Here is a 57,671-nt window from a genome sequence, read left to right as displayed (position 1 = left end):
AGCCTATCATTTTCTGACATGATACAATCCAAATATGGCCGATTTTGAGTTTTAATCACTCTGGCAGCATAAGAGGAGGGATAATTTTGGTTGATGCTATCGATATAAGAGGTTCTTTTACCTTGATTTTTCTGATATTGCAGGCAAAGTTGCTGATAAAAAGTATCATCTATAGGATAATAATATACTACTGTGCCCAGCAAATCAATTTTTAACTGATTTTTTTTCATGAATGAAAGGAAGTTATAATAAAGGCGGTTTTCTATAGAAGAGATGACGACCAGACTATCCAGTAAATAGTCATAAGTGGTTGAAAAACGGACATTCTCATGATTGAAAATAAAATCAATATTATGATCCTTTGCAAGGATGATACGGTAATAACCCGATGGTGCAGAAGAAGGCAAATTAAAAGTTATAGTCACTCCTTTTTCTATAAAAATAGAATCAACAGGCTTAATAAATTCACCATAAAAAGACGCCAGCGTAACTTTATCACCTGGAAAAGCCTTTACGTCAACTGTGATAGTAAAAGGCTGTTGACTTAAAGCCAGAAAGGGTATAATAAGCAAAGAAATGCTTAAAAATGGCAGCTTCATGTTATTTTGGGGTATAAATTTTCACAATTTTAAAAAAAAAACAGATAGCTATTTGGTATTATCAAAAAAGTATTCTATTTTTGACCAAATGATTAAACTTGTTAATTAAATTATAAAGTTAAACTTATTAATTAAACTATATGTTTAATTAAAATGGCTGTAATAGAAAGACGGAATACGGAAAAATTGATCCTTGAGGCTGCCAGGAAGGTATTCATCAGAAAAGGATATGCTGGTTCAACCTTGCAGGAGATAGCCATTGAAGCTGGCATTAATAAGGCATTATTGCATTATTATTTCCGGAGCAAAGACCGTTTATTTGATGCTATTTTTCGCGAGGCATTCATCAGATTTATACCACGGGCTGGTGAGATTATTTTCTCAGATGAAGACTTTCCTAAAAAAATTGAAGCTTTTGTTCATTTTTACCTTAACATGCTGAATGAAAATCCACATATACCCCAGTTTATTATTCACGAACTGAACGTAAATCCGGAACATGTGATTATTTTATTGAAGGAGTTGGGATTGGCGTACGACGGGATGATTGATCTTATTGAGGATGAGATTATTAAGGGAAATATTAGGCCAATTAGCCCACATCATTTTCTTGTCAATCTTTTCAGCATGTGCGTTTTTCCATTTGTTGCCCGGCAAATCTTACAGAAAACGATTTTAACGGATTATGGTGATGACTTCGATAGGTTTCTTGAGGAAAGAAAGAGGGAGATACCTGCATTTATTATTAATTCAATTATGGTTCGATGAAAAAAGTATTATTCATCGCAGTTATCCTGATTTTTTATCATGCGCATAGTCAGGAGTTAGATACAATAACCCTGAAATTATGCCGTGAACAGGCTGAAAAAAATTATCCTGTCGTCAAGCAGAATGATTTGATGGATGATGCTCTTGCATATAAGCAGAAGAATCTGGCGGCCACATACTATCCCCACCTGAACATTAACGGCCAGATATCATATCAGTCGGAAGTAACAATGGTTGAAATGAATATTCCACCTAATCCTTTTTTCTCCAGTGCTGACATCGCTCCTGCACCCGTCAGCAAGGATTGGTATAAACTCACACTCGATATCAGTCAGGTCATCTATGATGGTGGTACAACGTCCAGGCAGAAAGACGTTGAAATCACGAATCATAATATGGATAAGCAGGGTATAGCAGTTGAGTTGTATAATCTGAGGGAAAGAGTAGATGATATCTATTTTGGCATTCTTGTTTTGCAGGAGAACTACAAGATTATCCAGGTTATAAAAAAAGACATTAATTCAAAACTTGAGCGTGTAGAGTCTGGAGTCAGAAATGGGATGTTGCTATCATCAGAAGCAGATATTCTTAAAGCGGAGATAATTAAAATAGACCAGCAAATAATTGAAATCAAGGCAGATATACAATCCAGTATAAAAATGCTCAGGGATCTCACAGGTCTGGAAATTCAAGATGATGCATTTTTGGTGCTTTCTGATATATCAATTGATCCTTATGAATATGAAATCAGCAGGCCGGAATATTCGTTACTTAGCCTGCAGCAAGATCGTCTCAAAGCGATGGAAGGAGTAATTTCAACAAAGGACAGACCCCGGTTTTTAGGATTTGGTCAGGCTGGTATCGGAAGACCGGGACTGAATATGTTATCAAACACCTTTGATCCGTTTTACATCTTCGGGGTGAGGCTCTCCTGGAATGTATGGGATTGGAATCAAACCAGGAATGAAAGGCAAATTCTTGGCATTCAACATGATATTATTGACACTCAAAAAGAGACGTTTGAGAAGAACCTCAGTGTGGCACTCGAAAGATGCAGAGGAAATATTCTTAAATATGAAGAATTAATAAAACAGGATGATACAATTATTAAACTGAGATCAAATATAAGCCAAGCGGGTTCTTCGCAGCTGGATAATGGTGTAATAACGGCTGCAGATTACCTGACTTATCTGAATGCTGAATCTCAAGCCAGGCTAAATAAGGAAGTTCATAAAATATTTCTTATCAAAGCCAGGATCAATTATTTATCTTCACAAGGTAAATTTTAGTTTCAACAAAAGATTAAAAAACGTTTTGATATGAAAGCAAAATGGTTTTTTTCAGTACTCTTTTTATTGTTAACTGCATGTTCTGTTGACAAAAACCGGTCGGACGCTTATGGTAATTTTGAGGCCAGGGAAGTTATCATTTCTTCTGAAGCACAGGGCAGGATTTTAAAGTTTATCATTGAGGAGGGCGAAGAGCTTCAGGCAGGGGTTAACATTGGACTGATTGATACTGTGGATCTTTCCTTAAGGCGGGATCAACTGTATGTCAGCCGGAATGCGGTCATTTCGAAGATAAGGATTACTGAGGCACAAATAGATATACAGAAACAGCAGAAGGAAAATATCCTTGTCGAAAAGAGACGCATAGAAAACTTGCTGAAGGACGGTGCAGCTACAACCAAGCAGCTTGATGACATTAACGGATCCTTAAGTTTGGTTGATAAGCAAACCAATCTGTTACATACTCAGATAACCGGTATAAGAGATGAAGCAGCAACCATTGAGGCACAGATTGCACAGGTCAACGAGAATATCCGAAAATGTTATCTGGTTAATCCTATGAGAGGTACAGTACTTACAAAATATGTTGAATGTAATGAAATTGCCACGATAGGCAAACCACTCTATAAAATTGCTAACCTCGATACGCTGGAGTTAAGGGTATACATCAGTGGAGCCCAGCTACCACATGTCAACCTCGGGAATTCAGTTGATGTATTAGTTGACAAAAATGAAAAGAGCAATCAGAAACTTAATGGAACTGTCAGCTGGATCTCGCAGCAGGCTGAATTCACTCCAAAGATCATTCAGACAAAAGAAGAACGTGTAAAATTAGTGTATGCTGTTAAAATTTTGGTACAAAATGATGGAACATTAAAAATTGGTATGCCTGGTGAGATTAATTTTTAATATCTTCGTTCAAACAAGTCATAAATTCAAAACGAAAAATTATGAGAAAAAAAGTACTGTTATTAATGATTATTGTTCCCGGAATAATGATGAATTACCAACAGGTTCAGGCACAGACCTATAAGACTGATGATGTTAAAGGACTTTGGTTAAATGAAGAGAAAGATGCCATAGTGGAGATTTTCAGAAATGGGGATAAGTATTTCGGAAAAATTGTGTGGTTGAAAGAGCCTAACGAAGAAAATGGTAAGCCCAAGGTAGATGATAAAAATCCGGAAGTAAGTTTCCAGAACAGGCCGGTTATGGGATTAGAATTACTGAAGAATTTTGTTTATTATGGTGCAGACAAGTGGGAGGATGGCACCATCTATGACCCAAACAACGGAAAAACTTACAAATGCATTATCACTATTAAGAATCCCGATCTGCTTTATATCCGGGGATATATTGGCCGTGCCTGGATGGGATTGGGAAGGACAACTGAATGGGCCCGGACAAAGCTGTAAATGATTATCATAATATATGAGCAAGGCTGCTGTCACTGCTGAGGTTTTAGGTAAATATTATGGCAGCGTTAAAGCCATTGAAGACATCACTTTTACGATTCCGAAGGGAGAGATTTTTGGTATAATTGGGCCGGATGGTGCTGGAAAAACAACGCTTATAAGGATACTGTCCACATTGCTTCTTCCAGATAAAGGATCTGCGACTATCGAGGGGTATGATGTTGTGAAAGAATATAAAAAGATACGCAGTATAATCGGTTATATGCCTGGAAGATTTTCACTCTATCATGATCTGACGGTAGAAGAGAATCTGCAATTTTATGCCACCATCTTTGGTACTTCAGTCGTTGAAAATTATGATCTTATCAGGGACATTTATGTCCATTTAGAGCCATTTAGGACCCGATTATCCGGGAAATTATCAGGTGGGATGAAACAAAAGCTCGCCTTGTCCTGTGCTTTGATTCACAGGCCTTTATTATTGATATTGGATGAACCGACCACGGGTGTGGATGCTGTGTCGAGGATTGAATTCTGGGAAATGTTAAAACGGCTGAAAGAAAAAGAAATAACAATTCTGGTTTCAACCCCTTATATGGATGAAGCTGCCCGCTGTGACCGGGTAGTCCTGATGCAGGCTGGCAGGATCCTTCAACTTGACAGCCCCGAAGGTATCATCCATAATTATGACAGGGCATTATTCGGAGTCAAAACTGACAATTCCTATCAACTTTTACATGATCTGAGAACGTATCCTGAAATTGAAATAGCCTTTCCTTTTGGCGATCAAGTTCATTTCGCCACTCACAATAAAACACTTGATCCGCGGAAAGTGGAAGATTTTTTAATTTCCAGAGGGCATCATCAGGTATCGATTCAATCTATTGAGCCAGATATAGAAGATTGTTTTATGGCTCTTATGCAAAAATAAACCGGTGATTTATGGCAAATATGGTTAATATCATCGAAGTCAGGAATTTGGTAAAAAAATTTGGAGATTTCACAGCCAATGACAAGTTGACTTTTGAAGTGCTGAAGGGAGAGATATTCGGATTTCTGGGTGCGAATGGTGCCGGGAAAACTACAGCTATTAGAATTTTATGCGGGCTTTCGTCACCCACTTCCGGCTACGTTAAGGTGGCAGGTTACAGTGTATCTGAGAATCCCAATGCTGTGAAAAGGAATGTAGGGTATATGAGCCAGAAGTTTTCTCTTTATGAAGATCTTACTGTTGGAGAAAATTTTCGGTTCTATGGGGGTATTTATAGTATGCCAAAAAAACAGATCAGGGAGAAAACGGAATTATTACTAGAGAGATTAGACCTATTATCATACAAAGACAGGCTCATCAGGACTCTTCCACTCGGCTGGAAACAGAAGCTGGCATTTTCTGTTGCCATAATGCATGAACCGCAGGTTGTTTTTTTGGATGAACCTACTGCTGGTGTGGATCCATTGTCCAGAAGACAGTTCTGGGAAATGATTTATGAAACGGCAAAATCGGGGATAACGGTTTTTGTAACAACACATTATATGGATGAAGCCGAATATTGTGAACGTGTATCTATAATGGCCGAAGGTCGAATTAAAGCCATCGATACACCTAAGAATCTAAAAAGACTTTATGGAGTCAGGTCAATGGAGGAAGTCTTCTTAAGATTAGCCAGGAATTAAATGAACTATCGATGAAACGGTTCAGGGGATTTGTAATAAAAGAGTTTTTCCATATTTTAAGGGACGTCAGAACTTTAATTGTTCTATTTGGAATTCCGATTGCTCAGATTCTGATTTTTGGATACGTTATTACGAACGAAATCAAAGATGTAAAGATTGCTATCCTGGATCTATCAAAGGATGAAATAACCAGTCGTATCACCAGCAAGATTCTTTCTTCGGGTTATTTTTTATTACAGAACAACCTTAGCAGCGTCGATGAGGTAGAAAAAGCTTTTAAACAAGGCAAAGTTAAAGAGGTGGTCATCTTTGAGCCTGAATTTTCAATAAAGCTTCAGAAAGAGAAATCAGCATCCATGCAGCTGATAGCTGATGCCTCAGACGCTAACACGGCTAACCTGATAGTTAATTACACATCAGCCATCATTCGTGATTTTATACGGGAAATTAACCAGGACCGCGAATTACCGATGCAAATAATCCCCAAGGTTCGCATGTTATATAATGATGAATTAAAGGGGGTTTATATGTTTATACCCGGGATAATGGCATTGATTCTTATGCTGGTTTCAGCCCTGATGACTTCTATTTCTATTACCAGGGAAAAGGAGTATGGGAGCATGGAAGTGTTGCTGGTCTCACCGATAAAGCCCATTCAGGTAGTTCTGGGTAAGGTAACCCCGTATTTTATCTTATCGTTTATCAATGTTATTGTGATCATTATGCTTGGATACTTCGTGTTTAAAGTACCGGTACAGGGGAGTGTGGCACTATTGTTTGGTGTGAGCATGCTTTACATAATGATGGCATTGTCGACTGGGATAATGATCTCAACATTAACCAGCACACAGCAGTCAGCCATGTTTATTTCCATGCTATCCCTAATGCTACCGACCATTCTATTATCTGGTTTTATTTTTCCGATAGAAAATATGCCAAAGATTTTACAATGGCTAAGCTATATCATGCCGGCCAGATGGTATGTTACAGCCATAAAACACATCATGCTGAAGGGTACGGGATTTTTATTTATATGGAGGGAAATTTTAATTCTGACGGGAATGACAGTGATTTTTATTGCTATTTCTGTCAGAAAGTTTAAGGTAAGATTGGAATGAGAAGTTGCAGGTTTCATGTTGCAAGTGACGCTGGTTTATTACATTAATATATCCCATAATACACAATTGTTTTCGGTACAGTTATGAGGACCATATTATTTATCATTCAAAAAGAATTTATACAGATCTTCCGTAACCGGATGATGTTGCCGGTCATTTTTGTCGTTCCCATCATTCAACTTGTGATTCTGGTTAATGCTGCCACTATGGAAATGAAGCACATAGAGATGTATGTCATTGATAATGATCTTTCATCCATTTCAAGAGAGCTGGTAAGCAAATTTGAGGGATCACCATTTTATTTTATCAAGAGCGGATCTTTCGCTCTTAATGAAGCCGAAAATGAACTGAAAAGAGATGAAGTTGATGTGATTCTTCAGATCCCTCATGGTTTTGAACAAAAGTTGTACAGAGATAATCATGCAGATGTCCAGCTATTAATTAGCGCCATTAATGGGGCTGCTGCCGGAATCATTTTTGCCTATTCGAACTCGATTATTTCTGACTTTAACAGTAGCCTGTTAACCGGATCAATTTCCTCATCTGCATCAGATATGCCTGTAACCATTTCTCTTACCAGGTCATTCTGGTATAATCCCGATCTGAATTATAAAGTATACATGTTACCCGGAATACTGGTCATACTTGTGACAATCATCGGTATGTTTTTATCTTCACTCAATTTGGTAAGGGAAAAAGAGATGGGAACTATTGAACAGATTAATGTGACGCCTATCAGGAAATACCAGTTTATTATAGGCAAATTGCTTCCATTCTGGATTATCGCTCTTTTTGAGCTTGCTTTTGGCTTAGCAGTGGGTAAAATACTTTTCAACATCCCAATACTAGGAAATCTCTTACTTCTTTTCGGTTTTGCGTCACTGTATTTGCTTGCCATAATGGGTATAGGTTTATTCATTTCGACTGTTTCATCCACGCAACAGCAGGTTATGTTTCTATCATTCTTTTTTATGATCACATTCATTTTGATGAGTGGGATTTTTACTCCTTCTGAAAGTATGCCGCAATGGGCTCAACAGGTTAATATCATTAATCCATTTGCATATTTTATGCGGGTTATCAGGATGGTCATGTTGAAAGGCTCGGGATTCCAGGATATCAGTAAAGAGTTTTTTTCATTAGGCGTTTATGCGGTTGTCATGCTAAGTTTGGCTGTGTGGAGATATAAAAAAGTGGCTTAGTTTGAGCTAAGCCACTTGTAAAGTGCGATTATCTGGAAGAGGGTCACTTTTCGAGGTATCTTGTGGCTGTTTCCTTATGGCCGAAGCTAAATCGCAGGAATCCGAAAGCAATGGAAAGTGTCGGGTCAGTTTTCTGGAACAGTGTCAACATGTCACGAGTAGCAACGCCGATCTGCCATGTTTTTTCATCATCTTTTATTGGGAACAGGGAGATGCCAAATGGGATATTTGTTCCTAATTTACCGCCGGAAACAATACCAATATTAAGTTGTACCCAGTCAACAGGGGTGAATTTGCCACCAATTCCGAATATAGGGCTTTCAAATCTTCCGGGAACGGGCTTTCCAAGGGGCACATACAGATCAAATCCCGCTTCAATCTTTTCACTAAACTTGTAACTAGCTCCACTTTTCAGGTTCATCGGTATCTTGACTTTTTTCTTGTCGAGGGCCTGCCACTGACTAGACTTCGATGCGTCATCAGTAACAATAAGTTGTCCCTGGGCAAAAATATTGTAGTTATCAATACCATCGGTTTCAATTAAGTAAACACTGTCTGCTAAAGCATTATAACCTTCGAAAACATTTCCTGTCCACTTAATACTGCCGATATCATTCAGGGCTAAACCAACTTTAAGATCTTTATACTTGAAAGTTGTACCAATGTCAAATCCAAAGCCGGTGCCTACTTTTTTTAAGCCTTTACCTGTAACGGGATTAATCGCGTTTTTCCCATAATCCACTTTGAATATGGGGCTCAGCGAAGAATAGGCTACCAGTTTTCCTTCGTCATCCTGGAGGTATTGTGCACTGCCATAACCGACAAGATATTTCAGGCCGATACCACCATACCATAAAAAATCCTTTTCATCTATGATTTTTCTTCCATACCCCAGGTTGTATTCTCTATACCATATAAAATCCAGGTCAGTTCCCTTATAAACGACTGATGCAGGTTGAGGTTTGGAAGAATAACCGGTATCACCGATGTGAACATCAAAATAGGGAGCATTGTAGCCCTGGAATAGAAATAGCGCTGCCTGATCATTGAGAACAGAGTTCCACAGGCCTCTGTCTCTGATACTGAAAGCAAATCCGCCAATTTTTTCCTGCTGATAAGAAATCCCGAACCAGGTTACAGCGCCGGAGGCCCATATTCGGGCATTTGTGAAATCATCAGCTGCTTTTTGTTTTTCATTGTATGATAATTCGATGCTTTCTTTAAACAGGTCATGCATGACCTGTTTTTTGGTCAATGGTTCAGAATAAATAGAAATAGCCGCTTCGAGCAAACCCAGGTTCCAGCTATGTTCATTCCAGGTCCAGCCAAGATTCGCCGGATTTATACCCAGGCATTGGTAATCAGTAAGCGATGAAGTAGAATAACCGGCACCGGTTGCATTAAAGTTGCTGATCTCAGTCTGAGCATAAATTAAGCTCAGAGAAAGCATAAACAGTGTAAAAAGGTAAATTTTTTTCATAGGGAGACAAATTAAGGTTAAGGAATCAAATCAAAAATATGAAATAAACGCCATATTTAGACTTTACAAAGGATTTAATTTATTAATCCTATAAATATTTTTAAATTTTTCAATCATAGCATCTGACTCCATTGGTACTTTTTCAACAACTATGTTGCTGGTATCGAGACCAAAAGCTTTGACATCAGAAATGCCAATTTTTTTAATAATATTATAGAAATCCATAATGAACTGATCAAATGCGGGGAAATCAAAATCATAGTTTTGAATGCGGTCGATCAAAACAAATCTGAAATCACCAGGGATATTGTGTTTTTTAAGTGAATCATAATTGCTAGTCACATTAAACTCGTTGTTTTTTACCAATTCTTCAATGACCTCCCTGAAAAATAGGTTAAGACGAGGCTGTACCTTAAAACCGATAATAAAGTCGACTCTCATTAACACATCAGGGATAATTGTTTCAACTTTATAGGCCATCTTTTTAGGTTCATCAACGATATGCAAATGCAGGAACCAATATTTGTCGGCTCTTTTAGGTTGTTTATTAATGATTGAATACATGATTTTTGATTCGACATCGGTTTTGTGATCAGCTCTTGTCAGATATACCAGGTTTGTTGCATATTTTGGGATCGTTTCATCGTTCTTTAAATCTTTCAGTACATCAGCGTAGTCAGAGATCTTTATAAATAATAAAAACCGTTTTTTAATTTCTCTTCCCCTGTACCATGTGAACATAATAAAACAAAGTATTCCGGCGAGAAGCAACGTAAACCAGCCGCCATAAAGGAATTTGTGTAGATTGGCAATGAGAAAGGCGCCTTCGATGGTCAGATAGACTAAAAAGAAAACTACGATGAGAGGAATGGGCCTCCTGATGCGCAATAAAAAGAATGTCATCAGTGTGGTGGTCATCAGCATAGTGATGGTGATAGCCAGTCCATAGGCAGCTACCATATTGGTTGACTCTTTGAAAAAAAGAATAACAAAACAAACAGCAATGTAAAGGAACCAATTAACTGTAGAAATATACATTTGTCCTTTGATATTTGTCGGATAGTTGATTTTCATCCTGGGCCAGAAGTTCAAAGAGATTGCTTCGCTGATGATGGTATATGAACCGCTAATAAGAGCCTGGCTGGCTATGATAGCTGCCGCTGTGGATATAATGATTCCTGGTAGGAGAAACCATTGCGGCATGATCGAAAAGAACGGATTGATACCGTCAATGAGTGCTGATGGATGGTTTAGTATCCATGCACCCTGGCCAAGATAATTCAAGATCAGGGAAATCTTAACGTAAATCCATGAAACACGGATATTCAAAAACCCACAATGTCCAAGGTCGGAATAAAGTGCCTCAGCTCCGGTGGTGCAGAGGAAAACAGCGCCTAAAAGCAGGAATCCTCCGGGATAGGTGGACAATAATTTAATAGCGTAATATGGATTAAAGGCTTTATAAACTTGAGGGAAATCAAAAATATGGCTTGTACCTAAGATTCCAAGCATCAGAAACCATACGAACATTATTGGGCCAAAGGATTTTCCAATAGCAGAAGTGCCAAATTGCTGGATGACAAACAGTAGTGTGATAATCCCCAGGGTAATTAACAGGACCGGCAGATTGGGATTCACCATATCAAGTCCTTCAATAGCCGATACAACAGTAATAGAAGGAGTTATAACTCCGTCTGCTAATAAGGCTGCTCCACCTATAATAGCCGGAATAAATATCCATTTATGCTTTTTGCGAATGAGAGCATACAGGGCAAAAATTCCACCCTCCCCTTTATTATCGGCTCTGAGTGTAATGATGATATATTTAACCGTGGTTTGAAGTGTCAAAGTCCATATGATACAGGATAGAGCCCCTAAAATAAAATCTGTATCAATAGCTTGATTAGCCATTCCGACAATGGATCTCATCACGTATAAAGGGGAAGTACCAAGATCCCCATAAACAATGCCCAAAGTAATGATAACTCCTGATAAGGTTATCTTGGAGATGTGAGATGCGTCAAATTTTTTAGACATATAAGTCTTAAAAAACCTACAAATTTAAGTGGAAGTTCAATACGAATATAATCTATTCGTAAATTTGGGCCATCAATTACTTTGTGAATGAAATATTCCATAAATACCCTCATTTGCTTCATCCTTCCGGCCTTATGTATTTACAGTACTGGGCAGAATTCCATGCCCACCGGGGCTCGACCAGATTCAGTAATAATAGGTAACCAGCAGGCCGAAATTCTTTATAATAAGTCTATTGACATGTTTAACCAGGGACTGGCTGATTCAGCCATCAGAGCATTGAATGAAGCACTAATAATTAAACCGGACTTTGCCGAAGCCTATTATAATCGTGGAGTCATTGAATATAAGGCAAATTTGTACCAAAGCACACTGAATGATCTCAATCAGGCCATCGCACTGATGCCAACAGCCTGGGCTTATTATTTCAGGGGACTGACGAATTATTCACTCGGTAATAATGAAAAAGCTTCAGAGGACTTCTCGCAGGCCATTCAATTGAACACCAATTTGGCGGAAGCATACTATTATCGTGCTGGTATTACTTTTGAAAATGGTCAATATCAAGTAGCTATAGATGATTTTTCAAGAGCTATCCTGTTAAAAAATGATTTTGCTAATGCGTACAATTTTCGTGGAAAGGCTTATCTGGAGATTGGACAACTAAAAAAGGCGCAGGATGATTTTCTTAAAGCCACAATGCTCGATCCCAGATTGTATTTTGCTTTTGATAACCTTGGGCGTATAAAGATGGAGCAAAATGACTATGAGGAAGCTGAAACGGATTTCACAGCTGCAATTAAAATCAAACCTGATTATATCAGCGCTTATAACAGCCGGGGTTTGGCAAAATATTATCTGGGTAATTATGAAGCTGCGATAAAAGACTTTAATGAGGCCTTCAGCATTAATCCTACCTATTTCATTGCCATAAATAATCGGGGCAGTGCAAGGTTCAAACTCAAAGACTATTCTGGTGCTGAGAGGGATTATACTGAAGTAATAAACGCCGAAGCCGGAAGTGGTTATCTTTATCTGAACCGTGGAAATGCCCGTGAAATGTTAAGGGATAATAAAGGAGCCTGTGCTGATTGGGAAAGGGCAGTTACTCTTGGAGTGGGACAAGCCAAAGTATATATTGAAAATTGTAAATAGTATTTATGACCTGGCGGATTAATATATTGTTTTTGTCATTTATTATCTTTTCTTGTCTTACAGCTTTAAATGCTCAGGTCAATGTGGCATTTGATGAAGATAATTTTCCCGGGGAACAAAAAAAACTGCTGAAGGAAGCCATTAAAGAAATAAGAGAGGGCGATGATAACTTTTTTAATGATATACCACAGTATGCCTTTGCCATAGAGCACTATCTGAAAGCCAACGGCTTCAATCCCAATAATGCCCTGCTCAATTACAAGATAGGTGTGTGTTATATCAAAACGGTGCAGAAAACCAAGTCAATCTCTTTTTTCGAGAAAGCTCTTTCATTTGATCCACAGGTGAAACCGGATCTGCTCTATTTGCTGGGTCAAGCATACCATCTTAATCTTGAAACAGATAAAGCTATTCAGAAATTCGAAGAGTATCGTCAATCACTGACTCCTAACGAATTATCTCAGCTTAACGTGCAGATAGATAAAAAAATCAGCGAATGCGAGGTAGCAAAAGAGATGATCGGCAATCCTGTCAGGGTTTTTATTGATAATCTTGGTAGTCCTGTCAATTCAAAGTATCCGGATTATAGTCCATATATCAATGAAGATGAAACTGTTCTGATGTTCACATCAAGCAGGGACAATACCACTGGAGGGGGTATAGATCCGTTTGATCTGATGTATTTTGAGGATATATACATTTCTTTCAGGGACAAGAATACGGATACCTGGGAGGCACCTGTAAATCCCGGGAAGCCACTGAACACTGATTCTCATGATGCTATTGTTGGCATCTCTCCCGATGGTAAGCATGCACTAATATACAAAGGTGAGAATGGCGGTGATATTTTTGAATGCTTCATTAAAGATGGCGGATGGCAATATCCCCGACCGCTGCCCAAAGAGATCAACACAGAATATCATGAAACATCCGCATCGTATGCTCCTGACATGCAAACGATCTATTTTGTGAGTGATAAACCCGGAGGATATGGAGGCAAGGACATTTATGTCAGCCAGATGGTCAGAAAAGGGAATAGCGATAAGTATGAATACAGTAAAGCTGTAAATATTGGGGCGTCCATTAACACACCCTATGATGAGGAAGGCGTATTCATGAGTTCTGATGGCAAGTCGTTATATTTCAGCTCAAAGGGTCATAGGAATATGGGTGGTTATGATATTTTCAGGTCCGAAAATGTTAATGGTATATGGACAGAGCCTGTGAATCTTGGATATCCCGTCAATACGCCTGATGATGATGTCTTCTTTTCAATTTCCAGGAATGGCCGTCATGCCTATTATTCCTCCTTCGATCCTAATGGCATTGGACAACGTGATCTTTTCATGATCACATTTCTTGGACCCGAAAAACCCGTTATCACTAAAGACGATTGGGATGTCCAGACTTTCAAATTGGAACCGACGAATGAAATAATCCTCGCCGGCAAGAAAGAAATAAAAGCGATACAACTGGCCATCATTAAAGGAGTGATACGTGATGCCGTGACTTTAGAACCGGTTGGTGCGGTTCCTGTTGAAATTTTTGATAATGAACTGGGCGTGAAAGTCGCATCATTTGAATCATCAAGTGAGACAAGTGAATATTTAGTATCGTTGCCATCCGGCAGGAACTATGGTTTTGCAGTAAAAGCAAAGGAATACATGTTTTATTCTGAGAACCTTATCATTCCAGCCTCAACGTCTGTCCAGGAAATCAACAGGGATATTTATTTGAAAAAGATTGAAGTTGGGAGCAAGATAATTCTGAAAAATATTTTCTTTGATTTTAATAAAGCCACATTACGACCTGAGTCAAAAACAGAACTGGACAGGCTGATCAAGTTGCTGCAAGATGTTCCTTCTCTAAAAATTGAGATATCAGGACATACTGATAACGTTGGTTCTGCGTTATATAACCAGCAACTTTCGGAAAACCGGGCCAAGTCTGTTGTAGATTACCTGATAATCAACGGCCTTGATTCAAACAGGCTGACCTATGTGGGATATGGCATGACTCAGCCTGTTGCCACGAACGATACAGAGGATGGACGCCAGATGAATCGTAGAACGGAATTTAAAGTACTGAGTAAATGAAGGAATGAACTTATACTTTTTTCTTTTGTTACAATTATCCTGGCATTTGTCAGTATCGTAGGATCAAACAAGACTTCATGATTAAGAAAGCCATCAGAAAGATAATAAAAGCATTTTCACTTTTATCGTTGATCTTATTGCTTATTACCTGCTCACACTCCCCCAATGTAAATAATTTTCAGGATTATAAACAGTATGGAGGGAATGGATTAATGAATCTGATCAAATTAAGGGGAAAGATCATTGCCATTACTAACTATAATTCGACGGATTATTTTATATACAGGGGGGAGAAAATGGGATATCAATATGATCTTTTAAATTCATTTGCCAATTATTTGGGTGTTAAACTGGAGATCATCATTGATAATGAACTTGATAAAGCCATTAAAGATCTGAACACCGGTATAGGCGACCTGATTGCAATGGATATTACGATAACGCGTGACAGGGTTGCTCAGGTTGATTTTTCCAATCCGATGAATCAGATACGGCAGGTCCTAGTGCAGCGGAAGCCTCAAAACTGGCGCAAGATGAGCACATGGGATGAAGTTGAATCCCATCTCATCCTTAATCCTCTGGAACTGGCAGGAAAGACCATATATATTCCAAGTAACATTTCATTCAGAATGCGTTTAAAGAATCTATCTGATGAAATCGGCGACACCATTTCAGTTATTGAAGAAAAAGGCAAGACCATGGAAGAGCTGATCGATATGGTAGAAAGCGGACAAATCGGATATACTATTGCCGATGAGCCCGTTGCGTTGATAAGCCAGAACTTTTATCCTGATATAGATGTAGGGACTGCTGTCAGTTTTTCTCAGAATACCGCCTGGGCTGTCAGAAAAGGATCAAATGATCTTTTAATTGAAATCAATAAATGGTTGGAAGGGTTCAAACGGTCAAAAGAGGCCAAATTAACTTTTAATAAGTATTTCAAGAATCCCAGGATCGGCAGGGCTAATATTGAAGACTATCATAGTTTGACAAGGGGCAGGATATCGGATTATGATGAATTCATCAAAGTGCAGAGCAACATACTTGGATGGGACTGGCGTCTTCTTGCTTCACTTATTTTTCAGGAATCTGGTTTTAACCAGAACACCAGTTCATGGGCCGGTGCTTTTGGCATGATGCAGCTTATGCCTGCTACAGCTAAGAAATTTGGTGTAGATTCATTATCGTCACCAGAGGCAAATATCGTAGCGGGTGTTAAATTTCTTAAATACCTTGACGATCAGTTTGAAGATATTGTAACAGACGAAAATGAACGACATAAGTTTGTCCTTGCTTCATATAATGTTGGCATAGCTCATGTATATGATGCTATGCGTCTGGCTGAAAAATACAATAAGGATCCGGCAGTCTGGACAAATAATGTAGATTCATTCATGCTTTTCAAATCCAATCCTCAATATTATTCTGACTCAGTGGTATATTATGGTTATGCCAGGGGGTCAGAGACGTATAACTTTGTAAATAAAGTCCTTGAGAAGTTCAATCAATATAAAACGATAAATAATTAGCAGAGAGGGAAAGTCGAAATCGGGAGCTGGTGATTCACTGATAAATTTTTAGTGTACGTGTCCCAGCATTTAAAGGCTGGATTAGTTTTCATTCACCAATATGTACTCTAATTCCCTCAGAATGAGCTGCAAATTCCGGTGCATACATACACTGGATGCTAGTGATGCCATTAGAAAAATCGCCTTGCTGCGAAACTATCATAGGGTATTCAAAAACATAAGTACCTTTAAGCAAGTAACTAAAGAAGAAATTCGTCGACGCATCGCGTGTGCTTTCGTAATAGCCAAGTCCTCCTTCGTATTTGTATGTTGACAGGACATTGACCGGCTCGAATGCTGAGGCACGCATGTCTTTCATGTGAACGTATTCCATATCGCGGTCGACGCGAAGCTCAATACGTACCTTGAGACGGTCGCCAACGTGAAGGCTGGTATTAGGGATGACCGGTTCAATAACAGGTCCGGAAGGCGTATTCCTTTCAACAAATAGTTTCTTTTCCAACTTCAAGGGTGTCTCATGTGGTGTTATTTTATCCAGCTGCTCAAAATACTGCCAGTATAATGCACCCCAGGCTACACCTTCATCACTTTTTGTGACGGTGACATGGCCCATGTCAGGTGTTATTTCCTTGCCGCTCCAGGATGTCTTAAAATATCCTGTGCCGGCTTCAGCCTTTACATCATCCATAATCTTAGGATCAATTACATTGTTTCCAAGTGTGACCTGAACCAGATCCTCGCTGACCAGAATATCGGTACCTCTATGGAGCAGGGCATATACAGCCTCAACTGTGGCTTTAGTGGTCTCCCAATCCTGAGTTTGCTTATGTTTCAGCAACCATATTTTCATTTCTTCAACTGATACTGCATCATTAGCGACCTCCTCGAAAGTTTCGATAAGCAAAGCTTGTGTTTCAATAGATGCCTGGTACCAATAATAGCCGCCGGTATTTTCCCTCCAGTACATGCCCATTTCTTCGGAATGTAATGCATGTTCCTTCAATGACCTGATGATATCGGCAGGAGTGGACTGATCGCCAAAGCGCTGTAAACCAATGGCAATCATTCCCTGTATGTAAATGTTTTGCTCTGTCCAGTATTTCTGTGCCTGTCCTTTAAAGTAGTCGAAGGCCTCGCGGTTTTGTTTGTCAATATCAATATTAAAATTGAATGCATTGTAAAAGCTCCTTGTATAGAGGTAATGAATCTCAACGGAACTCAGGTGGTTTTTATCCATTTCTTTCGGATAAAGCTCTTTTATCCGTTCATAATCCTCTCTCATCCTGTCATCGATATATCGTACAGCCCTTCTGACCATTTGCCAGACATCGTCATTTCCAACGACATCTTTTATCTGAAGATGGTTCATCTTGCCGAAGCCGCAAACAATATGCTGCGTGATATAGCGGCTGTCTTCCATGCCTTTAAACCATGGCCATCCGCCATTGGGCAACTGCATATTCCTCAGTTTCATCAGGGAAGCCGACTGTTCACCTGCCATTTTGTTCAGATCAAACAACAGGCTGATTCGCTGCTTTCGTTCATTTTCATTTTTTGCATCCATCACCCAGGGTGTCTCTTCAAGAATCAAGGCTTTAAGTTCCCGATTTTTTTCAAGGTTCGATAATAAAGCTTCCGGACTATAGGTTTTCCAGCTATCGAAGACTCTTTTAATTTTCGGATTGGAATTGACAATATGGCTGGCGAGGCTGTTGGCGTATAAGCAGCTGAACACCTGCTCAGAACATTCATAGGGATATTCCATCAGATAAGGTAAAGCCTGCACAGCATACCATGCCGGATTAGAAGTGAATTCAAGTGTCAGCTTATGATTCTTTAAGGTTGGAGATGAGGCTGAACTGACCAGTTTATCGAAAGAAAAGGTTTTAGTCTGCTTACCATTGACAGGTAGTGGCAATGTTTCGGTCACCAGCATACGGTTTGTCAAGACAGGTAAAGGTTTCTCCTCACCATCGCTATAATTACCGGCTTTGGCAAATATTTGATAGGTAAGAGCCTGAATGCCTTCATAGGGAATGAAAATATTCCACCTGACTACTGCACTCTGCCCTTTTTTAACTAAGAATGGCTGGTCGGGAGCGGACATCAAAATGCTTACCGGTGTCATACTCACCGCATCAAAGAATGCCAATGTTGTTGTTCCGCTTAGTTCATTATCAGAGAGGTTGATGACCTTAGCTGTGAAAACCATGGTGTCACCTTCCCTGTAAAATCGCGGGGCATTGGGCACCACCATCAGCTCTTTCCGAGTGACAAGCTCCCTAGTGACCTGGCCATATTTCAGATCGATAGTATGTGCCAGTCCAAGCATCTTCCAGCGGGTGAGTGATTCAGGCATCTTAAACCTGATGATGATATTGCCATTTTCATCCGTTTTCAGGTCAGGGAAGAAGAATGCTGTTTCGTTGAAATCCCGGCGCAGCTGAGGTCCGGATGGTTCTTTGGGTTTTACGGCAATTTCTTCCTCTGCACCTTCTGATTGTTTCCCCCCATCACCAGGTACAACCATTGCTTCTTCTTCCACCATCATAACTGCATGAACCTCACCTTTTATCATAGGCCGTACATTGTCCATAACACCTTCGACATATCTTGAATATCCAAAATAATCAAAACCAAACCAGTTCAGCCGGTCATAGGTTCTGTCACCAGGGTATTCATATAGTTTGGAGGTTTCCGTGATGTCCTGTGTGTTTTTCACTGAAAAGGCATTTTGCACATTCCAACCACTTGAAGCATCAGTTTGCTCAAAGAGGGAGAAATCCCATGCGTGGGGCACAAAAACATCCAGCGAGGCATCATACATAGAAGCGACCATCTCAGCAGCAACTTCCTCACCTCTTTTATCTTTTATTTTGATGCTCCACTCTTCTGCCTGTCCTGGCATAAGCTTATCCCTGAAAGAACTGAATTCAAAATCCAATGCTTTATTGGTATATGGTACAGTGACAGTATTCAGATCCATGTAACTTCTGTTGAATCTGACACATGCCAGATTAATCATAAAATTCCCTCTGTACTCCTCTTTCAGGGGAATACCAATAAATTTCTGTTGTGCATTCAGTTTGATCCACTCCCTATGGATAATTTTGTCATCTTTGATAATTTCATACAGAATATTTATGTTTTTATCCTTTGTTCCAATAAGAAAGGCAGCATTTTCACCGGGTTCACCATTCATTTTTTGAGGTAAAAACCAATAGATTTCGTTTACCGGGGCCTTTTTATCAGAAGGGGAGTAAATAATAAAATATTTTGTCACTTCAACCTGCTGTCCGAATTTATCGGTAGTGCTTGCTTTTAAGACATATTGGCCATTTTCCCATGCCTGCAGATCAGTCAGGGCTATCAGGCTGTCATTTTCCGTATCAAATGCCTTATTGAGGATTGATTGTCCGGTCTTCCACTTTTCAATATTGTCTTCATCATTATAGACATCATGCGGAAAAGCATCATAAAACTCTTCTTTGGTCATAATAAATTTATCAGGCTGCTCCCATAGCCGTTCCCTGAATAGACGATCAGGTTCAATGAGCTTGCTGATAGTCAGCATCCCTCTGGCAGGTTCTTTCTGGCCGTTCAGGTTGGTTGATAAAAGTTTAAACTCTGCTTTGCCTGATTTATCGATCCCGTCTGGTACATCCACATTGATTAACAGTGCTGTATACCCCACTGAGACCGTGGTTTCAGAGGTCTGAGTCTCGCCGTTGATATCGGTCACTTCTGCGATGACATGATAATTAAAGACCGGCTTGAATTTCTTTTCAATAGTTGCATCAGGAACAGCCTGGAAAACGATGGTAAAATTGCCTTCGGCATCGGTTACAGCAATGCCATTGACTATCTCCATATCAGGTGTTGAGCGGAACCAGTTGCGCCACCAGTAGCTCAAATAAGGGAACCTGGCCTGTCGCACCACACGGTATTTCACCTGGGCATTGTCAATGTTTGCGCCCGAATAAGATTTGGCCCGTCCCTGAACTGAAACTGGTTCATTGAGTTTATAAACTCCTTTGACAGGATTAAAGATGACCTCAAAATTAGGCCTCTTATATTCTTCCACTGAAATTTCGACAGAACCTGACTCATTGCTTATGGTCATCTGGCCAGTAAGAACGCCGACAGGAGCTGTAAAAGAGCCATTGAACGAGCCGTAATCATTGCTTATAACAGCCACTTCCGATATCTTTTGTCCGTTGATGTCATAAAACCTCACGCTGGATTTATAACCGGGAAGTATCTCATTAATTTTCCCATCAGTTTCAATGACAATACCTTTGAAATATACGGTTTGTCCCGGACGGTATATGGCCCTGTCGGTGAAGAAGAACGTTTTGGGCCTCATTTTCTGTGGTTCAGGACTGCGACCATATTGATAAAAATAATTGTCAGTTATCAGGGTGTCATTTCCTGCAGCGAACCTGATAATAAATGATTTACTGTCAGTACGGGGCAGGAGAGCCGGAATGGTGAAAAATCCATCCTCACCGGTTGTGTATGTATTCCAGGGTTGAAGATCATACCTGCGTTGGTTATAATCATAATTGCGATAGAAGGTCTGAATATTCACGCCGGCCAACGGTGTGCCTTTTTCCCTGTCAAGGACATAAAACTCAATGCTTCCGTCACCGGCCTGGCGATTAATATAGCTTATATTGGAAATCCAAAAAGAGCTGTATGCCACGACTTCGTCGGTGTAAGAAAAATCCTTATCTGTTGAGGCAAGGATAACATAATAACCCAGTGGCAATTCAGGAATTTTTATCTCTGTTGCATGTGTCTGAAAATCTCCATCATCAATCAAACCGACCTTCCACTCTTTGAGAACCGGAAGGCGCAGGTAACCGACAACAAGCTCCTTTGCACGCTTTCCTTCCCTGAGTCTTCTGTCTGTCTCAGCTGGTAAACTAATGATCCGGATGAAGATTTCAGGAGAGTTTTTATAGGATACCAGACCCAAAAAAGATTGGCCTTCCACATTGCCATAAGTGGTAGTTAGGTTGAGAGCCTTTTCAGTGATATGGCTCATAAGGCTTTTGCATCTTTTTGAGCCCTCTGCGTCAGGAAAAGCATTAATGGCCTTCTGACAATATTGATAGGCTTCTTTGATATCCCATTTATAAAGATCAGATTTTAAGGGTTGATAATTATCACCTCGGTCGAAAAGAGCTTGTGCAAGCTTATAACTCACCTCCGCAGAAGCAGGAAAGCCGGAATATTTGCCAAGTAACGATTTGAGTGCCTCAATATACAGGCTGTCTTTTATTTCCATAAAAGCATACTGCCTGACAAATTGCAGTCTTTTAAGGTCCACATCAATGAGAGCTTCCGGAGACTTGTCATCCAGGTGAAAACGTATGATATCCTTAAACAGATTGATGGCATGGAATTTCAGCGACATCGTATCTTTCGTCGAAATGTCCATTCCGATAAAATCGCTGCATGGTTTGAAATATTCCGGTGAATCCATTACAAATTTGTAGACCGGTTCAGTGAGACCTGACTCTTCATTCATATAAAAGTCGATAGCCCGGTGAACAAGGAAATCATAAAGGGATGGCCTATACATCTTCGAACTTTCCTGAGTGATCAGGATAGGATCATAATCCTTCAGAGATATGGCCTGAAGTTTAGCAGCACTTTCCAATGATTGCCGGTAGTTCAGGATAGTCACATAGACAAACTTATTAACATCCCAAGTCCGTATGTCTTTCTGATCAAAACCTAGAGTCGCCGTCCTATCAAGTATCTCGTGTCTGTCCGACTGATAAAACCTCCAGTAGAGTTCAGCTAAAATGGAATGGAGAATCTGTTTTTCGGGGAATGAGGCACGGGAAATTTCCTTTTCGGCATCACCAATAATATTAACCATGAAATCCTCTTTAAATTCGGCTTGCAGCTTCATCCGATAAAGAATAGCTTTAATAAATTGTGGGGAATTATTATCAGCCCGGGCCCTGCTATAAATAGTCTCCACAATTTCTAATGCTGATTGTGGTAAATCTTTCTGAATCAGAGAATCTACCTTTTTCCAATCCTTGTCGTAATTATTATGATTTGTCATAGTTTGTGTATTCTTATCGGTGATCGTAACGCTGACGATTACAAAGCTGCTTAAGGCAATGGTTAAGCCAATAATAGCTGACAATAAGATCGGTTTTCTTTTCATTGATTTTGGAAGTTGGTTGTATATTATTTCAGGATAATTCTATTCTATTGATGAAAATTATTCCGTTTTCCACATTTTCACCTCACCCTCTTGCACCGGGGCGAGGCACTTTAAACACTAAAATTAATTGAAAAGGCAATCCCATGCTACGGATTTAATAGATTTTTGAGGTCAGCGGATTCGACAGACCCTCGAAAGCAATGAGCTCAACTTTAACAGTTCCGACTATGATTGCCGATTGAGCGAGGACTGGAACCATATTTCTATCGTCCGTCACCCAAAGGGTCATCGGGTATGGTTCTTTGAACACATCCCCAACAAGAACCATAGGTTTGAATTTCAGGCAGGCAAAGGTACCAATGTCAATTTTGACAGTATCTCTGCCTTCAAAAACAACCTTCGATACATAAACCGAATCATCGAGATAAAAATCAAATGGGAAAACATCCCCGGGACTAACATTGGCAAAATCAAATGTACGGGCATAATAGAAAGCGGATACAATATCCTGCACATTCTCGGGAATGGATTTGGTACTGTAACGGCTGATAGCCTCCCTATACTGATGTTTGAACACAACATCATCATTCCTGACATAACTACCCTCTTTGGTCCGCCGTATAAAAAACCATGGAATGAGAGCTTCTTCATCAATATATGATTCAAACCTGTCTCTGACCTTATGGAAAAGATCAAGCATACCTGTTGATCTGCCAGTACCAATGATATGAAATGTACTCCGGTCATTGAATTTCTTACGTTCCTTTGTAATTGTGATCGTGGCAATCCCGGCTCTTACATTAACCATCCATGTATCCCAGTACACCTTATACTGAAGGGATTCCCCACGTTTAAATGCAGATTGGTTAATCGTTCGGAAATCCTGGGAAAAAAGGAAGGACGTACAGAGAAGAAGGCTTATAAATATAGAGACTCTCCTGGAGATCATTGAATCAATTGTTAAATAACTCATCCCTGTATCAACTTACATGCCATTGAAATTTAAAACAAGGCTGTCTCAAAAACTCTGATTTTCTCATATGCCAAAACTAAAAAAGGCAGAAGAATTAAAAGGATGCCCTGATTTTAAAGCTGATTGACACATCGACAATTACACCACCACATTTATAATTTTCCCTGGCACAATAATCACCCTCTTAGGCGCTCTGCCCTCCAGCCACTTCTGAGCCTGATTTGCTGACAGGACAGTCATTTCGATTTCTTCCTTTGGCATGGTGACCGGCAAATCCAAAGTGAAACGCAACTTACCATTAAAGGAAACCGCATACGTGAAGGTGTTTTCCTTGAGATATTCTTCATCATAGGAGGGATAGCTTGCAAATGAAATACTTTCCTTATAACCAAGCAATTGCCACAACTCTTCGGCAACGTGGGGCCCATAGGGAGATAGAATGACAGTTAGTGGCTCAAGGATAGCCCTCTTGTTACATTTCAGATCCGACAAGTCGTTAACACAGATCATATATGTGCTGACCACCGTATTGAATGAGAACCGGCAAATATCTTCTTCCACTTTTTTAATCGCCTTGTGTAGGATCTTAAGTTCCTCCTGTGCCGGTTCAGTGAGGGAAACAGAAAATACATTGTTTTCATCATGGTAAAGGCGCCATAACTTCTTCATAAATCTGAACACTCCCTCAATACCCTTTGTATCCCAAGGTTTATGGTATTCCAGGGGGCCGAGGAACATTTCATAAAGCCTTAATGTATCAGCCCCGTATTTCTCGATCAGGGCATCAGGGTTCTGGACATTATGTTTTGACTTTGACATTTTCTCGATTTCCCATCCGCAGATGTATTTTCCATCTTCAAGGATGAATTCAGCATCAGCAAAGTCACGTTGCCATTTGCGAAAAGCGTCAATATCCAGTACATCGTTGTCGACGATGTCGATATCAACATGCTGTGCAACAGTATCATACTGTTCCTTAATGTTATAAGAAACAAAGGTGTTTGTTCCCTTGATCCGGTAAATGAAGTTCGACCGTCCCTGTATCTTGCCCTGGTTGATTAGTTTCTTAAACGGTTCTTCCTTGCAGGAAAGCCCAATATCATAAAGGAACTTATTCCAGAACCTGGAATAGATCAGGTGTCCTGTGCCATGCTCATCACCTCCGATGTACAGGTCGACGTCCTGCCAGTAATTGTTGGCTTCCTTTGAGAAATATTCGTGGTCGTTCTTCGGGTCCATATACCTGAGATAGTACCCACTGGATCCAGCAAAGCCTGGCATAGTGTTGGTTTCGAGCGGGTATCCTTCTTTTGTGTTCCAGTTTTTAGCTCTTGCCAGTGGCGGTTCGCCAGTCTCTGTTGGCAGGTATTTACTCACTTCAGGCAGTTCAAGCGGTAGCTCGCCTTCATCCAGAGGATAAGGGATTCCATTTTTATAATATATTGGAAACGGCTCACCCCAATATCTCTGACGGCTGAAGATAGCATCTCTGATGCGGTAATTCACCGTTCCATAACCCAGCCCGTTTTCCTCGAGCCATTTTGTTGTTGCCTTAATGGCTTCCTGTACAGGCATACTGGTGATAAAACCCGAATTGATCATGGTGCCAATTTTGGCATCAAATGATTCCTCCCAGGTCTGTGGGTCAACAGGCACTTCGCCGGGACGCAGAATGACCTGGATGATAGGCAGCTTAAAATATCTGGCAAAAACAAAATCGCGGCTGTCATGAGCAGGCACAGCCATAATGGCGCCTGTGCCATAGCCTGCAAGGACATAATCGGCTACCCATATCGGAATAGACTCACCGTTCACCGGGTTTATACCATAGGCGCCGGTAAACACACCAGTGATATTTTTAACTTCAGCCTGGCGGTCTCTTTCAGAGCGATTTCTGGCCCATGATACATAATCCATGACAGTTTTACGGCGGTTGGGAGCAGTGATTTTTTCCACAAGGTCATGCTCCGGAGCAAGAACCATAAAGGTTGCCCCCCAGAGGGTATCCGGTCGGGTGGTGAAGACCTCCAATATATCATCAAAATCCTTTATCCGAAAATACACTGCAGCACCTTCGGAACGTCCGATCCAGTTGCGCTGCACCTCCTTAAGGGAATCAGACCAATCGATGGCATCCAGGCCTTCAAGTAATCGCTGGGCATAGGCGGTAATCCTCAGAAACCATTGTTTCATCAGCTTTCGTTCAACAGGAAGTCCTCCTCTTTCAGAGAATCCGTCTTTCACTTCATCATTGGCTAATACTGTCCCAAGTGCCGGGCACCAGTTGACAAAAGTTTCTGAAAGATAGGCCAACCGATAATTCATAAGTATCTCCTGCTGTCCTCTTTCATCCATAGCCTTCCATTCAGAAGCAGTGAACTTTTTTGTTCTGTCGCACACCGCATCAACATTCCCGTTACCATTGCTTTCAAATTCAGCAATAAGAGTACCAATAGATTCAGCTTTATCAGTTTTAATATTATACCATGATTTAAAAAGCTGAATGAAGGTCCATTGAGTCCATTTGTAATAAAAAGGATCACAGGTCCGGACTTCCCTGTCCCAGTCGAACGAAAAGCCAATATTATCAAGCTGCTCCCTAAAACGGGCGATATTGTTTTCAGTAGTCACAGCAGGATGCGTACCAGTTTGAATAGCATACTGTTCAGCCGGCAAACCGTAAGCATCATAACCCATAGGATGAAGAACGTTATATCCTCTGAGCCGCTGGTAACGCGAATATATATCCGAGGCAATATATCCAAGTGGATGACCGACATGCAATCCAGCACCCGATGGATAGGGAAACATATCCAGCACATAATATTTAGGCTTGGAATAATCTATATCCGCCTTAAAGGTTTTATTCTCACTCCAGAATTTCTGCCATCTCTTCTCGATTTCCGAAAAATTATATTCCATATTACTAATTTGTTGCCTCTGAGGTTTTGGCTTGCGAAATTAGTAAAAACAAGTCAATTTGAGCCTTAATTTTGACATAAAGTCTCCTAAAAGAAAGGACAAAGAGCATGAAGAAGAGTTTTATTTTATAATTTCGCATCATGGTCATCAGTAATGGTTTTTAACGAAGAAAAATATAACCAGCGTCGCCTCAAGACGTCATATCTTACAACTATTGTAAGCATTTCGCTGGTGTTATTCATGCTGGGGCTGCTTGGCCTTATTATTCTTCATGCCAAAAAGTTAGCTGATTATGTAAAAGAAAACATCAGCCTGTCAGTCATCATAAATGAAAATATTAAAGATGCAAAAATCCTTGAGTTTCAGAAAAGACTTGACATCTCACCCTTTGTGAAAAGTACTGAATATATTACCAAAGAGAGAGCAGCGACCGAACTGAAACGTGAACTCGGCGAAGATTTCATTTCCTTCCTGGGTTATAATCCCTTGCTTCCTTCCATTGATGTGCATCTTAAAGCGGATTATACAAATAATGACAGTATAAAAAAAATCGAGCAACAACTAATTGCTGATAATATTGTCAAAGAGGTGTTCTATCAGAAATCACTGGTTGATCTTGTGAATGAAAATGTGAAGAAAATCAGCTATGTGATCCTTGGTTTCAGCACACTGTTAATCATCATAGCTATTGCACTGATCAATAATACTATCCGGTTATCGGTATATTCGCGGCGATTTCTGATCCGAAGCATGCAACTTGTCGGGGCTACCCAAAGTTTTATCAGGAAGCCCTTTGTCGTGCTTGGTATCATACAGGGATTGATCGGATCGATGGTGGCAATTTTATTACTGATAGGGGTCTTGTATATTTCGCAAAAACAATTACCTGAACTGATAGAACTTCAGGATATCAATTTATTTTTAACTTTGTTCGGCCTGGTCGTTGTTTTGGGGATTCTTTTTTCATGGTTATCGACCTATTTTGCGGTCATGAAATACCTTAGAATAAGCACTGACAAATTATATTTATAAGATTATGAGCAAGCTACAAACGAAAAAAGTCAGCACACCTTCCGCACAGAAACCAAAGGCTGCAGAAAATAAGCCATCCGATTTTGCCTTTGGGAAAGAAAATTATCGTCTGATGATCATTGGTCTTGCCCTGATATTTCTCGGATTTCTTCTGATGATCGGGGGCGGTTCTCATGATCCGAATGTCTTTAGTTACAGGTTATTCAGCTTCCAGAGGATGACCCTTGCGCCTCTTCTTATCCTCAGTGGATTTGTGGTGGAGATATATGCCATCATGAAAAAACCTAAAGATGAGTAATTAACCAGGGATAAAACGGATGGATTGGCTAACAGCATTGATCCTGGGGATTGTCCAGGGACTTGCAGAATTTCTTCCTATCAGCAGTAGCGGGCATCTTGAACTCGGGAAAGTCATTCTCAACAGCGATCTCTCTGAAAACATAACATTTACAGTTGTTGTTCATGGAGCAACCGTACTGAGTACTGTGGTTGTCTTTTATAAAGACATCCTGCAACTGACCAAAGCATTATTCTCATTCCGTTGGGATGACCAAACCAGATACATAGCTAAACTCCTTCTATCTATGGCCCCGGTTGCCTTTATTGGAATTTTTTTCAAAGAGGAGGCAGAAAGCTTTTTCAATGGTAATGTACTTTTTGTTGGATCTATGCTTATTCTGACCGCCATTTTACTATTCATTGCTCATTTCAGAAGGCCGGGTAATAAAAACATCACATTTCTTGATGCTATCATTATAGGCATTGCCCAGGCAATAGCAGTGCTACCAGGTCTTTCACGGTCGGGAGTAACTATTTCCACCGGACTTTTACTGGGAAACAAAAGAGAATTGGTTACACGCTTTTCATTTCTCATGGTTATCCTGCCTGTGTTGGGAGCCAATTTTATGGATATTCTAAGGGGCGACATGGGCACACAGGTTCATGGAAATATAGGACCAATCATCATTGGATTTATCTCTGCATTCATTTGCGGATTATTAGCTTGCCGATGGATGATCGGCATTGTCAGGAAAGGAAAATTAATTTGGTTTGCAATCTATTGCCTTGTTATCGGTACTATTGCGGTTTTTATTTCTCTTTAGATCAGGATAATATCTTGACCTATTGACAGATAACATAATATCTTATCCCTGATGGGACTTGGAAAATCTTTGATGAATAGGGTACCTGCCAAAATCATTACATGACAACGACGAGGACTTTTGATTTTCTGAATGGGGAAATACTTCTGATTAACAAGCCTAAAGGATGGACATCCTTTGCAGTGGTCAATCACCTGCGGAAGTTTATTTGTTCACAGCTTGATATAAAGAAGATCAAAGTTGGTCATGCAGGTACACTGGATCCAATGGCAACCGGATTGCTTATCCTATGCACAGGTAAATTTACCAAAAGAATGCAGGAATTTACCAGTCTGGATAAGACCTACAAGGGAACCTTCATTCTTGGTGCTACCACACCTACTTTTGATGCTGAAAGCGCAGTGGACCAGATATATAGTACCAGCCATATAACGCCTGATTTACTGGAAAGTACACGACAGCATTTTATAGGAACAATAAGACAGACTCCTCCACCCTTTTCTGCAGTTAAAATTGCAGGCAAACCAGCATATGCCTATGCACGAAAAAACAAGACAGTCTTTATTGAATCAAGGGAAATCACTATTTATAAATTTGACCTGACCCCTATCGCACTTCCGGAGATTGCCTTTAAAGTGGACTGCAGTAAGGGTACATATATCCGTTCACTTGTTCATGATTACGGAAAAGCTGTATCCTGTGGCGCCTACTTATCATCTCTGACAAGGACCAGAATAGGTCCTTATCACCTTACTGAAGCCTATGAAATAAATCATTTTAAGGAGATCGTTACAGCTAAATAATCCGGTATATTTGAAATCCTGATCTCAACAATAACATTTTCCGATTTCTTTCGTTTAAAATATACTGCCCTCTGCTGATAAGTTGTTTTTACGATACTGACTCATTGAACAAAATAGAATTATTTACGTTTTAACAGCAGGTTATTGCTTTTTTGAGAAAAATTCATTAACTTTGCCGGCTTTTTAAGAAATAAATAAAATTTCTATATATATCCATGAAATTATCTCAGTTCAGGTATCATTTGCCATCGGGATTAATAGCGGATCGTCCGCATGAACACAGGGACGAGTCAAGGCTTATGGTCCTGCAAAGAAAAACCCAGACCACAGAGCACCGGGTCTTTAAAGATGTTTTGGATTATTTTAGAGAGGGGGATGTGTTCATTTTAAATAATACCAAGGTTTTTCCTGCTCTTCTTATGGGGGAAAAGGAAAAAACCGGTGCAAAGATCACTGTGTTTCTTTTGCGGGAACTGAATCCGGAATCCCGATTATGGGATGTGTTGGTAGATCCGGCCCGGAAAATCAGGATCGGGAACAAATTATACTTCGGAGAAGATGACTCGCTGGTAGCTGAAGTCATTGACAACACAACTTCGCGGGGAAGAACACTGCGTTTTCTTTTCGACGGTCCTTACGAAGAATTTAAAAAGACCATTCAAAAACTTGGCAAAACGCCGCTTCCTGCTGAGATCCAGAAGATCCGTGAAATTGAACCGGAGGACAGAGAACGTTACCAGACCATATATGCAAAGCAGGAAGGGGCAGTTGCTGCTCCGACAGCGGGACTGCATTTCAGCCGCGAACTCATGAAACGCCTTGAGCTTAAGGGAGTGATATTCGCCGAGGTAACCCTGCATGCCGGTATTGGAAATTTCCGAACCATTGATGTTGAAGATTTGACCAAGCATAAAACTGATTCAGAAGAAGTTTACATCAGCGAAGAAACGGCCAACATCGTTAACAAGGCTAAGGAAAACAAGAAAAACGTATGTGCAGTGGGTACCACAACCATGAAAGCCGTCGAATCATCAGTCACTATTTCAGGTTTGTTAAAGCCCTATTCAGGCTGGTCGAACAGGTTCATTTTCCCGCAATACGATTTCAGCATAGCCTCTGCCATGATCACTAACTTTCATTTGCCTCTTTCACCGATGCTGATGCAGGTGTGTGCTTTTGGCGGGTATGATTTTATTATGAAGGCTTATAAAGAAGCTGTAGAACAAAAATACAGGTTCTTCTCTTATGGAGACGCCATGCTGATCATATAGAAACCATATAAACATTCCCTTGGATAAATTCGTTATCATTGCTGCTGGTGGTCGTGGAGAAAGGATGAATGAAGGATTTCCCAAACAGTTCATGCTATTGTCGGAAAAGCCGATTCTGATGCACACCATCAGTATTTTCCATCAAGTCATTCCGTCTGTTCAAATCATATTGGTACTTCCCGCAGATCAATTCAGCACCTGGAAAAAACTCTGCAATATGCATTCATTTCATATTCCCCATCAGCTTGTCAATGGCGGTACTGAGCGTTTCCATTCTGTAAAAAACGGACTTGAACGTATCGGTAATCAATGTCTCGCCGGCATTCATGACGGTGTACGTCCTCTCGTTAGTGAGGGAACAATAATCAGAACATTTGATGAAGCAGAAAAGTATGGTAATGCCATACCAGTGGTCCCTGTGAGGGAATCGGTTCGAATTGTCGAAAATGGGATCAGCCATCCGGTGAAAAGGGATGCCCTGCGCTTGATCCAGACACCGCAGGTGTTTCATTCTTCGCTGATAAAACAGGCTTATACACAGCAGTATCGTCATGATTTCACTGACGACGCAACAGTATTTGAATCTATGGGTGGCACGATCCATTTGGTTGAAGGGAATCAAGAAAATATCAAGATTACAACCCGGAATGACCTGATCATCGCTGAAACACTGATAAAAAACCAGTTTTCATGACCGAACGTATTATATTAGGTATAGACCCAGGGACGAATATTATGGGTTATGGCGTCATCCGGCAAAAAGATGAAGAATTGACCCTTCTTGGCATGGGTGCGCTGAAACTGGCAGGGCTGCCGGATCCAATGGTTAAACTTGAAAAAATTCTTCAGACCACACTTTCACTTATTGATCAGTACAGGCCTGATGAACTGTCAATTGAAGCTCCGTTCTATGGCAAGAATATCCAATCAATGCTCAAGCTTGGCAGGGCCCAGGGTGTTGCGATTGCCGCTGCATTGCTGCGTAAGTTACCTATTTTCGAATACTCACCAAGGAAGGTCAAGCAATCCATAACCGGCAAAGGCGGTGCTTCAAAAGAGCAGGTAGCTGCAATGCTGCAAAAATTTTTCACAGTTGAAGTGTCTCCTGGACAGTTGGATGCTACTGATGCTATTGCCATTGCCTTATGCCATTATTTCCAGAGGATGCCTTCGGTATCTAAGTCACAGTATCACAGCTGGAAGGGATTTGTTAACGAAAATCCAGGAAGGGTAGTGCAGTGATATTTAAATAGCCGGTACAGAGACACCGGTATTCAAGAGAAATCTTGGCATCAAAGCGATTCTACATTAGTTTCTGGTATGCCTGCCACCAGCGGTCAGGGATGTCGTTTTCACAAGCCACCTGGTAATCTTTATAGGAGCAGGGAACAAGATAGTGCCTTTCATATTTTATCCTCCTGTCGACAGGACAGTTGACCTCCATCCACCAGCGATCGCTCCTGGTACTCTTGTAAAAAATGACATCCTCTTTATGTCGTTCAATTTTAACAATATACTTAAGAAAACGGTCTTTTTCCATATAAGGATATTCGCGTTGCCGTTTATAATAACCATCAATAAAATACCAGATCATCTGAGCGATGAGAAGGGCTGTTTGTCCCTTTTCGTCGAATAAAGGATTCATCTCATAAAATCCGATGGAAGTCAGTTTATCACTCAGGCCGGCGTAGCGAATGATCTGACAGGCTTCTTCGCCATAAAAACCATTAGGGCTGGCATTGCCATTACCAGGTGCATCGGAACTCCGGATGGCAGCCATATCAAATGTTAACAGGTCGGCATTTCTGACCAGAGGTTCAACTTCCTGCATATTCACCCGCACTTCGCCAAGACGGTAAACATCGAAAAACAAATTTTTCATGAGCCGGATAGCATCCTGGTCTACAAAATAAGTTTGGTAGCCAATATTGGTGTAATTAAAGAGAAAATTGGGTTGATGGAGGATGATTTTGCTGAGGTAAGATTTGGAATTGAACTCTTCTTCACTTTCACCAATATCAAATTCGGGATCGATGGATACGATATTAATGATTTGTCCCAGGCTTTCGTAAGCCTGATAAATAGCATAAGTAACTTCCTGGCTGCCGCCAATTATGACCGGAACGATCTTTGCTTTCAGTAATTCAGCTATCGCCGAAGCGACTGCAAAATAGGTATCTTCAGGTTGGTGGCCGCGCTTAATATTACCCAGGTCGGCTATGCGGGCAGTAAATTCTCCGGGGAACAGATTATACAGTTTCTTTCTGACCTGGTCGGCAGCTTGTCCGCATCCCTTATTATTGAGTGCATTCCTGTCTTCATTCACACCCATGATAGCGATATCTATATTGTCCATATCCGGAATGCCCTCTTCCAGCGTATGGCTCTTAATCATACTACCCAATCTTTCCCGGCTTGGATTATCGGAATAAATCAGATCAAGGACTTTTACAGGTTCAAGATAGACGGAAAAATCCATTACGATTTTTTTCTTTTTCTTTTTGATTTTGACGGTTTGGAAACATGAATAATGTTATGGCAATCAGCCAATGATAGCTTAAGGGGATCTTTTCCTTTAGGGATTTTATAATTATCCTTTTCCATAGCAATATAAGGGCCCCATCGCCCTTTCATAACTTTTATTTTCTTATCTTCTTCAAATTCTTTCAGGATTTTTTCTTTTTCTTTTTTTCTTTTCTCCTCGATCAGTTCAAAGGCTCTTTCGCTTGTAATAGTTAACGGATCGTCGTATTTCGATAAGGAATAAAAGGAAGATTTATGCCGGATGTATGGACCAAATTTACCCAGTGCCACTATCAACTCCTCACCCTCAATATGTCCAAGAATACGTGGAAGTTTAAACATATCGAGGGCTTCCTGCAGGGTGATGTTTTCAATGCTCTGTTCTTTCTTGAGAGCTGCAAATTTTGGTTTTATGGTATTATCTGTTTCCCCGAGCTGAACAATAGGACCAAATTTTCCCAGTTTGACATAGACATTTTTCCCACTGTCAGAATCGACGCCAAGCAATTTCTCTCCCTTGGCTTTTTCAGTGCTGCTCATAGCTGTCTCGACCTGCTTATGGAACGGACCATAAAAATCCCTTATCATGTCATTCCAAACCTTCTGCCCATGGGCTATTTCATCAAATTCTTTTTCGACATTGGCGGTGAAATTATAATCCATGATATTAATAAAATTCTGCAGCAGATAATTATTAACTAGGATGCCGATATCAGTGGGTACGAGTTTCCCTTTTGAAGAGCCGGTTTTTTCGGATTTGATTGTCGCCCTTATCTGTGTATCCTTCAGGGTTAAATGGTCATACTCTCTGGAGATACTGGGGATATCACTTTTCTCGATATATTCACGTTTCTGGATAGTGGATAATGTGGGTGCGTATGTTGAAGGCCGGCCAATACCCAACTCCTCCAGTTTCTTTACCAGGCTGGCTTCACTGTATCGTGGAGGTGGCTGTGTGAATTTCTGAACAGTATAAATTTCGTTAAACATCATTGATTGTCCAACCTCAACTGGCGGTAACATGCCCTCTTCCGACTCACCATTTTCGTCGTCAGTAGATTCAAGATAGACTTTCAGAAATCCGTCAAATTTGATAACCTCACCTCTGGCTACAAATTTTTCTTTTGTTGTGGAAATATTGATAAGGACGTTTGTTTTTTCGCGCAAAGCATCGCTCATCTGTGAAGCAATGGTTCTTTTCCATATCAGGTCATACAGTTTCTTCTGGGATAAATCGCCGCTGATGGTCTGTTTTTCAAGATATGTAGGTCTGATAGCTTCATGAGCTTCCTGTGCGCCTTTTGTCCGTGTAGTATACTTGCGTAACCTGAGGTAATCAGCGCCGAAGGTATTTGTGATAACATCCTTAGCCATTGAGAGGGCCAGATTGGAAAGGTTAACCGAATCGGTACGCATGTATGTGATTTTACCAGATTCATAAAGTTGTTGTGCAATCCTCATGGTATTGGCAACAGAAAATCCAAGCTTACGGCTGGCTTCCTGGGTTAACGTGGATGTTGTAAACGGAGGTGCAGGTGATTTTGCAACCGGTTTGGTTTCTATATCTGTAATCGTAAAATTGGCAGTTTTGCATTTTTCAAGGAAGGTTATAGCCTCTTCTTTGCTAGCGAATTTATCCAGGAGTTCAGCTCTCAGTTCCATGTTCCCATTTTTGGTTTGAATGGTAAAACTGGCTGTTACCCTGTAAGATGATACCGGTTTGAAGTTTTTAATCTCTTCTTCACGTTCAACTATTAAACGCACAGCGACCGACTGGACTCGTCCTGCTGAGAGGGCAGGTTTGATCTTTTTCCACAGAATTGGCGACAATTCAAATCCGACCAGACGATCAAGAACACGGCGGGCCTGCTGTGCATCAACAAGGTTCATATCAATTCCACGGGGATTATTAATCGCTTCAATGATGGCAGACTTTGTTATCTCATGAAAGACAATCCGCCGTGCTTTCTTTTCATTTAGTTTAAGCGTTTCCACCAAGTGCCATGATATGGCTTCTCCCTCACGGTCCTCATCTGATGCCAGCCATACTATATCGGACTCATCGGCAAGCTTTTTCAGATCTTTTATGACCTTTATCTTATCTGAGGTGACCTCATAAAAAGGATGAAAATCTTTATTGATATCTACACTCAGGTTCTTTTTGGACAGATCCCTGACATGGCCAAAACTGGATTTCACCACGTAATCTTTTCCCAGAAATCCTTCAATAGTTTTGGCTTTGGTAGGAGACTCAACAATTACCAGATTTTTTGCCATTCAGTTTGTTTTAAATGAATACCGCCCAAATTTTAAACGGCACAAAATTATAACATTATCTGAATGTATATCCAGAAATTTGATTTTTGTGACCCCATGGAAGACTGAAAACTTTGTTTTGCTTAATTTTGCTGCCACTTTTTCAGGGATAAACTTTCTTATCACCGAAATATTCTGTTTGTTGGGGAAAAAGAAGTGCTTATATATTGAAACCTATGGCTGTCAGATGAACTTTTCTGACAGTGAAATTATTGGTTCGATCATGACTAACAGCTCGTTTGAGATGACCGTGGATGCATCGCGGGCCGATATTATTTTAATCAATACCTGTTCGATTCGGGATCATGCTGAGATGCGTGTCAGGAAAAGGCTTAGTGAACTTGCATCCCATAAGAAGCGCAGGCCGGGGTTGATTATTGGTGTAGTTGGATGTATGGCGGAACGCCTGAAATCAAAATTACTGGAAGAAGAGCATTCGGTAGATATTATTGCAGGGCCTGATTCATACAGGGATCTTCCGCATCTTATAAAAACTGTTGAAGACGGACAGAAAGCTATCAATGTCTTATTATCGCTCGAAGAGACATACGCCGACATTACACCTGTAAGGCTTGGCAGCAATGGTGTATCAGCATTTATATCCATCATGCGTGGATGCCAGAATCACTGTGCCTATTGTGTAGTTCCCTTTGTGAGGGGAAATGAAAGAAGCCGCCCACCTGAATCAGTTATTCAAGAAGCACATGAACTTTTTGAAAACGGATACCGTGAAGTCACACTCCTAGGACAAAATGTCAACTCGTACCGATGGATTAAAAATGGTATAGTAACTGATTTCGCGCGTCTGCTGGAAAGTGTGGCCAAAATTGATCCGCTGTTGCGAATCCGTTTTGCAACATCCCATCCCAAAGACATCTCCGATGAATTGCTTCAGACCATCGCACAATACGACAACATCTGCAAAGCCATTCATTTGCCGGTTCAGTCTGGTAGTACACGCATTTTAAAACTGATGAATAGGCAATATACTCTGGATTGGTATATGGAACGTGTCAATGCCATCAGGAAGTTTATCCCCGACTGCGGAATCTCAACAGACATCATAACAGGGTTTTGTACAGAAACCGAAGAAGATCACCGGGAGACAATGTCGTTGATGCAATGGGCCGGTTATGATTATGCATTCATGTTCAAATATTCCGAACGACCGAATACACCGGCAGCAAAAAAATATGCTGATGATGTGCCAGATCCTGTTAAAAGCAGACGTCTGGAAGAGATTATCCGTCTGCAACAAAAATTATCCTCACAGAGCAATAACAGGGATATCGGTAAAACATACACTGTACTTGTGGAAGGTTTGTCAAAGCGTTCGAAGAATGACCTTATGGGTCGAAACAGCCAGAATAAAGTTGTCATCTTCCCTGTAAGCCATCACAGACCCGGAGAATACCTTCAAGTGAAGATTACCCGTTGTACGCCGGCCACGTTAATAGGAGAAGTTATATCTGCTAGTTAAGGTCAACTTTTTCAATAAGTTCAAGAGTATCCGGATTCACTACCTCAATAGTCACTTTTTGTCCATTCACATGAAAGAGGACCAGCGCATATTGTGAGGAAAATTTTTCGACCTTCTAATTCTCAACATAAGAGTCACGACTGTCAACCCAGATTTCAAGAATAATTTTGTATTCATATTGGTGAAATATTTAACAGATTGATTTTAACAAATGTAGTTTTTATTGTTGAGACCAGCTTTATAAACAATATTTGTCGGTTTTAAAACGAAAAAATTCCTATTTTTGCTCCCTTATTATAATTATATACCAGTCATTGTTAAACATCACCTCAGATCAGATACATCCGGATGGCAAAGCAAAATCAGTTACTTTATCCCGAGCCAAGTAAAACGATCTCACGGGAAGAAAAAGAAGCATTTTTGAAGCAGCGGGCAAAAGTAATCTGGCTTACCGGCTTATCAGGTTCAGGAAAAACAACCATCGGCACTTTACTGGAAAAAGAGTTATTCCATCGTCATTATCTTACAGAAGTGCTTGATGGCGATAATGTCAGAACAGGTATCAACAATAACCTGACATTCAGTGTTGAGGACAGGAATGAAAACATCAGGAGGATTGCAGAGACTGCAAAACTCTTCCTGAATAGCGGAATCATAGTCATTTCCTGTTTTATATCGCCAACGAATTACATCAGAGCTATGGCCAAAAAAATTATCGGTGAAGAGGATTTCATCGAGGTATACATCAATGCTCCGTTTGATATTTGTGAGGAAAGAGATGTAAAGGGACTTTATAAAAAAGCCAGGAAAGGCGAGTTAAAAGACTTTACAGGCATAGATTCACCTTTTGATAACCCGGTAAAACCGGATATCGAGATAAGGACAGACCTTCTGAACATTAAGGAGTCAGTCGAAAAGTTACTCTTCTTCATTTTACCTATGATTGAAAATAAGCCCAGGCATAAATGAAAGAATACCGCTTAAAACACTTACGGGAACTGGAATCGGAATCCATATATCTCATACGGGAAGTCGCAGCCCAGTTTGAGCGTCCATGCCTGCTCTTTTCAGGAGGGAAAGACTCTATTGTCCTGGTGCATCTGTCGAGAAAAGCTTTTTGGCCGGCAAAGCTTCCCTTTCCTCTTCTTCATATTGACACAGGCCACAATTTTGAAGAAACGCTTGAATTCCGTGACAACCTGGTTAAAAAAATCGGATGCCAGCTTCTTGTCGGATCCGTGCAGGAATCTATCGATAAAGGTCGGGTTATTGAAGAAACAGGATATAATGCCAGCCGTAACGTTTTACAAACCGTGACCTTACTGGACACTATCGCTGAAAATAAATTCGATTCTGCCATTGGCGGTGGCCGCCGTGACGAGGAAAAAGCCAGGGCAAAAGAAAGGTTTTTTTCCCATCGTGACGAATTCGGACAATGGGATCCCAAAAACCAGCGACCCGAATTATGGAATATTTTCAATGGTCGTAAGCATATGGGAGAGCATTTCAGGATTTTCCCTATAAGCAACTGGACTGAAATGGATGTCTGGCAATATATCTATATGGAGAATATTGATCTCCCCATCATTTATTATACGCATGAAAGAAAAGTATTTTTCAGGGATGGTGTTTTCCTGGCATATGCGCCATTCATGAAATTAAAACCAAACGAAACGATCGAATTGAGGAGAGTCAGATGCAGAACGGTGGGAGACATCACTTGCACAGGGCTGTCGCTTTCCACAGCCAATACACTGGAGGATATCATCCAGGAGATCGCAGCAACACGGGTAACGGAAAGAGGGAGCAGATATGATGATATGCGGTCAGAAGCCGCCATGGAAGACCGGAAAAAAGAAGGGTACTTTTAACTATGGAACATCAATTCTCAAGCAGGGCTTATCTGGATATGGAACTGTTGCGCTTCACCACAGCAGGAAGCGTCGACGACGGGAAGAGCACCCTTATCGGCCGGTTGCTTTATGACAGTAAGTCTATCTTTGAAGACCAGCTTGAAGCTGTCAAGCGCGCAAGTCTGCGCCGTGGCAATGATCATGTCAACCTGGCATTACTTACCGACGGATTGCGTGCAGAACGGGAACAGGGGATAACCATAGATGTTGCTTACAGGTATTTTGCTACCCCGAAACGAAAATTTATCATTGCCGACACACCGGGGCATGTTCAATATACCAGGAACATGGTTACCGGCGCCTCTACCGCCAATGCAGCCCTGATCCTTATCGACGCTCGTAATGGAGTCACCGAACAGACTCACCGGCATTCCTATATCGCTTCCCTCTTACAGATACCTCATATCATTATTTGCATCAACAAGATGGACCTTGTCGATTATAAAGAAGAGGTCTTCGAAGAGATCAAATCACATTTTATTGACTTTGCTGCCAAAATAGATATCAAGGATATTCGTTTTGTCCCCATTAGTGCCCTTCACGGAGATAATGTGGTAGAACCATCCAAAAATATGGACTGGTATCTGGGTGGCACACTTCTCTATGTTCTTGAAAACCTGCATATTGCCAGTGATGAGAATTTCAGTGATGCACGGTTCCCTGTTCAGTATATTATCCGGCCACTTTCAGATCAATATCATGATTACAGAGGGTATGCCGGCCGAATAGCCGGCGGGATATTTGCAAAAGGAGATAAAGTCCTGGTTTTGCCGGCAGGCTTTACCACCATCATACAATCCATCGACACTATGGATGGAGGGCTGGAAGATGCATTCCCTCCCATGTCGGTAACCCTGACAATTAATGAAGACATCGATATCAGCCGTGGTGATATGTTCGTAAAAGAAGATAATATTCCGCATATCACACAGGATGTCGACATCATGATGTGCTGGATGAGTCATTTACCTATGCAATTGAATGGGAAATATGCCCTTAAGCATACCACCAGGGATGTTCGCTGCATGATAAAAGATTTCCATTATAAAGTGAATGTGAATACGCTGGAAAAAATCGAAGATGATAAACATGTGGGGCTTAATGAAATTGCCAGGGTTTCACTGAGAACAACCAAACCATTATTTATTGATTCATACCGTAGAAACCGGAAAACTGGAGCCCTCATCCTCATTGATGAAGCAACGAATAATACGGTTGGTGTTGGAATGATAGTGTGAATAAATGAAGAATGAAGAATGAAAATGAAATATTTAAAATTAAAATGTTAATTATTATGAGAAGAAGTATCGTGATTTTATTGGGTTTTTCTTTGCTGATGATGCTAGTTTTTAACCAGGCAAAGGCTTGTACGAATTTTCTGATTACCAAAGGTGCTTCAGTAGACGGATCTGTCATGATCAGTTACTCAGCCGACTCGCATGTGCTTTACGGCGAATTATATTTGTGGCCGGCTGCCGATTGGGACGAAGGCGCCATGCTTGATATCTATGAATGGGATACTGGCGAATATTTAGGTAAAATCAAACAAGTGCGACACACTTACCGGGTTGTCGGTAATATGAATGAACACCAGGTGTCTCTTGGTGAAACTACTTATGGCGGCAGGCCTGAATTACTTAGCCAATCTGGCGCCATCATGGATTATGGTAGTATGATGTATATAGCCTTACAACGTTCAAAGAGCGCTCGTGAAGCCATCAAGGTCATGACCGAGCTGGTTGCAGAGTACGGTTATGTCAGTGAGGGAGAATCTATTTCTGTTTCAGATGCCAATGAAGCATGGATTTTCGAGATCATTGGAAAAGGTGAGGGACAGAAAGGAGCAGTATGGGTTGCACGCCGTATCCCTGATGGGTATATCTGCGGCCATGCCAACCAACCGCGCATTACAAACATTCCCCTTGCTGATGGGAAAAAATCTATAACTTTTAATGACATCGATAAAATATTCAGTCCTGAAGTAGAATGTGTTTATGCTCCTGATGTCATTTCCTTTGCCAGAGAAAAGGGTTGGTTCAATGGACATGATAAGGATTTCAGCTTCTCCGACACGTATGCACCTGTTACGTTTGAAGGGGCTCGTTTTTGCGAAGTCCGTATATGGTCGATGTTTAAGGAGGTTAATAAAGACATGTATAAGTACTTCGATTATGCGAAAGGTATCATAACCCATGATCCTGCAACAGGCTATGCAAACAACCGCATGCCTCTGTGGATAAAGCCCGATAGAAAAATATCGGCTCAGGACATGATGCGTTTTATGAGAGATCATCTTGAAGGTACTGAACTGGATATGACCAAAGATATGGGGGCCGGACCTTATGGTTGCCCTTACAGATGGAGACCACTGACATGGGTTGTTGACTCAGTGACCTATTGCAATGAAAGAGCAACTTCGTCACAACAGTGTGGTTTTTCCTTCATCGCTCAATCCCGGTCATGGTTTCCTGATCCGATCGGAGGTATTTTTTGGTTTGGCGTCGATGATGCTGCCAGCAGCGTCTATGTACCTATGTATTGCGGCATCACCCAGGTGCCATGCAGTTACGCCAAAGGTAATGGTGCTATGATGGAATTTACTACCGATGCCGCCTTCTGGGTATTCAACCAGGTATCAAATTTTGCTTATACACGGTATAATGTCATCCACCCTGAAATTGATTCATTACAAAAAATTCTTGAAAATCGTTTCTTTGATTATATCAAAGGCATTGACAAAGCTGCAACGGAATTGTATGCGACCAATCCGGCTCTTGCACTCGATCTTATCACCAATTTCTCAGTCACTGAAGGTGATAATACTGTGGCCACATGGAGAGATTTTTATGGTTACCTGTTCTGTAAATATATGGATGGAAATATCAAAAGGAAAGATGGAAATAAACTGAATCCCATTTTCATACAGCCTGGCTACGGAGAGGATTGGTACAGGCGTATTGTTAAGGAAACAGGGGATCATTTCAAAGTAATCGAAGGAGGAGGACATTAAAATTTTGGTCTTTTCCCATAATAAATTCCGGTGAAAAACGTTTAAATAATAAAAGTGCCCCATGAATGATCTGTATAACAATCAGGGAAATACAAAAGATGAAAAGAAATCCACTTCAAGATTTAGCATTCTTTTCATCATTCTGCTGGCCTTTATTATTGTTCTTTTATGGCTTTTCATCGCCAACAGAACCAAAGTGAATAAACTCACAAGCGAAAAGGAAAGTATCCGTATAGAGTTACAGGGAGAGTTGGATTCTGTTATGGCTGAACATGAGAAAGTTAAAAAAGAATATAGTGACCTTGTCGATACACTGGCAATAAAAGACAGTGTAATCCTTACGAACGCCAGTGAGATTAAAAGATTACTTAACACAGAATGGGAATATTATAAGATCAAGAAAAAACTTGATCATCTGCGTGAGATTTCACAAGGTTATCTCCATCAGATTGATTCACTTTACCGGGTAAACCAGGCTTTACAGGAAGAAAATGTAGCTATCAGGCAAGACCTGACAGCAGAACAGAAAAAAAGTTCGGAGCTGATAAAGGATAAAGAACAACTGACCCAAAAGATCACTCAGGCAACTATCCTGACGGCATACAATATCAGTGCGACCGGAATACGGTGGCGAAGTGCAGATAAAGAAAAGGAAACAACAAAAGCACGCAAAGTTGACAAAATCAAAATTTGTTTCACCATTGGTGAAAATGTACTGATTCCCAGCGGCGTCAAAGATGTCTATATCCGTATATCACGTCCGGATAATATGATCCTTGTTAAAGGCCGTGGCGAGGAATATTCCTTCATTTATAATGGTGAACGTTTGCAATACTCCATACTGGAAAATTTGCAATATGATCAGAAGCCTGTAGAAAAATGCACCTATTGGATTAAAAACACCAATGAGCCAATGATGGAGGGAAAGTATGTAGTCACTATGTTTTCGGATAACAATGAAATAGGACAGACCTATTTTGAACTCGAGTAACAGGTAAATAGTCTGTCCAAAATACCCACAAACCAAAGATCACGGCATAAAAGAGCCATTTGAACAGAATATTATGAGTGAATTCCCAATATTCAGGGTAATTCATAATAACCAGTGAGAGTCCTACCATCCTGACAATATTGGTAATATGAATTATTATTATGCCTGATGGTATAAACCAGATTTTATTATACCATTTACCAGGGCATAACAAAATCAGTATCCCAAATTGAGCAAACTGCTTCAGGCCTGAACACCCCTCAAAGATCTCCAAGTGTCCGTAACTGCCAAGGTATATGATCTGCCCTGTAAAGAATGCCTCGTTATCAAAAATGTTTTTCACTATCCGACCGCTCTGTGATGTTATAATCCTGACAAGCAACCTGGAGACATTTTGCACAGCTACTGCTACAGGGAAATAATCCAGCTGATATTCCCAAAGTCGCCAAAGAACATGAATGACTGAAGTGATAACGATAAAGCGTAAAACATTCCTGAGCGGTGAAAGTTTATCTATGAAAGGATACATTATCACTACCTTGGTTCCTTCTCTTATCAGCCTTCAATACTTTTTTCAGTATTTTCAGGCTTTTTACCGGCATTATAAATCTTCCTTGCCGCATACCCGGCGCCCATAAGTAAAAGTACGGTGATGCCACTGCCTATGGGTGCTGCACCACGCAAAGGTTCTCCATCGGTATCTGAGCCATCTCCGTTCTCACTTGGTTGTGGCTGTGCAAAAGCTATTTGCAGAGCACCAAGATAAGCTATCAACAATGCCATCACCCTGATAGCGCTGATGATTCCTGAAATTTTCCGTTTCATAAATATCCCAATTAATTAATCATGATCTTTTTTGTATAGATACTTTGCTCTGTAACAACCCTGACAATATAAACAGTTTGTGTGCCGACCATTCTTACAGGTATAATCCCTGAGACCTCAGGGCACAAATGCATTATGAGACTCCCGGCTAAATTATAAACGTACACCTCCTTCACTTTCTGATCTACTGAAGGGCACAGGTACAAGACTTTGCCAAAGTTGTGCATAGTTACGCCATCCTCTGGATTTTCAACAGTACTGGACGCTGAAGTAAAATGTATTATAAACCTGTTTTCATTTTCACCTAATTCATAATCAAACTCATACGCAGGCTGTAAGCGGCAATCAATGATTATATTCTCTTTCAGATCTTCCAGGGATATTGAAATCTCAGGAATAAAACTATCCGTGCCACTCACAGAAATGCAATAGGTTTCAGACTGATCGGCATAAAAGCCGATAGGTACTGCCCCATTTTCGTCTATTGAAGGCAATGTGTTGATTGACATTTTATTTTCATTGCTCAAGGAGTATATTTGTGGAGTTCCGGCAGATCCAAAGAGCTTGAATGCATCATAGAAACAATCAAACCCGGGTGTGGATGAAGATTTATACCTGATCGTAGTCTGGTCCTGCACTGATCCGTCGGTAACCGACACTCGCAGAACATCCGGCTGAACACTTTTATAGAAAGCACCGGCATCATGGAGACGGACGCTATTATTCATGGCCAGGCTACCTGAATTACCAATCTGACTTACTCTCACAAAAAATCCCTGCAATGGCGGGATGATGGAATCTGTCGTTTCCGGATTGTTACCAATACCATCTATATATGATGAATACCCTCCCAGCTCAGGATTCCAGAAATATATGGCATCATCAATATTCGTCTTAACGACATCAGGATGTTCCCAGTTGATACCAGAAGGAAAGGGATTTCCGACCAAGTTGTACCCGGCATAATCCGGGTTATAATTTGGAATGCCGGGGTCAGTGAAAATCATATTATCAAACATCTGATCACCTGTATTTAAGGTGCCTTCAAAACTGACTGTTGAACTGCCCCCCTCCAGCCATACCGAATATCCTTTCATGACTTCAAGAATATCAGTAGATGTGAGGTTTTCCCACACCTGTGCAGGTTCATTATACCGGCGCACATAGGCCGATCCGGGAAAGACATCCCCGGCAACAGCGGCAATTACCGGTGAGGATAAATAATGGTAAACTGCATTGTCAGGATCTTTTACGACACCGCCGGTAAGATATTGCTGCATATAAGTAGCTCCGAGTACCTCAACCACGGCAGAATTATCCTGCAGCATCAAAGAGGCACAGCCGGTAGAATCGGATTCCAGAAGCAGATCGCCGTTGACGGTCAAAGTGAATCCCGATGCAACAGTCAGATGTGCACCCGGATTCATGATGAGATCATTGCAACTGAAATTATTATCGACAATAAGTATTTCATCAGTGGGTGACAGGATGGTCACGTCGGAGGTTGGTCCGGCAGCGACCTGCAACTGCCAGTTGGAAGGCACAGCCCAGTTATGTTCCTGACCGGGTGTGCCTCCATACCACTGAGCAGATAGAGGGGGTTCGCTGTTCGGTCCGCCCGGCGTCCCGCCATTATTATAGCTTGCCCTCCAGTTTACCGATAAGCTGTTATCCATTTCAGGATCATTCAGCTCAAGCGAGGGTCCGTAACCATCAGGTGCACCATTACCCCATTCGTCATTGTTTCCATAGGTGACCTGGTCAATCAGATGCCCCATGGGATCGGTAAACTCCAAAGTTTCCCCTCCATTTTCCAAAGTTCCCCCACTCCATTCAAAAACCTGATAACCCTGACCAGAATATATATTCTCCTGTTTTGCCAGAATGATAAATTCACCGGGACAGACAGAACTCTGCGGAGGAAAAATGAATGATATGCCCTGTGTAAAGCTGTAATCCTGAAGTTCAACAGTATCAATTCCGGCATTGTACATTTCCAGAAATTCAGTTGTATCTTCCCCTGTTTCCGGTCCATTATAATGTATTTCATTCATAACGATGTCTGGCAGCGTGATCACCTTAAACCATTCACTTGTATCTGAGTCCAACCCATCACCGGTGACCACAGCTGCCATAATCGTTACATTACTCTCAGCCACATCGTACAAAACACCAGCTAGGGTGACTGATGAAGAACCTGCATACATAGTATCTGAAAGGGGACCATCAAGAGTGCCACTGCCGGCAACCTTGGTCAATGAAATTATTGTATTTTGTTGCACAGGTAATGGTGTGCTTAAGGAATCTTCAGCCTGGATGACCACATCAAAGCCAAGATCCACGACCGGATGATATCCATTATTTATAGAAATAATTTTTAGCCTGTCGGGAAATTGTCCGCCAAAAACAGTCACCACATACCCGATTGTTGAGAGGGTTTGTCGCACAGTATTTGAACCTGCCCAATTGGTAAAGGCATTGATCACAGCAAGCAGTTCTTCTCTGGTACCGGTGGTATCAATTCTATTGTAGATGATATTATCCGTTTCCTGCAGAGCAACACATGTATAACCATCTATGAGACCCAATGGCAAAGCGGATGTATTGGAATTTGTAGCATCGGACTGCCACACATGATCGCCTTCGTTATTCAGGGCGGTGATAAACTGAGGATCTGTTCCATCCCCCTGATAAGCCAGTATCTGATCTCCCTCGCTGGATAACACCATTGATTCCGGTGTAATGATGATTTCGTCGCCGGCATCATAATCCTGATTGGCTATCCATATGTCAATACCTTCGCCGGTACGAAACGTACTATCGGCTTTCCAGCCATTATCAGTGAAACGTATTTCTGTTCCTGATTGCACATCGACGAGGAATACCACTGAAAATTCATCCGGGTTATCCATGTTCACCCCAGTGATGGCTATATCACCCGGTACAAGAAGGGTCTGACAAAATACATAGTTGTTCATTAACATCATGATCAGCATCGTTTTCATGATCAGTAATCCTGTTCTCTTCATATCCCCACATTTTAATTTATTAAAGATTTGATAAACTGTTCACATTGAAGATTCAAATTGTAAATCGAACCCACATTCAATGGTTAATCAAAAAAAGGTCATTTTGTGACCCTTGAAATGAAAATTTTTGCGAAGAGAAAAGGGATTATTTGCGGCCGAAGTCGGCGGGTATTTCTCCCCAGACAGATGTCTCCCACTTGAGAACAGGATTAGGATAGTCATTTGCGTGCAGCCACTTTACCGCCCGATCCAACAGGTATAAGAGTTTCTGATTTTTATCGGTTTTTAGAAGTTTGGTTCTGGCTTCTTTATCTTTTACCCACTTGATGGCATTCCTGGAATCGGAATATACCGGTATGTCTATTTCACGTTCTTTGAGAAAAGCCAATGCGTGGACGATGGCGAGGAATTCTCCTATATTGATTGTACCCTGATCAAAAGGTCCCTGTCTGAAAATTTCAGCTCCGGTACCTGTATCGACGCCTCTGTATTCCAGCACCCCGGGGTTACCGCTGCATGCCGCATCAACACTGATACTTTCAGGAACTGGCAAGCCAATGTTTTTCAGTTCTTCAGCGCTCTTCCTTGGCTTGCCGAAATCAATACCCATATATAACCGGTAGTCGTGATGAAAAGCCTCTTCAGCCAGATCCCTTGTCGGAAATGATTTATACTTTGCACCAGTGAATCCTTTGATCTGCTTCTCACAATCTTTCCAATGTTCAAAGACACCGGTATCCCTTCCTTCCCATACCACATAGAACCTTTGTTTGGCCATCGTCTCATATATTGCTGATACAAAACTACAAATAGTAAAGTCATCTTATCCGAAACCATGATGCTTTACTCTGTTCTTTTATATTTTTGTCAAAAATTTCTGTTCTGATTTATGATTGATAGAAAAATATTCATCGTACCATTTACTCTTCTCTTTCTGTCAGTTTTTCTTTTTTCATGCCAATATGATAAGCCGACAGAATGTTATTACAAGTTCCCAAATCAAACCTGGTCGCGTTTTGAATATGTCCGTCTTGAGATCCCTTTGGAAAATACCAAACATGACTACGACATCATACTTTCTGTCAGGCATACCACACGTTATCCTTTTAAGAACCTGTATATTAATGTAATCATGAAAATGCCATCGGGTGAAGAAAGAATAATGGAATATAATTTTGATATGGTCAAGGCTGATGGCACATTCATCGGACAGGATGACCATGGCATTTTGGAAGTCACATTCCCTTTGAAGCAGGACATCCGTTTTTGGGAAAAAGGAATCCTCAAAGTCGAAATCGAAGATCTCATTCCCAGGCCCGAAATAACAGGTATTGTCGAAATGGGGTTGATAATCACAAGAAGTCCTTAAGCATGTATTACAAACATGCGGCAGTTGATGGACCGAACAATAGCGGAATGTTGATTAACGACCGAAAAAGGCAAGCACGGTTTTTTTGTCTATGACCAGTTGTTCTCTTAAGGCATCGAGATCCCTGAACCTGACCTCGTCTCTTATCCGTTCGACCCAGTAAATGGTCAGGTCGTCGCCATAAATATCCTTATCAAAATCAAAGATATGTACCTCAATAGTCAGGTCATGTTTTTCGAGTGTCGGCCTGATGCCGATATTTCCCATGCCCAGGAATTTCTGGTTTTTCCAGTTCACACGGCAGGCATAAACGCCATTGGCCGCAATAAGCTTTAACTTGTCGTCGATCTCGATGTTGGCCGTTGGGAAGCCCAGTTTATGTCCGAGTTTCTGGCCTCCGACGACAGTTCCCTGAATGGAATATTCATAACCTAAAAATCTGTTTGCCAGATGAATATTCCCGTCATTCAATGCCTTTCTTATCTTCGAAGAACTTACTGCCAATCCGTCAATATACTCTACCGGAATCTCTTCAACATCAAAACCAAAGTCTTTACCGTAACTTTCCAGGCTTTTATAATCACCTTTGCGGTCCTTGCCAAAATGATGATCATAACCGACCACAACCATTTTTGCATGGACTTTGACGACAAGAATATCTTTAATAAATATATCCGACGACATATCTGCCAGCTCTGTTGTGAATGGAAGTATGAGCAGGTGGCCAATCCCTGTTCTGGCGAGAAGGTCGATTTTGCGTTTGGAGGAATTGATGAGCTTCATGTCCCAGCTATCCGAATAAATGATCCGGCGTGGATGGGGATCAAAAGTAATGATGACTGTTTCCCCGCTCCTGCTGCGGGCAATTTCCTTCATACGGCTGATAATCTTCTGATGACCGAGATGAACCCCGTCGAAAGTTCCTATGCTCACTACAGGATAAGGAATGTATGGGAAGTCGTCAATATTTTTATGAATCTGCACTTTCACCAGTTTGGAAGGCAAAAATAAAGCTTTTAAACTCGTGCTCCGTCACCCGACGAAAATATACTCTAAAGTAGCTGTCGTTCAGGATTTTTGCTTCTGCCATCATATCCTTTGGGTCACATTTTCCTGATAAATTGATTAATTACAAAAAGAAAAAGATTTTATTTTCATGAAATACTACAACAAAATGACTTCAAGGATTTGCCTGATATTTATTCTGATTTTGCTCTTCGTGGCTCATGAGCCGGTAATGGCTCAGTTATATGATGATTTCTTCGATGGGGATTTTACAGAAAATCCTTTCTGGTCGGGTGACAGTCAGGATTTTACTGTAAATTTAGAGTCACAGTTGCAGCTGAATACCTCAGGATCTGGTACCAGTTTCCTGTCGGTACCTTTTACATTTGACAGCATCATGGAATGGGATTTCTGGGTGAAGCTGCAGTTCAGCCCCTCCTCCAACAACTTTGCGAGAGTATATCTTGCTGCGGATCAGATAAACCTGGAGGCACCATTAAATGGTTATTTCCTTCAGCTGGGAGAAGCCGGGTCCGACGATGCCATTGAATTATTCCGGCAAACCGGATCCTCTGTCGTCTCCATATGCACAGGAACCGGAGGTCTTATCGCCGGTCCATCTTCCATAAGCTATAAAATCAGAAAATTCATTAACGATGAATGGGAAATCTATATCAAGCCCGAAGGAACCTGGACATATACTATTGATGCTTCCGGTATGGATACCATCGTCGGTGACTTTTCGTACTTTGGATTTCTATGCAATTATACCAGCAGCAACAGCACACGGTTTTTTTTCGATGACGTTTATGCCGGACCTTTTATCACTGATACCGTACCTCCTGAAATCACCTCTGTAAAGGTACTTTCTGAAAACCAGCTAAGTCTCTTCTTTTCTGAACCTGTCGATGAAATCACAGCCGAAACAAATATCAATTATTTCCTATCCGGTGGTATTGGTAATCCCATCACAACTGTCAGGGACAACCAGGTACCAGCTATGGTCGTGCTGACATTTAACGACACTTTCGAAAGCGGCATAACCTATGAATTATTCGTTACTGATCTGACTGATATTGAGGGGAATTCCATAATTCCTGTGACCCTCACTTTTACCTTTATTAAACCTGGAGCTTTCGATGTAGTAATCAATGAAATCATGGCCAATCCGGCACCTGCTGTTGACCTGCCGGAAGATGAATATATTGAACTTCACAACAGGCTGCCTTATCCTGTCGACCTCTCAGGATGGGAACTTGAATATGGTTCATCACATGCCATATTCCCGGAGGTGTCCCTCCTGCCCGACAGTTTTCTGATGGTCACAAAAGATAATGCCCTCAGTGCTTACGGGCAAAATGTCAGTCTATTTTCCTCCACCTCATCATTAAATAATTCAGGAACGACCATAACACTGAAGAACCTTGCCGGACAAGTGATCCATTCTGTAACATATACTGAGGAATGGTACAAAGAAGATTTCAAAAGGAACGGCGGATGGTCGCTGGAACAAATTGATCCTTTAAATCCATGCTGTGAAACAGGTAACTGGATAGCTTCCATTGACGCATCAGGAGGGACACCCGGCAGAAGCAACTCTGTTCTTGCCTCCAATCCCGATACCACACATCCTGCTATATACGGGCTTTCCATCCTTGATTCCCGGAATATCATCATAACTTTCAATGAAAAGATGGATAGCCTGACTCTTCTGAATCCCTTAGGCTATTTTATTGATGGGGATATCGGTTATCCGGTAAATCTTAATCCCGTACCACCCGATTACCGTGCTGTCAGACTTGAATTTTCCAAAGAATTGAATAAAAACACACCGTATCTGCTCTATTTAAAGGATACCCTGACAGATTGTTTGGGAAATGCCGTCACGTTTAATACGTCAAGGAAGATAGGATTGCCCGGGACAGCAGGACATATGGACGTAGTGATTAATGAGATACTGACCGATCAGAAAGATGATGGTGCCGATTTTATTGAGATTTACAACCGTTCGAACCAGATTATTGATCTCTATGACCTGGCACTGGCCTCATACGATACCATGACCTCTGCCATCACATCAGCAGAGCCCCTTGTCGGACAAAGCTTTCTGATGTTTCCTGAAGATTATCTGGTACTGACCGTCGATCCTGAAAAAGTAAAGGCAGACTATCTGACAACGAATCCCGATGGTTTTATTAAAATGTCTTCTTTTCCGGGATATAATGAGGATCATGGAATTGTCGTCCTTTCCGGAAAAAATGATAACAGGATCATTGATAAATTCACCTATTCATCCGATTATCATTTCAGTCTGTTGAACTCCACCGAGGGTGTTTCACTTGAACGTGTCAATTATGACCGGCCGACAGAAGACCGGACAAACTGGCACTCCGCATCGGAAAATGCCGGCTTTGCAACACCTGCCTATAAAAATTCACAGTTTAGCACTTACCTAAAGCCAGAGAATCCGGTAAAGGTGTATCCTGAGATATTTTCACCCGACAATGACGGGTTCAACGATATTCTTAACATCAGCTACAAGCTGAACGAACCAGGTTATGCTGCCAGCATTTCCATATATGATTCAAACGGCCGGCTGGTCAGGCACCTTGCTAACAACAGACTTATTGGATCTGAAGGTGTCCTCTCATGGGATGGATTGAATGATACGGGCGAAAGGGTATTAGTGGGTATCTATGTTGTTCTTGTTGAAGTTTTCAATCTTCAGGGAACAGTTCAAAGATATAAGGAGTGTTGTGTAGTCGGAGGCAGACTGTAACAGTTCGACCGGTTACTGAATGTTATGAGCACCAAAGCGGTATCCAAGCGAGCACTGCAGGTAAATATTCCGGACAGTGCCTTCTGCCAGATTATAGCCTTCCTTGAAAATGGATCTCAGGCCAAAGCTGATGCCAATATCCGCATTCAGGCCTCCGAATGTCTCATAATTACAGCCGAAAAGGAAACTGTAATCCCATTTGTTTATCTGATCACTGGTATCAAAGGGCTCATCAGATACATGTGAATAGTTCATACCGATATCAATATCGGCAAGGCCGGAATTTTTACCCTTCAGCAGATAGGATATCTGTGGCCCAAACATCAGGTTAAACCGCTGGCTTAGCAGATATCTGGCCTGTAATGGAAAATCTATATACCTGTTATCGAATTTTCCTTCCACATAACCTTTATAGAATGTTGGAATGAAATATGTCACACCCAAGAGGACCTGTTCATAGACGGTATCACCTGACACAGGCGTACCATAAGTTCCTCCTTTAACTGAATAGAGGGCCTCACACTGCAGGTCAAACCGGTCATTGACTTTTAGCCGCAGGAAAAAACCCAAGCGTGGTCCAATGCCTAATGCACCCGTCGACCCTTTTTCAGGTTTGACATAAGGTGTTCCGATATTTAAGCCACACCTAACCCCAAGTGACATGTTCTGGTCATCCTGTGAAATGGCCATAACGGGGATGAGAAAAAATACCATCAATAACCTGTAGAAATAAGTCATACCAGTATTGTTAGTGAATACTAATGACCCGATTTCAAAAATGTACCACTGTTAAGAGGAGTAAGACCTTTATTCAGATAATAATAATAAGTTCCATCAGCGTACCCTTTCAAGTCGACCGATACTATTCTTCCGGAAAAGAAAAGGGATGACATTATTTTCCCCTCTGCATCAAACACCTGCATCTGAACATCTTTTACCTCCTCACTCATTTCAAACCGTATGATTTGATTAGCCGGGTTTGGATAACATGTTACGTCTAATTCCGGCATTAAAACCATGTTGAATCCATTGGAGTATTCAAGAGTAATGTCATCAACAAATAGTGTACTTCCATGTTGTCCCAGGAATAGGTCACCGGCGGCACTTGGTGCATATACCAGGGCAATACTGTCAGGATTTTCTTCAGAATAATACGTAATCAGCGTATCTAAAAGAGTATACTGGCTAACCAGCACCGAATCGGTATACCAGGCCATTCCAATAGTATCGCGGCCCATTTTTTCAGGATTCCATTTTGTCAGCATACACCACATATCGCAGGAATCGTGGTTTACAGACAAATATTTAAACCATGTTTTAAACCGTGTTGGCCGTCCGGTAAACGGCATGCCCATCTTCAGGTTTTCCGGTGGAAAAGCATGCTCATCAAAAGTGCCGGTCGCCAGTGTTCCTGTCAGCAGAAGGTCAGGACCTTCCAGGCCAACAGTATCGGTGACGATCCTTGCCGCATAGGCACCTGAATTCGCATCAGTTGTTTTAAATGTGGTGACCTTAAAGACTGCCGGATTCAACAGACAGACCTTATTGGCTGTAGTCCATACACCACCTGTGGGCTCCTCGTAATAGCCACTGGTATCCATTGCCCATTCATTCATGCCCATATTTGGAAGGGTGGTTTGTCCAAGAGCCACACATGTAAAAGCAAAGAAAAATAAAACTGACAGTAAATATTTTCTCATGAAAGGCTGATTAGGGTTAAACTGAAAAGGCCGATAAAGTTAAAGAGAATTTTGAATATTTTACAAAAAAATTCAATTTTTTCGATAGTGTGAGGGTATTCTTTCCCCTATGAGACTGGATATCTGATACTTACTAATTGAAATATTTAGTGAAGTGCGTAAGCGATTGTTGCGATACTCAGTTTAATGGAAGGTATTTTGAATAATGCTTCGGCGCAGGCTTCGAGTGTTGCTCCGGTGGTGATCACATCATCCACGAGCAATATATGCCGGCCGGCCAGTTTTGCTCCGGGTGAAATGGTAAAAATATCCTTCACATTCTCCCAGCGTTTGAAACGCGATTTTTTGGTCTGGGTTTCTGAAGGTTTACATCTGATCAGCGATGACACATCCAGTTCAATGTTCATTGCTGACGCTAATCCAAGCGCAAACTGTTCACTCTGGTTGTATCCCCGTTTCTTCAGCTTTTTGAGGTGCAGCGGAACAGGAATGATAACCTCGGAGGTTTTAAACAGGTCGGCTTCCTTTAGCTCATATCCGAACTGCCGTCCGATGTATATGCCTATCTCTTTTCGCCCTTTATATTTCAGATGATGCAACAGGTGTTGCACATTCCCTTTTTTACTGAAATAATAATACGATGTCGCTGATTGTACCGGTATCCTGCCCCAGAACGTTTGTGCTACAGGATTTTCCGGATCACGATGGAAATTTGTACGCGGCAGATGGTACAAACAGGAGGTGCAAATAATCTCTTCCTGGTGAAACAGGCTGGACCCACAGGCATAGCATATGCTGGGATAAAAAAGAGAAAGAAAGTCATCCAGCAATTGCATAAGTGAGTCTGTTAATTGTTTATCGGAGAAATCCACTATTGTGACCCTGTAAATGGACTTCTATGTCGGGGAAAACTGGAATGTCTGCTAAAAGAACTAACTTTGGAGAGGTAAATCCGCTAATATACAGTATGCCACTACTTGAAATCAAAAATCTCACAGTTGAATTCTCAACGGAAAATGGAATCGTACGGGCTGCTGATAATGTCTCCCTGTCATTAAACACAGGTGAAACCCTCGGTATTGTGGGGGAATCCGGTTCGGGCAAGTCGGTCACAGCGCTGTCGGTCATGCGGCTCATTCCTGATCCTCCGGGCAGGATCACAAACGGCGAGATCATCTTCCATAATCAGGACAACGACAATATCGATCTGCTAAAGCTTCCCGAGAAAAAGATGCAGGCATACCGTGGAAAGCATATCGCTATGATCTTCCAGGAGCCGATGACCTCGCTGAATCCTGTGCATACCTGTGGGAGACAGGTCATGGAAGCCATTCTCTACCATGAGGATCTGAACCGAAAAACAGCCAGGCAGAGAACACTGGAACTTTTCAATGAGGTGCAGCTTCCACGGCCGGAGGATATATTTCATTCTTACCCGCACCAGCTCTCAGGCGGACAGAAACAACGGGTGATGATCGCCATGGCTATGTCATGCAGTCCGTCCCTTCTTATCGCCGATGAGCCAACTACTGCGCTTGATGTCACCATCCAGAAAACCATCCTTGAATTGATGAAATCGCTACAGCAAAAGTATGGTCTGGGTATCATCTTCATCACCCATGATCTTGGTGTGGTGGCTGAAATAGCCGATTCGGCAGTTGTTATGTATAAAGGTAAAATTGTCGAATCAGGGAAAGTCAGTGAGCTCTTTAACCATCCGCAGCATCCATATACCAGGGGGCTTCTGGCATGCCGGCCACGCCTTGACAGGCGACTAAAAGTGTTGCCTACGGTTGCGGATTTTCTCAATAAATCTGAAGGCCATCCCGGAGATGCCACTCTTAATGGAATCACCGGGGAGATATTGGTATCTGAGGACGAGAGGCAGGCCAACCACCATGATCTCTATAATAAAAATCCATTGCTTCAGGTGAGAAACCTCAAGACCTACTTCCCTGTCCGCAAAGGTATTTTCGGTAGAACAAAAAACTATATCAAAGCGGTGGATGACGTCAGCTTTGATGTTTATCCCGGCGAAACGCTCGGTCTTGTGGGTGAGTCGGGCTGTGGAAAGACCACACTTGGACGGACCATCCTGCGCCTGGCAGAAGCGAGCGAAGGACAAGCTATTTATCAGGGGAAGAATATCCCTGGGCTAACCCTGAAAGATCTTCGCAGTTTACGCAAAGATCTTCAGATCATCTTCCAGGATCCCTATTCTTCGCTTAATCCGCGTATGACAGCCGGAACGGCGATCATGGAACCTATGAAAGTCCATGGTCTTTTTACGAATGAAAAGGCGCGAAAGCAAAAAGCCATGGAATTGCTTGAGAAGGTTGATCTCGATGAAAGTCATTTCTACCGTTATCCGCATGAGTTTTCCGGCGGCCAGCGCCAGCGTATTTGCATTGCACGTGCTCTGGCTGTCAATCCGAAATTCATCATCTGTGATGAATCCGTCTCTGCCCTCGACGTCTCCATCCAGGCGCAGGTCCTTAATCTCCTCAATGAGCTGAAAAACGAATTTGGCTTCACCTACATCTTTATCTCACATGACCTGTCGGTGGTGAAATTCATGTCGGATAGGATAGCTGTGATGAAAGATGGCAAGATCGAAGAGATAGGCGAGGCGGATGCGATCTATGAAAATCCGAAAAGTGATTATACCCGGAAATTAATTGAGGCGATTCCATCCAGATAGAGGGGCGGGAGAAGAAGAATGAAGGATGAAAAATGAAAGATGAGGGATGGGTAACATTTCTTCGATTTGGGGATTAATTGTATATGGAAAAAGCATTAATCCGGTCAGATTATCAATCTCTGATTTATGAATTTCGAGGTTTCAAGGTCATGCTCGACTTTGATCTTGCGGCTCTTTATGGAGTAGAAACCAAAAGGTTGAAAGAGCAGGTGAGGAGAAACATCAGCCGTTTCCCTGACGATTTTATGTTTGAACTGACCAAAGAAGAATTCGAATCTTTGAGGTCGCAATTTGCGACCTCAAAGAGAGGAGGGACGCGGTATTTCCCTATGGTCTTTACAGAACAAGGAGTGGCAATGCTTTCCTCTGTACTTAATTCAGAAAAAGCTATTCAGGTCAATATTGAAATCATGAGAGCATTTGCACAATACAGGGCTCTATTAATTGAAAATAAAGACCTGCGAAAAGAGCTGAAAGCTCTGGATGAAAAGATTAATAAGATATTCAAATACCTTCTTGAAAAAATTGATGCGTTAAGTCAAAAAAAATTAGAAATACCTAAGAATAAAATCGGTTATAAAATATGATGATACAAACATGAAAGATTGGAGTTCATCTTTCATCTCCCGATATTCATCGGGATTTCACTCAGCTTCGCCTCGTTCAACTTCATCTCCCGGCCTGCACATGGATTTTGCTTATCCGTGCTTCAAAGGATTGAAATTGATGCCGTAGGCATCGCATATTGGTAGAATTGGATGTAATAAACATAACATCCGACCCTTACGGGGTCGAACATTCCGTGATAATTCCCATTTCTACCAATATCTGAACCCTAGGGGTTCAGTTTACAAGACAGGTGAAGGGGTAAACGGAAATTAAAAGTGAGGGTGGATATATCTATTCCCTCGAAGTGAATAATGAGAAGAAAGATGTGAAGAAGATAATTTTGCTGAGGTAAAAATAAACCAGGAGATGAAGCATGAAGGATGAAACATACAAAATGAAAAATTCTTAGTCTTTAATCTTTCATCCTTCATGCTTCTTCTCCCGGCCCATTCTCAGCTTCGCCTTGTTCAACTTCATCTCCTGCCCCACATTTGGATTTTGCAGAAAAATACCTGCACCTTTTCCTCCTTCATCAATTAATATATTTAGTAAATTTAGACATTATAGCCTAACATTTTAAGGAAAATCTATTTAATAAATAATCAACGATTACGGATTGAATAATATGCTACTCCCCATTCTTTAGACCACGATTTCGCTTTTCTTAATTGAATTTATTAATACTGATTGTGTTGATATTGCTGTTAATTTCGGGAAATAACCCGGAGAGTTATTCTCGATATTAACAGCTTTTCTTTTTTGCTT

Annotated in this window: 44 protein-coding genes (1 of these 44 running past the window's edge); 28 read left to right on the top strand and 16 right to left on the bottom strand. The window is 41.2% G+C overall.

Annotation, left to right across the window (positions count from 1 at the left end; genetic code table 11):
* Positions 1-599 carry the beginning of a thioredoxin-like domain-containing protein gene (locus tag NT175_08425; GenBank protein MCX6234734.1) on the bottom strand. Its footprint begins 766 nt before the window's first position, so the window shows 599 of its 1,365 coding nt (coding positions 1-599); it begins with the start codon at positions 597-599; the stop codon falls past the left edge of the window.
* A 153-nt stretch (positions 600-752) separates the two neighbouring features.
* Here NT175_08425 and NT175_08420 point away from each other — a divergent pair, with 153 nt between their 5' ends.
* From NT175_08420 to NT175_08385, 8 genes are all read left to right on the top strand, one after another.
* Positions 753-1,367 carry a helix-turn-helix domain containing protein gene (locus NT175_08420; protein ID MCX6234733.1) on the top strand — a complete coding sequence of 205 codons (615 nt, stop codon included), beginning with the start codon at positions 753-755 and terminating at the stop codon, positions 1,365-1,367.
* A complete protein-coding gene (locus NT175_08415; protein MCX6234732.1) occupies positions 1,364-2,656 on the top strand; it encodes a TolC family protein in 1,293 nt (430 codons plus the stop codon). The genes NT175_08420 and NT175_08415 overlap by 4 nt, the downstream gene beginning before the upstream one ends.
* Before the next feature lie 30 nt (positions 2,657-2,686).
* Entirely contained in the window at positions 2,687-3,565 is an 879-nt protein-coding gene (locus NT175_08410; protein MCX6234731.1) for an HlyD family efflux transporter periplasmic adaptor subunit, read from the top strand.
* Positions 3,566-3,606: 41 nt separating this feature from the next.
* On the top strand, positions 3,607-4,071 hold the full coding sequence (locus NT175_08405) for a DUF2147 domain-containing protein (protein MCX6234730.1): 465 nt from the start codon (positions 3,607-3,609) through the stop codon (positions 4,069-4,071).
* Between the two features lie 16 nt (positions 4,072-4,087).
* Positions 4,088-5,002 carry an ABC transporter ATP-binding protein gene (locus NT175_08400; GenBank protein ID MCX6234729.1) on the top strand — a complete coding sequence of 305 codons (915 nt, stop codon included), beginning with the start codon at positions 4,088-4,090 and terminating at the stop codon, positions 5,000-5,002.
* 11 nt (positions 5,003-5,013) lie between these two features.
* Positions 5,014-5,745: an ABC transporter ATP-binding protein gene (locus NT175_08395; protein ID MCX6234728.1), complete on the top strand. Its 732-nt coding sequence runs from the start codon at positions 5,014-5,016 to the stop codon at positions 5,743-5,745.
* Between the two features lie 11 nt (positions 5,746-5,756).
* Positions 5,757-6,863, top strand: coding sequence for an ABC transporter permease (locus tag NT175_08390; GenBank protein ID MCX6234727.1), 1,107 nt, complete (start codon positions 5,757-5,759; stop codon positions 6,861-6,863).
* Between the two features lie 83 nt (positions 6,864-6,946).
* Positions 6,947-8,065: an ABC transporter permease gene (locus NT175_08385; GenBank protein MCX6234726.1), complete on the top strand. Its 1,119-nt coding sequence runs from the start codon at positions 6,947-6,949 to the stop codon at positions 8,063-8,065.
* A gap of 43 nt (positions 8,066-8,108) precedes the next feature.
* On the opposite strand, the gene NT175_08380 is transcribed toward NT175_08385, so the two are convergent.
* Together NT175_08380 and NT175_08375 are read right to left on the bottom strand one after the other, a co-directional pair.
* On the bottom strand, positions 8,109-9,545 hold the full coding sequence (locus tag NT175_08380) for a DUF5723 family protein (GenBank protein ID MCX6234725.1): 1,437 nt from the start codon (positions 9,543-9,545) through the stop codon (positions 8,109-8,111).
* 63 nt (positions 9,546-9,608) lie between these two features.
* Positions 9,609-11,582 (bottom strand): KUP/HAK/KT family potassium transporter, encoded by a 1,974-nt coding sequence (locus NT175_08375; protein MCX6234724.1) that lies wholly within the window; start codon positions 11,580-11,582, stop codon positions 9,609-9,611.
* Between the two features lie 87 nt (positions 11,583-11,669).
* Between NT175_08375 and NT175_08370 the strand changes: the two genes are divergently transcribed.
* From NT175_08370 to NT175_08360, 3 genes are all read left to right on the top strand, one after another.
* Positions 11,670-12,737, top strand: a complete 1,068-nt coding sequence (locus NT175_08370) for a tetratricopeptide repeat protein (GenBank protein MCX6234723.1) — start codon at positions 11,670-11,672, stop codon at positions 12,735-12,737.
* Positions 12,738-12,769: 32 nt separating this feature from the next.
* The gene (locus tag NT175_08365; GenBank protein MCX6234722.1) at positions 12,770-14,833 is read left to right on the top strand and encodes an OmpA family protein; all 2,064 of its coding nucleotides are present in this window, start codon (positions 12,770-12,772) and stop codon (positions 14,831-14,833) included.
* A gap of 77 nt (positions 14,834-14,910) precedes the next feature.
* Complete coding sequence (locus tag NT175_08360) at positions 14,911-16,362, top strand: transporter substrate-binding domain-containing protein (GenBank protein ID MCX6234721.1); 1,452 nt, start codon at positions 14,911-14,913, stop codon at positions 16,360-16,362.
* A gap of 88 nt (positions 16,363-16,450) precedes the next feature.
* Here NT175_08360 and NT175_08355 read toward each other — a convergent pair whose 3' ends face one another.
* The 3 genes from NT175_08355 to leuS form a co-directional block, all read right to left on the bottom strand.
* Entirely contained in the window at positions 16,451-22,552 is a 6,102-nt protein-coding gene (locus NT175_08355) for an MG2 domain-containing protein (protein MCX6234720.1), read from the bottom strand.
* Positions 22,553-22,706: 154 nt separating this feature from the next.
* A complete protein-coding gene (locus tag NT175_08350) occupies positions 22,707-23,501 on the bottom strand; it encodes a DUF3108 domain-containing protein (GenBank protein ID MCX6234719.1) in 795 nt (264 codons plus the stop codon).
* 162 nt (positions 23,502-23,663) lie between these two features.
* Positions 23,664-26,447 (bottom strand): leucine--tRNA ligase, encoded by a 2,784-nt coding sequence (leuS, locus tag NT175_08345; GenBank protein MCX6234718.1) that lies wholly within the window; start codon positions 26,445-26,447, stop codon positions 23,664-23,666.
* Between the two features lie 153 nt (positions 26,448-26,600).
* Between leuS and NT175_08340 the strand changes: the two genes are divergently transcribed.
* From NT175_08340 to ruvC, 7 genes are all read left to right on the top strand, one after another.
* Positions 26,601-27,479, top strand: a complete 879-nt coding sequence (locus NT175_08340; protein MCX6234717.1) for a permease-like cell division protein FtsX — start codon at positions 26,601-26,603, stop codon at positions 27,477-27,479.
* Between the two features lie 4 nt (positions 27,480-27,483).
* Positions 27,484-27,777, top strand: a complete 294-nt coding sequence (locus NT175_08335) for a DUF3098 domain-containing protein (protein MCX6234716.1) — start codon at positions 27,484-27,486, stop codon at positions 27,775-27,777.
* A gap of 19 nt (positions 27,778-27,796) precedes the next feature.
* Positions 27,797-28,582, top strand: a complete 786-nt coding sequence (locus NT175_08330; GenBank protein MCX6234715.1) for an undecaprenyl-diphosphate phosphatase — start codon at positions 27,797-27,799, stop codon at positions 28,580-28,582.
* A 101-nt stretch (positions 28,583-28,683) separates the two neighbouring features.
* A complete protein-coding gene (gene truB, locus NT175_08325) occupies positions 28,684-29,385 on the top strand; it encodes a tRNA pseudouridine(55) synthase TruB (GenBank protein ID MCX6234714.1) in 702 nt (233 codons plus the stop codon).
* Between the two features lie 215 nt (positions 29,386-29,600).
* Positions 29,601-30,656: a tRNA preQ1(34) S-adenosylmethionine ribosyltransferase-isomerase QueA gene (gene queA / locus NT175_08320; protein ID MCX6234713.1), complete on the top strand. Its 1,056-nt coding sequence runs from the start codon at positions 29,601-29,603 to the stop codon at positions 30,654-30,656.
* 19 nt (positions 30,657-30,675) lie between these two features.
* Positions 30,676-31,350 (top strand): 2-C-methyl-D-erythritol 4-phosphate cytidylyltransferase, encoded by a 675-nt coding sequence (locus NT175_08315; GenBank protein ID MCX6234712.1) that lies wholly within the window; start codon positions 30,676-30,678, stop codon positions 31,348-31,350.
* A complete protein-coding gene (gene ruvC / locus NT175_08310; GenBank protein MCX6234711.1) occupies positions 31,347-31,898 on the top strand; it encodes a crossover junction endodeoxyribonuclease RuvC in 552 nt (183 codons plus the stop codon). Before NT175_08315 ends, ruvC begins: the two co-directional genes overlap by 4 nt.
* 61 nt (positions 31,899-31,959) lie before the next feature.
* Here ruvC and NT175_08305 read toward each other — a convergent pair whose 3' ends face one another.
* Together NT175_08305 and topA are read right to left on the bottom strand one after the other, a co-directional pair.
* Entirely contained in the window at positions 31,960-33,135 is a 1,176-nt protein-coding gene (locus tag NT175_08305) for a formimidoylglutamase (protein ID MCX6234710.1), read from the bottom strand.
* Positions 33,135-35,456: a type I DNA topoisomerase gene (gene topA, locus NT175_08300; GenBank protein ID MCX6234709.1), complete on the bottom strand. Its 2,322-nt coding sequence runs from the start codon at positions 35,454-35,456 to the stop codon at positions 33,135-33,137. The genes NT175_08305 and topA overlap by 1 nt, the downstream gene beginning before the upstream one ends.
* 148 nt (positions 35,457-35,604) lie before the next feature.
* On the opposite strand from topA, the gene miaB reads away from it, so the two are divergent.
* From miaB to NT175_08270, 6 genes are all read left to right on the top strand, one after another.
* Positions 35,605-36,975: a tRNA (N6-isopentenyl adenosine(37)-C2)-methylthiotransferase MiaB gene (gene miaB / locus NT175_08295; GenBank protein MCX6234708.1), complete on the top strand. Its 1,371-nt coding sequence runs from the start codon at positions 35,605-35,607 to the stop codon at positions 36,973-36,975.
* A 348-nt stretch (positions 36,976-37,323) separates the two neighbouring features.
* A complete protein-coding gene (gene cysC, locus NT175_08290) occupies positions 37,324-37,944 on the top strand; it encodes an adenylyl-sulfate kinase (GenBank protein MCX6234707.1) in 621 nt (206 codons plus the stop codon).
* Positions 37,941-38,846, top strand: a complete 906-nt coding sequence (gene cysD / locus NT175_08285) for a sulfate adenylyltransferase subunit CysD (protein MCX6234706.1) — start codon at positions 37,941-37,943, stop codon at positions 38,844-38,846. The genes cysC and cysD overlap by 4 nt, the downstream gene beginning before the upstream one ends.
* Positions 38,847-38,848: 2 nt before the next feature.
* The gene (locus NT175_08280; protein MCX6234705.1) at positions 38,849-40,126 is read left to right on the top strand and encodes a GTP-binding protein; all 1,278 of its coding nucleotides are present in this window, start codon (positions 38,849-38,851) and stop codon (positions 40,124-40,126) included.
* 56 nt (positions 40,127-40,182) lie between these two features.
* Positions 40,183-41,898 (top strand): C69 family dipeptidase, encoded by a 1,716-nt coding sequence (locus tag NT175_08275; GenBank protein ID MCX6234704.1) that lies wholly within the window; start codon positions 40,183-40,185, stop codon positions 41,896-41,898.
* Positions 41,899-41,959: 61 nt separating this feature from the next.
* A complete protein-coding gene (locus tag NT175_08270; protein ID MCX6234703.1) occupies positions 41,960-42,889 on the top strand; it encodes a hypothetical protein in 930 nt (309 codons plus the stop codon).
* Here NT175_08270 and NT175_08265 read toward each other — a convergent pair.
* The 4 genes from NT175_08265 to NT175_08250 all read right to left on the bottom strand — a co-directional run bounded on the left by NT175_08265 (position 42,837) and on the right by NT175_08250 (position 47,521).
* A complete protein-coding gene (locus tag NT175_08265) occupies positions 42,837-43,418 on the bottom strand; it encodes an archaeosortase/exosortase family protein (protein MCX6234702.1) in 582 nt (193 codons plus the stop codon). The genes NT175_08270 and NT175_08265 overlap by 53 nt on opposite strands.
* Before the next feature lie 26 nt (positions 43,419-43,444).
* Positions 43,445-43,714 (bottom strand): hypothetical protein, encoded by a 270-nt coding sequence (locus NT175_08260; protein ID MCX6234701.1) that lies wholly within the window; start codon positions 43,712-43,714, stop codon positions 43,445-43,447.
* 11 nt (positions 43,715-43,725) lie between these two features.
* A complete protein-coding gene (locus tag NT175_08255) occupies positions 43,726-46,743 on the bottom strand; it encodes a lamin tail domain-containing protein (GenBank protein MCX6234700.1) in 3,018 nt (1,005 codons plus the stop codon).
* A 145-nt stretch (positions 46,744-46,888) separates the two neighbouring features.
* On the bottom strand, positions 46,889-47,521 hold the full coding sequence (locus tag NT175_08250) for a ribonuclease H family protein (protein MCX6234699.1): 633 nt from the start codon (positions 47,519-47,521) through the stop codon (positions 46,889-46,891).
* 111 nt (positions 47,522-47,632) lie between these two features.
* Between NT175_08250 and NT175_08245 the strand changes: the two genes are divergently transcribed.
* Entirely contained in the window at positions 47,633-48,112 is a 480-nt protein-coding gene (locus tag NT175_08245) for a gliding motility lipoprotein GldH (GenBank protein MCX6234698.1), read from the top strand.
* A gap of 54 nt (positions 48,113-48,166) precedes the next feature.
* Here NT175_08245 and NT175_08240 read toward each other — a convergent pair whose 3' ends face one another.
* Positions 48,167-49,117 (bottom strand): bifunctional riboflavin kinase/FAD synthetase, encoded by a 951-nt coding sequence (locus tag NT175_08240; GenBank protein MCX6234697.1) that lies wholly within the window; start codon positions 49,115-49,117, stop codon positions 48,167-48,169.
* A 151-nt stretch (positions 49,118-49,268) separates the two neighbouring features.
* Between NT175_08240 and NT175_08235 the strand changes: the two genes are divergently transcribed.
* On the top strand, positions 49,269-51,896 hold the full coding sequence (locus NT175_08235) for a lamin tail domain-containing protein (GenBank protein MCX6234696.1): 2,628 nt from the start codon (positions 49,269-49,271) through the stop codon (positions 51,894-51,896).
* A gap of 12 nt (positions 51,897-51,908) precedes the next feature.
* Here the strand turns inward: NT175_08235 and NT175_08230 are convergent, their stop codons facing one another.
* The 3 genes from NT175_08230 to NT175_08220 all read right to left on the bottom strand — a co-directional run bounded on the left by NT175_08230 (position 51,909) and on the right by NT175_08220 (position 54,468).
* Entirely contained in the window at positions 51,909-52,634 is a 726-nt protein-coding gene (locus NT175_08230; protein MCX6234695.1) for a porin family protein, read from the bottom strand.
* A gap of 20 nt (positions 52,635-52,654) precedes the next feature.
* Positions 52,655-53,596 carry a PCMD domain-containing protein gene (locus tag NT175_08225; protein MCX6234694.1) on the bottom strand — a complete coding sequence of 314 codons (942 nt, stop codon included), beginning with the start codon at positions 53,594-53,596 and terminating at the stop codon, positions 52,655-52,657.
* 146 nt (positions 53,597-53,742) lie between these two features.
* Complete coding sequence (locus tag NT175_08220) at positions 53,743-54,468, bottom strand: phosphoribosyltransferase family protein (protein ID MCX6234693.1); 726 nt, start codon at positions 54,466-54,468, stop codon at positions 53,743-53,745.
* Between the two features lie 44 nt (positions 54,469-54,512).
* Between NT175_08220 and NT175_08215 the strand changes: the two genes are divergently transcribed.
* Both NT175_08215 and NT175_08210 read left to right on the top strand, forming a co-directional pair.
* Positions 54,513-56,297, top strand: a complete 1,785-nt coding sequence (locus tag NT175_08215) for an ABC transporter ATP-binding protein (protein MCX6234692.1) — start codon at positions 54,513-54,515, stop codon at positions 56,295-56,297.
* A gap of 83 nt (positions 56,298-56,380) precedes the next feature.
* Complete coding sequence (locus NT175_08210) at positions 56,381-56,884, top strand: ORF6N domain-containing protein (protein MCX6234691.1); 504 nt, start codon at positions 56,381-56,383, stop codon at positions 56,882-56,884.
* The last annotated feature ends 787 nt before the right edge of the window (positions 56,885-57,671 follow it).

The sequence above is a fragment of the Bacteroidota bacterium genome (assembly GCA_026391695.1).
In the GTDB taxonomy this organism is placed as follows: domain Bacteria; phylum Bacteroidota; class Bacteroidia; order Bacteroidales; family JAGONC01; genus JAPLDP01.
Note: the sequence above shows the minus strand (reverse complement) of the source record. Positions and strands in the feature narration are given on the sequence as shown.

Excerpts from the sequence above, each read along its gene's own strand:
- NT175_08420 (MCX6234733.1), top strand. The coding sequence starts at position 753 with ATGGCTGTAATAGAAAGACGGAATACGGAAAAATTGATCCTTGAGGCT.
- NT175_08415 (MCX6234732.1), top strand. The coding sequence starts at position 1,364 with ATGAAAAAAGTATTATTCATCGCAGTTATCCTGATTTTTTATCATGCG.
- NT175_08410 (MCX6234731.1), top strand. The coding sequence starts at position 2,687 with ATGAAAGCAAAATGGTTTTTTTCAGTACTCTTTTTATTGTTAACTGCA.
- NT175_08405 (MCX6234730.1), top strand. The coding sequence starts at position 3,607 with ATGAGAAAAAAAGTACTGTTATTAATGATTATTGTTCCCGGAATAATG.
- NT175_08400 (MCX6234729.1), top strand. The coding sequence starts at position 4,088 with ATGAGCAAGGCTGCTGTCACTGCTGAGGTTTTAGGTAAATATTATGGC.
- NT175_08395 (MCX6234728.1), top strand. The coding sequence starts at position 5,014 with ATGGCAAATATGGTTAATATCATCGAAGTCAGGAATTTGGTAAAAAAA.
- NT175_08390 (MCX6234727.1), top strand. The coding sequence starts at position 5,757 with ATGAAACGGTTCAGGGGATTTGTAATAAAAGAGTTTTTCCATATTTTA.
- NT175_08385 (MCX6234726.1), top strand. The coding sequence starts at position 6,947 with ATGAGGACCATATTATTTATCATTCAAAAAGAATTTATACAGATCTTC.
- NT175_08380 (MCX6234725.1), bottom strand. The coding sequence starts at position 9,545 with ATGAAAAAAATTTACCTTTTTACACTGTTTATGCTTTCTCTGAGCTTA.
- NT175_08375 (MCX6234724.1), bottom strand. The coding sequence starts at position 11,582 with ATGTCTAAAAAATTTGACGCATCTCACATCTCCAAGATAACCTTATCA.
- NT175_08370 (MCX6234723.1), top strand. The coding sequence starts at position 11,670 with ATGAAATATTCCATAAATACCCTCATTTGCTTCATCCTTCCGGCCTTA.
- NT175_08360 (MCX6234721.1), top strand. The coding sequence starts at position 14,911 with ATGATTAAGAAAGCCATCAGAAAGATAATAAAAGCATTTTCACTTTTA.
- NT175_08355 (MCX6234720.1), bottom strand. The coding sequence starts at position 22,552 with ATGAAAAGAAAACCGATCTTATTGTCAGCTATTATTGGCTTAACCATT.
- NT175_08350 (MCX6234719.1), bottom strand. The coding sequence starts at position 23,501 with ATGATCTCCAGGAGAGTCTCTATATTTATAAGCCTTCTTCTCTGTACG.
- leuS (MCX6234718.1), bottom strand. The coding sequence starts at position 26,447 with ATGGAATATAATTTTTCGGAAATCGAGAAGAGATGGCAGAAATTCTGG.
- NT175_08340 (MCX6234717.1), top strand. The coding sequence starts at position 26,601 with ATGGTTTTTAACGAAGAAAAATATAACCAGCGTCGCCTCAAGACGTCA.
- NT175_08335 (MCX6234716.1), top strand. The coding sequence starts at position 27,484 with ATGAGCAAGCTACAAACGAAAAAAGTCAGCACACCTTCCGCACAGAAA.
- NT175_08330 (MCX6234715.1), top strand. The coding sequence starts at position 27,797 with ATGGATTGGCTAACAGCATTGATCCTGGGGATTGTCCAGGGACTTGCA.
- truB (MCX6234714.1), top strand. The coding sequence starts at position 28,684 with ATGACAACGACGAGGACTTTTGATTTTCTGAATGGGGAAATACTTCTG.
- queA (MCX6234713.1), top strand. The coding sequence starts at position 29,601 with ATGAAATTATCTCAGTTCAGGTATCATTTGCCATCGGGATTAATAGCG.
- ruvC (MCX6234711.1), top strand. The coding sequence starts at position 31,347 with ATGACCGAACGTATTATATTAGGTATAGACCCAGGGACGAATATTATG.
- NT175_08305 (MCX6234710.1), bottom strand. The coding sequence starts at position 33,135 with ATGGATTTTTCCGTCTATCTTGAACCTGTAAAAGTCCTTGATCTGATT.
- topA (MCX6234709.1), bottom strand. The coding sequence starts at position 35,456 with ATGGCAAAAAATCTGGTAATTGTTGAGTCTCCTACCAAAGCCAAAACT.
- cysC (MCX6234707.1), top strand. The coding sequence starts at position 37,324 with ATGGCAAAGCAAAATCAGTTACTTTATCCCGAGCCAAGTAAAACGATC.
- cysD (MCX6234706.1), top strand. The coding sequence starts at position 37,941 with ATGAAAGAATACCGCTTAAAACACTTACGGGAACTGGAATCGGAATCC.
- NT175_08280 (MCX6234705.1), top strand. The coding sequence starts at position 38,849 with ATGGAACATCAATTCTCAAGCAGGGCTTATCTGGATATGGAACTGTTG.
- NT175_08275 (MCX6234704.1), top strand. The coding sequence starts at position 40,183 with ATGAGAAGAAGTATCGTGATTTTATTGGGTTTTTCTTTGCTGATGATG.
- NT175_08270 (MCX6234703.1), top strand. The coding sequence starts at position 41,960 with ATGAATGATCTGTATAACAATCAGGGAAATACAAAAGATGAAAAGAAA.
- NT175_08265 (MCX6234702.1), bottom strand. The coding sequence starts at position 43,418 with ATGTATCCTTTCATAGATAAACTTTCACCGCTCAGGAATGTTTTACGC.
- NT175_08260 (MCX6234701.1), bottom strand. The coding sequence starts at position 43,714 with ATGAAACGGAAAATTTCAGGAATCATCAGCGCTATCAGGGTGATGGCA.
- NT175_08255 (MCX6234700.1), bottom strand. The coding sequence starts at position 46,743 with ATGAAGAGAACAGGATTACTGATCATGAAAACGATGCTGATCATGATG.
- NT175_08250 (MCX6234699.1), bottom strand. The coding sequence starts at position 47,521 with ATGGCCAAACAAAGGTTCTATGTGGTATGGGAAGGAAGGGATACCGGT.
- NT175_08245 (MCX6234698.1), top strand. The coding sequence starts at position 47,633 with ATGATTGATAGAAAAATATTCATCGTACCATTTACTCTTCTCTTTCTG.
- NT175_08235 (MCX6234696.1), top strand. The coding sequence starts at position 49,269 with ATGAAATACTACAACAAAATGACTTCAAGGATTTGCCTGATATTTATT.
- NT175_08230 (MCX6234695.1), bottom strand. The coding sequence starts at position 52,634 with ATGACTTATTTCTACAGGTTATTGATGGTATTTTTTCTCATCCCCGTT.
- NT175_08225 (MCX6234694.1), bottom strand. The coding sequence starts at position 53,596 with ATGAGAAAATATTTACTGTCAGTTTTATTTTTCTTTGCTTTTACATGT.
- NT175_08215 (MCX6234692.1), top strand. The coding sequence starts at position 54,513 with ATGTCTGCTAAAAGAACTAACTTTGGAGAGGTAAATCCGCTAATATAC.
- NT175_08210 (MCX6234691.1), top strand. The coding sequence starts at position 56,381 with ATGGAAAAAGCATTAATCCGGTCAGATTATCAATCTCTGATTTATGAA.